Below are 55,516 nucleotides of genomic sequence, written 5' to 3'. Positions count from 1 at the left end.
TTTAGATCTCGGGGTTAAGGTAATGGTTATAACTAAAGCTAATCTTGGGGCAACGGTTTATTATTTTGCCAATGGGCTTAAAAGAGTGGATCTTAAAGCTTTTGAGGTTGATGTTGTTGATCCAACGGGTTGTGGTGATGTTTTCGGCTCTGCTTTCTTCTATAGGTATTCAAAAACTTTAGAACCTGTTATATCAGCAGAATTTGCGAATTATGTCGCTGGATTAAATGCAACAAATTCAGCTATTTTCATCGCAATTTCCCCCACAATCTCATCCGGAACCCCATCAATCGCCTTTGATTTCAAACGCATATCTGGAACCTCATTAACATAATCAACCACGACAAACGCTTTATCGCCATTTTTAACAGTAAATGCGATCTCGCTTGAGAAAAAATCAAGTTTGCAAACTTGATATATCTTCCTCATTATATTTTCAATTTCACCAAGCCCCCAACTTCTAATTTCCTCATCTTTCACCACCTCATAAACTTTAACTTCGTTATCCCACCAACAGGTTAACACCTCACCAAGGATATAGAAAGATCTAAACCATGCTTTCTTCCCGTCAAGATAAACCGGGTAAATCATCTCTTGAACAAGATAACTATCGTATGGAAATTCTTTTCTTGCCTCAATTATATCCCAAACAGAATGTCCAATTTTAACACCAATTCCACCTCCCGTTTCCGTTGATGGTTTGATAACAAATGGTATCTTAAGCTTCTCAAAAACTTCCTCATTTATCTTAAATTCAGGAGATTCATCAAATGGAGGGAGAATAATCGTAAATGGCAAATTAACACCCGCATCTGAAAGCTCAATGTGCATCCTCGCTTTATCCAAGGCGTAAAGCATATTATCATATCTGTTGATTATCCTCGTTCCCAAAGATTCAAGCAGGGAATTCAACTTGAGGAAATCATCATTTGTATCCGATGCCCTATCAAAATAAACCAAAAACCTAACATCCCCTTTTTCTACCCCCTTATAAACCTCTCTTATATTTGCTGGGGTGATAAAATAAACGGAAACACCCAACTTTTCACATTTCTCCCCGATCAAATTTACAAAATCAAAGTCATACTCCCATTCCCAAGCAACACCAAGTTGATAAACCTTCGTCATTAAGTGATGATTATTTCAAAATAAAATTATTTTTTCTTCTTTGGCAAACCCTTCTGAATAATTTCAATTAACTTATCACGATACTTCTTTGCAACCCTCTTACCTTTAATGATCTGTGAAATATAAGATTCTGTTACACCAAGCGCTTCCGCAAGATCTTTTTGTTTGATGCCCTTCTTCAAAAGCATCACCTTAATGTCGGTTGGCGTTAGTTTCTTCATTTTCGCCTCCTGAAGTTAAGTTTAAATGTTTTCACTAATATATTAACAAATTTCACCCTAAATGTCAAGATATAGGCGTAACAATAGAATCTGGGTAAATACTTATTAGGATGGAATTTAAAACGATAGCGAGTTGAAAACTATAAATTTATTTCTCAAATTTCCCCTTCATCAGAGAAAAGATTGATCCTGGCTATACCAAGAGTTTCAAGAACAAACCAATTTATCAACGACTCACTGAAAAATCTCCTTTCAACAAATTCGTGAAAATTTTCAACTGGAGTTTGATTTATTTCTTGAATCAATTGGATTAAATCAGAGTAATTACTATCGGCGGGAAATTTTTTCTCATAACAAAGATAATAATTACTTGAATCTGTTGGGATAGAAAGATCACCACAATGATAATTATCCGATGGTTCGTATAGAGAACCTCCTGGGCTAAAACCAAATTTTTCGGGATTACGCTTCAAAGTTTCATCAATTCTCTCAACAAAAAGATAAAGCCCATAATTTTTATTGTTGATATAAAGGTTAGCATAATATGTTTCAGGTCCAATCATTCCCATCGCTCTCCACAAATCCCATGTAAGTTGCTCTCGCATCAGTGATTTATCCGTATACATAGCATTAAACCCCATTCTACTCCATCCCTCAAACTCACTTCCTTTCTTAAACCTGATATAAAAAGGTTTCTTCGGATAATATCTTGAACTATGCCCTTTAAATCTGATTTCTCCACGATACTGTGCCCCTTCCGCAACAAATTTAATTGGTATCCATGTATTATCCCATATACTGCGTGAATAAAGAAGGTATAAGCTATCCGGATGAATGTAAATATAAAACTCTCTAACCTGAGAAAATGTAGCTTGAATTAGAAGAATTAAAAAGTAAAAAAGCAACAGCACTTTTTTACTTATCATCCCTTCTATGCCATTTTTTGAAAAAATTATAAAAAAATTGACAAATTTTCAAGTAAAAAACAACAAATTTGAAAATTCTAACAAACTGCTCTACACCCAGGCAACTGAAACAATTTTAATACTTTAGATTACCTTCTTTCGCAAATTCTTCAATGAGTTTTCGCTGTTTTTCATTTATTTTTTCGGGAATTTCAACTCTAACTGTGACATACATATCACCAACGCCACCATTTGATCTCACCCCAAGCCCTTTCAATCTAAATGTCGTCCCATTTTGAGTTCCAGGCGGAATTGTCAATTCTACCTTATTCCCATGAATTGTTCTAATTCTAATTTTACTTCCTAAAATTGCTTGTGCTATATTGATTGGTATTTCAACATAAATATCGTTTCCCTTACGTTTGAAAAATTTATCATCTTGGACTTTAATGTGAACATAGAGGTCACCATTTGCGCCCCCATTAATTCCGGGTTCTCCCTCGCCTTTAATTCTCAAAGTGGTCCCGGTATCAGCCCCAGCCGGAATTTTTATTTTAATTTTTCTTGTTGTCAAGATTTGCCCTGTGCCACCGCAACTATAGCAAATTTCTGAAATAATTTTCCCACGCCCATAACAGTTCGGGCATGGTCTTGAAAATGCAAACATTCCTTTGACATCAGAGATTGTCCCAGTTCCTTTACAAACCGGACAGGTGCTTACCCTCGCCCCTGGTTTTGCACCTGTCCCACCACAAACACTGCAAACTTCCTTCCTTGGAACATCAACATATATCTCGCCTCCGTTAACCGCTGTTGAGAAGGGTATTTCAACGGTTATATTTATATCATCTCCTTTTACTGCGCCTCTTTTGCCTTTTCTAAAAAATTCCCCTCTATCAAAAAATTGATTCAAAAGGTCCTCAATGAACGAATCACCAACCGTGAAATTAAAACCTTCACCAAAACCTGTTCTGAAATTAGAAAATATATCTTCAAAGTTAAATCCCCCGGGAAATCCACCACCTTCAAATTTGGCGCCAAATTTCCTAAGTTGATCGTATTGCTTTCTTTTTTCTGGATCGGAAAGAACACTATATGCCTCGTTAATTTCTTTAAACTTTTCCTCCGCCTGTTTATCTCCTGGATTCCTGTCCGGGTGATATTTCATCGCAAGTTTTTTATATGCCTGCTTTATCTCATCAATCGTTGCATTTTCGCTTACACCAAGTATTTTGTAATAATCTTTCATCTTCACATCACCTCCATTTTTATATAAACAAAAGGCGAATCATTCCGATTGTTCGGAACAATTCGCCTTAAAGTTTACAACGAATGGATTTAAAAATTTCATTCACATTTACTCAACTACTTCACAAACTTCTTCTTTCTTAACGGCAAGTTCAAGGACTTCATCCATTTCCCTTACAAAGTAAAACTCCATCTCGCTTCTGACCTGTTCGGGTATTTCCTCAACATCAGCTTTATTCTTCTCTGGCAAAATTACCTTTTTAATTCCAGCTCTGTGTGCTGCAAGAACTTTCTCTTTTATACCACCGACTGGCAAAACCGCACCGCGAAGTGTGATCTCGCCTGTCATTGCAATATCATTACATACAACTTTTCCTTTGAGCAAAGAATAAAGCGCTGTTAATATCGTAACTCCAGCTGAAGGTCCATCTTTTGGGATAGCTCCAGCTGGCACATGTATATGAATATCGTATTTTTCCCTAAAATCTGGATCAATCCCAAACTCATCAGATTTTGAAGCTATATAACTTAATGCTATATGTGCTGACTCCTTCATGACATCACCTAATTGACCTGTAAGATGCAGTGCTCCTTTTCCTTTCATCTTTGTTGCTTCAACAAAAAGGATTTCTCCACCAACGGGGGTCCAGGCAAGCCCCATCGCTATACCTGGTTTATTAATTCTTTCAGCTGCCTCATGATAATACTTCGGTTGTCCAAGATATTTTGGAATCACATCCTCAGTTATCGTCGTTGGCTCTGTTTTACCTAACGCAACATCTTTAGCAACGCCACGGCATATATCTGCAATTCTTCTTTCAAGGTTCCTGACCCCGGCTTCACGTGTGTATGAATTTATTATTTTCCTTATCGCTGAATCTTCAAACTTTATCATATCTTCAGTTAATCCATGAGCCTTTATCTGCTTCGGTACGAGAAAATATTTCGCTATGTTTAATTTCTCCTCTTCAATGTAGCTTGGTATCTCAATTATTTCCATCCTATCTCTCAAAGCAGGTGGGATTGGTTCAATCATGTTAGCAGTTGCTATAAACATAACTTTTGAAAGATCAAATGGAACTTCAATGTAATGATCGCTGAACGAGTGATTTTGTTCAGGATCAAGAACCTCAAGCAAGGCAGCTGCAGGATCACCACGGAAATCTGCACCAATTTTATCAACTTCATCAAGCATAAAAACAGGGTTATTTGACCCAGCTTTTCTAATCCCCTGGATTATCCTCCCTGGCAAAGCTCCTATATAAGTTCTTCTATGTCCTCTTATCTCAGCTTCGTCATGAACACCGCCAAGCGAAATCCTTACAAATTTTCTCCCGAGCGCCTCAGCAATTGACCTCCCAAGCGATGTCTTACCAACGCCAGGGGGACCAACAAAGCAAAGTATTGGACCACGCATATCATTTTTCAATTTGCGAACAGCAAGATACTCAAGTATTCTCTTTTTGACCCTTTCAAGCCCATAATGATCTCTCTCAAGTATCTCTTCAGCCTTCTTTATATCAAGGTTATCTTCGGTTGAGATGCTCCATGGCAATTCTATCAACCAGTCAAGATAAGTCCTCGCAACAGTATATTCAGCCGAGGATGGATGCATTCTTGATAATCTTTCCAGTTCCTTTAACGCAACCTTGCGTGCTTCCTCAGGCATGTTTGCCTTCTCAATTTTCTCCCTTAACTCCCTAATTTCCGCACCTTCCTCATCCTCACCAAGTTCTCTTTTTATTGCCTTCAACTGCTCTCGGAGGAAATACTCTCGTTGATTTTTCGTGATTTCATCCTGGACCTCCGCCTGAATCTTGTTCCCAAGTTCAAGTCGTTGTGCATGTCTGTTTAAAATAAAATGACATTTCCTCAAACGCTCTTTTATATTAACCTGTTCAAGGATCTCTTGTTTCTCCGCAACTGAGACATTTAAAATTGAACCAACAATATCGGGCAAAGCATATATATCATCTGTCCCACTAACCATATTCGCCTGCTCAGGGGTTAAGTCAGGTGATAGTTCAACGACTTTTTTAAAAACATTTTTTATCGCGACAGCAACTGCTTCATCTTCAAGGTCAATCTCACCTTCATCATCAACCTGTTGAATTACCCCTCTTAAATAAGGCTCCTGCTGTATAAAGGATAGAATCTTCGCACGATGCAAACCCTGAACAAACACACTCTTTGAACCATCCGGCAAATTATAAACTTTGAGTATCTTTGCAACTGTCCCAAAATGATAGATATCATCAGGCGTCGGCTTCTCTATCTGAGGTTCCTTCTGCGCAACGATCAAAATAAGTTCACCACTTTTGCTGACATCTTCAATTAATTTTATAGTGCTTTCCCTACCAACTGAAAGAGGCATGAATTGCTTTGGGAAAAACACAGAATTCCTAAGCGGTAAAATTGACATCGCCTCAGGAATATGAACATGTTTTTCAGGATTTCGTGTGAACTTGAGTTCTTCTCCCATGGCTTTATGTTTTTTTGTTTTAAAATTTGAAAGTTTAACACAACCGCATCACTATGTCCATCAAGACATCTTTATGTCTTACTTCATCCTCAACTATCTCACGAAGCAGTTTTTTTTACATCCTCGTTTTCTATCCTATTGATCTGTGAGATATAATCCTCATAAATCTCCTTGTCAAACTCAAGGTCTGCAACAAGCTTTCTAAAACCCTTCTCATTATGAATTGACCCTGTCTTAACATCGTAAATTTTTGCTGACGGATTCACACTTCCACCAAGCTCAGCGATTTTTTGTTTAAATTTTTCCGCGTGCTTTCGCTCCTCTTCCGCAATTTTTTTAAGTTTATCCTTTAAAAAATCAAAAGGTATTATCTCAGCATGCTCGTCCATCATTTTTGCTATAGTTATCTCTTTTGAATAATTTTCATTCAAGATTTTTAAAAGTTCTTCTCTTTCTGAAAAATAAGGCATGAACAAATTTCTCAAAATTTCAACGAAACCCTTTTTCGTTTCAACCGCCATATTTTAAAACCTATTTTTGTTTTGACTTTTTCAAATATAAATTTAAAAAAATCCCGCCAAAAATGGCGGGATTTTTTCAAATTTAATCAACTTTAACCTCAATCTCCTTTGCCTTCGCTTCCTCAACTTTCGGAAGCTTTATTGTGAGAACACCATCTTTGAACCTCGCTTCAACCTTATCCACTTTCACAGCACCAGGCAGTGTAAATGTCCTGGTGAATGAACCATAAACTCTCTCAATCCTATGAAAGTTCTCATTCTTCGTTTCCTTCTCTTGTTTCTTTTCCCCACTTATTGTAAGGACATTATCTTTTATCGTTATCTTGATGTCATCCTTGCTCACACCTGGAACATCAGCTCTCACAATATATTCATCATCTGTTTCAGAGATATCAACCCTTGGGCTCCATTTCATCATTTTGAGTTCCTCTTCCTCTTCAAAGCCACGGAAAAATCTGTCAAACATTCTGTTTATTTCCCTCTGGAGGTCAAAAATTTCGGTCGCCAAATCCCTTATTGGAGTCCATCTGATGAGCGTCATGGCTCTTCACCTCCTTTATTTTTTAGTTTATTTTAATTTCAATTTCTTTGCCTTCTTCTTTCTTCCCAAGCGTTAAGATCAAAACACCATTATCAAGTTTTGCATTAATTTTGTTCCTATCAACATCTCCAGAGAGAATAAACTCACGCTTATATTCACCATATATCAGCTCATTGAACAAAATTTCATCATCTTTTGAAACAGGAACATCAAATTTCCCTTGAACTACCAAAGTATCATCAAGAACTTTTATCTTCAAATTTTCTTTTGTGACACCTGGCATATCAAGGAATAGGATATATGAATCTGGGGTTTCATACATATCAACTGGAGGTGTGATGTATGTCTTCAAATCTTTTTCATATTTAGCTATTGATCTATCTTTTCTCATACATCATCACCTCCTTTTTATAATTTTGTTTTTTAATTTACATTAATTTGAATTTCTTTCGGTTTTGCTTCCTCTTTCTTTGGGAGGATTATCTTCAAAATTCCATCTTTATATTCAGCGCTTACCTTGTCCACATCAATTGGATAAGGCAATCTCACACTTCTCATAAACTTACCAAATTCCCTTTCACGGATAAGGCAATTCGCTTTTTCTGAAACTTCAGGCTCTTTCCTTTCCCCAGATATTGTCAAAACATCATTATGAATCTTAACCTTTACATCATCCTTGCTTACCCCAGGAATTTCAGCATATATTACAAGGTTATCCTTTGTATCCACGATATCAAGCAACGGATATTCATACCCGGACTGGAATGTTTTGAAGAAATCGTTAAAGAGTTTATTTATCTCTTTCTCAATCATTTCAACCTCCTTAAATGGGGCATACCTAATCAACATAGGTCTCACCTCCTTTTTATTTTTTAGTTTTAAATTTTCACTAAAAAATAAATTCAAAGATTGTGCCAAATAAAAAAGATTAAAAATTAATCTCGCTTATTTAACTCCCTATTGTCAAAGTGGCAGGATGAAATTGAAATTTTGATATTTAGATGCCAAGATGTCACTTCAGTATGAATTAAACTCACAAAGGTATAGAAAAGATTATTCAATTGTGAATTCGCAAATTTATTTTTATATTTTACACACAAAAATAAAGCAAAACTTACAAGATGAAAATAAAACGTCTTAAAAAGTTAATAATAGCTGTGTTTGTATTTCTTTTTTTAGTTCTTGCGATGGATAAAATCGTGATGCCTTTTTATGTAAATTCGGTTAAATCAATTGAGATGCCAAATCTTATCGGGATGAAGCTTGAAGACGCAAAAAAAATCATTGATACCTTAAACCTTAAACTTGAAAATGTAACCGAGCGCCATGACGCGAGATTTCCTGTTGGATATGTGATAATTCAAAACCCAAGACCTGGGATGAAGATAAAAGAGGGAAGACGAGTATATCTTGTCGTTAGTTCGGGCGAGCAAAAAATTGAGGTCCCATCACTTATTGGGAAATCGGTTCGTGAAGCTAAACTGACCCTTGAAAAATTTGGATTGCGCCTTGGGGAAGTCCAATATGATTTTTCTGACGACTTCCCTGAGGGAGCTATATTTTCCCAATCAATACCTGAAAAGACAAAAGTTTCAGCAGGGGCGCAAATTTCAGTTGTTGTAAGTTTAGGAAGCGCTGAAGGGAAAACACAAGTTCCAAACTTAATTGGGCTTCCACTTTCAAAGGTTGAGCAGATCTTGAACGAGGCTGGTCTTCGCATAGGTAAAGTTATCTATGAACCAAATTCTTCCGTTCTCCCCAATACAGTGATTGAACAATTTCCAAGACCTGCTTCTTTCGTTTCAAGAGGCTCAGCTGTTGATGTTTTTGTTGCAAAAGAATTAACAGAAGGTCAAAAACAAAATTATTAAGATAAAATGCTTAAACTTGCTCCATCTCTGCTTTCAGCTGATTTTTCCGAGCTTAAAAACGAAATAAGAAAAGCTGAAGAAGGAGGCGCGGACCTCTTTCATCTTGATATAATGGATGGACACTTTGTTCCAAATTTAACCTTTGGACCGATGATAGTTAAAGCAATAAGAAAACTGACAAATCTTCCACTTGACTCACACCTTATGATTTCAAATCCAGATCAATATATAGATGAATTTAGAGAAGCTGGATCAGATATAATAACTGTTCACTTTGAAGCTTGCACACATTTACATAGAACGATAACAAAAATCAAACAAACGGGGGCAAAAGCTGGTGTTTCAATAAATCCAGCAACGCCCGTGAATGCAATTGAGGAAATTATTGATTATGTGGATATTTTATTGATAATGTCAGTTAACCCTGGTTTCGGAGGGCAAAAATTTATTGAAACATCACTGCGGAAAATAGTTCAAGCTAAAAAGATGATCATGGAAAGAAATCTTGATGTTGAAATTGAAGTTGATGGCGGAATAGACCTTGATAATGTTGAACTTATACTTGAAGCAGGAGCAGATATCATAGTCGCTGGATCATCAATTTTTAAATCAGATGATGTCACAAAAACAGTGAAAAAATTTAAAGAAAAGTTTCTTGAATTTGAATTCAAAAACAAAGTAAAACTTATATGAAAAAGATAGTTCTGCGAAATGTTAACGCAGTCACACCTTTCAGAGTGATTGAAAAATCTGGAATAATAATAGAAGGGAAGAAAATAGCTGAAATTGGAAAACTTGAAGATTTGAAGTTTGAACCAGATGAGGAATATGAATTTTTTGATTTTGATGGAATGTATGCTACACCTGGATTTATTGACTTACATGTTCATGGTGGGCTTGGATATGGGTTTGAAGATGAGGACGATGAAGCGCTTTTCAAAATAAGCGAATTCTTTTTCCAACATGGAACGACAGGTCTTCTTGCAACGCTCTACCCAAAACCAGAAAAAGAATTCATCCGTGAGCTTAGAAGGCTTGCTGATTTCATAGAGCAAAATCATACAAATATCTGGGGCATACATCTTGAAGGTCCATTTTTAAACCCCGAGGAACGAGGTGCCATGAACCCAGATTATCTGCTGAAGCCATCGCTTGATGCTTGGTATACACTGCGCGATGCTGGGCGTGGATTTATAAAAATAATGACAATAGCTCCTGAACTTCCTGGAGCTTATGAGGTGATGAGGGAATCTGCCCTTGATGGTGTGATTTTATCAATTGGGCATTCCGTTGCAAATATTGAAGAAATACAAACGGCAATTCACAATGGTGCTGCTCATGTAACACATATGTTTAATGCAATGAAACCGTTTCATCACCGTGACCCTGGAGTGATAACAGGTTCTCTTCTCTTTGATGAACTCAAAATAGAACTTATCGCTGATGGAATCCACGTACATCCAATGGTTATGAAACTTCTGTACAAAATCAAAGGACCTGCTGGAATTATACTTATAACAGATGCAATGAAAATGTGTGGCTTACCGGATGGAGAATATGAATTTGCGGATCAAAAAGTAATCGTCAAAGACAAAAAAATTTTTCTTGAAGACGGAACACTTGCCGGGAGCACGCTCACAATGGAACAAGCAGTAAAAGTCATGGTTGAACTTGTTGATGTCCCCATTACATCTGCTGTTAGAATGGCCTCATTAAATCCAGCCCGAGTTCTCGGGAAAGAACATCGCAAGGGAATTCTCGCCACTGGGAAAGATGCAGATATAGTTGTTCTTGATAAAAATTTCAATGTCCATATGACAATTTACGAGGGGGAAATAAAATATAAAAAGGACTGAAGATGAAAAACGTTTTTAAAAATAATGTTTTGACACTTTGCCTTATTTTGTTAGTTCTTTCGCCTCACAAACCTCAATCAAAAACAAATAAATATGTCTTGTCAAATTTTAAACTTGAAAAGATAAAGCAAGACAAATTTGCACTCATCATCACCTTGAAACCAATTCCCGGGATACATATAAATTCAGAACCAAGACCAGAGATTAAATTCAATGAACCTGTTGAAGTTTTGAACATAAAATTTGATAAAGCAAAGGGAAGTTATATTGACACACAAAAACCAATAATAGTTGAGCTGAAGATTAAAACACATGAGATAAAATCCCTAAGCGGGAAATTTATCTATTTTTATTGTTCCGATGATGAAGGCTGGTGTTCAAAATTTGTTGAAAATTTCAGGATAGAATTATAAAAAATTATCTTTTCAAAATTAACTTTGCGGAAGCCTCCGAAAGGGTTGTATCAACGCGGATGATCTTATCGGCGTCAGCGATAAAAATCAAACCAGATTTTACATCAATACTTCGTGGTAGATTCAATCCACCGAGATTTTCTGCTTTGAAAATTTTCTCAACTTTATTACTTGTTAATTTCACAATGCCTTTAAGCCCGACATCTGCAACGAAAAAACAATTTGATACCGAATCATATTTTATATCAACGGGCATTATCAAAGATTCTTGAATCTTCCCGATAAATTTTATTGTATCTCTTTTTGAATAAATTGCGATTCTCCCAAGCTCGGGATCTGTGCAATAAATGTTATATTTATCAACTGCTATTGCAGTTGGAAACTTCAAATTCAATGGGTCGGTGAAAGACGAGATGAGTTTAAAGTTGCGGTCAAAAATTTTAATAGCCCCATTGTCAATTACATAAAATTTTTCTCCATCGGTGGAAATGTAACTTGGATACTTGACCATAAATTGCGCGACATTAGCAGTTCTATCCGGATAAACGATTGTTATTTTCCCAGCATCACAAATATACAACCCTTCATTATAATACATCACTCCTCCAGCCCACCGTAAATATGTAAATCTGTTAAGAACATTACCAACGGTATCAAGCACTTGAACATGTGAATAAATATCGCTTGAAATTGCAAATTTTGATGGGTTGATCAACGCAATTGAATTTATGTGATCAATCAAAGCTTTGTTAGCTTTCTTCATTTCTTCAATAGTTTTATACTTTTCACGGGATGAAACGATGAAATAATCAATTTCAACCTCGCCTTCATCCGTTCCAAGGATTATAAAGCCGGAGTTAAAATATGGTTTCTCATCAAATACTTTTCTATCGTTAAAATAAACAGTATATTTCTCGGGTAAAACTTCAACAGTGATTGTTTTCCATTTATCCTTTGATTTCGGCAAAGAAGCAAATTTTGCTATCTTCTCCTCGGCAGTTGGTTCAATTACGCCAGTATAGATTACATTATTAAAAAACTTAACATAATTTCCAGCGCGAATTAAATAAACATCATAAACATTGAACATAAGGGAAACTTTACTTCCAGAAAAAGAAAATTTAACAGTATATCCTGTTTTTGGTGGGATCAAAAGATTTAGCCCCAAAAGTGACGGTTTACCCACAGCTTCCAATTTAAGTTTTCCATTTTCAACATTTGATTTCCCAGAGATTACAAACCAAACATCATCAAGCTTTGCTCTGTTAAATTCATCTGAAAACCATATATTTTGCGCGTTGCCGATGGAATATAAAATCAAAAGCACAAGTATAAGAGAGTTTCTCAACATCAAAATTAAGATTTAAATTTTAAGTCCAAATATAAGATTGCAAAATTTTGTGAAAAATTTCAATCCACAGGTTTATCAACGAGTCCAAGATTAAGAAGGGCGTTGTAAGCGGCGAATTTTTCAGCTTCTTTTTTATTTTTCCCCTGTCCAACCCCAACAACTCGGTCTCCAAGCAAAACTTCAACAGTGAAAATTCTTTCATGTTCGGGTCCTTCAACTTTCACAACTCTGTAAGTTACATCAAGATTTACCTTATGCGAATACTCAACCAGTATGCTTTTGTAGTGTTCCTTTGTTGATTCATAAAATTTTGAATCAAACTCTCCGAGCAACTCTTTGAAAACACGAGTTAGAAATTTTTTTGTAGTTTCAAATCCAGAGTCAAGATATATTGCACCAACAATTGCTTCAAACGCATCAGCAAGCATTGAGTTATATCCTTGCATCAAGGCTCGTTTAGCGGAGTGGCTTAAGAGCATAAATTCATCAAGCCTTAAGAGATAAGCATATTTGACCAAAATCCCTTTGTTTATGATTCGCGACCTCAAACGAGTTAATCTGCCCTCGCTTGCAAACGGATAAGCTTTGTAAAGGAGTTCACCAGCAACTAAATTTAAAATTGAATCACCAAGAAACTCAAGTCGTTCATTTGATTCCGTCTTTATTCCATACTTCTGTTTTGCAATCGGAACAAAAGATCTATGGGTTAACGCTTGAACAAAAATATCCCTGTTGTGAATTTTTACCCCAAGAATCTTTTCAAGCTCTTTAAATTTTTCCTTACTTATTAAACCTGAGTTTGAACTATTTAAAAGCTTGTACAACTTTTTGATTACTTTGAACAGAGCCATTATTCTTCAAACTTTTTGAAAACTATTGAAACATTATGTCCACCGAATCCAAATGAATTTGAAATCGCTGCTTTAACCTCTTTCTCAATTGCTTGATTTGGCACATAGAAAAGGTCACATTCGGGATCGGGATACTCATAGTTTATTGTAGGATGAATTTTGCCGGTAGTTATTGACAAAATCGTTACAATTGCTTCAACCGCTCCAGCAGCGCCTAAGAGATGCCCTATCATTGATTTAGTTGAATTTATAGCAAGTTTGTAGGCGTGATCACCAAAAACAGTTTTTATTGCCTGGGTTTCATTTTTATCGTTTTCTTTAGTTGATGTTCCATGTGCATTGATATAGTCAATATCCTCTGGTAATAATCCAGCATCTTTGAGTGCAAGCGACATTGACCTTGCAGCTCCCTCACCGCAAGGAGCTGGTGCAGTTATATGATAAGCATCTGCTGTAAGCCCAAAACCAGCAACTTCAGCATAAATTTTTGCACCACGATTTAAAGCATGTTCAAGCGATTCAAGTATCAAAGTACCCGCTCCTTCACCCATGACGAAACCATCACGTTGTGCGTCAAACGGTCTGCTTGCCTTTTGTGGTTCATCATTTCTTGTTGAAAGCGCCCTCATAGCATTAAAAGAACCAATACCCATTGGGCATATAGCTGATTCTGAACCACCTGTAACTACAACATCTGCAAGACCACGCTCAATTAACATAACTGCATCCGCTATCGCATTTGCTGAACTTGCACAGGCAGAGACAGTGGAATAATTTGGACCCTTGAAACCATATCTTATGGAAATATAACCAGGTACAATGTCAACTATCATCATTGTTACAGTAAATGGGCTTATATGTCTTGGTGTTCCTGTTTTAAAAAGTAATTCATGCTGTGTATGATATGTCCACATGCCCCCAATACCAGAGGCATAAACCACCGCAACCCTTTCTTTATCTATTTTTGAATCCGAATTCAATCCCGCATCCTTAATAGCCATCTCCGTAGCAGCCATTGCAAATTGAGTAAAGATATCCATTCTTTGAGCAAGTTTTCTATCCATATAGTTCATTGGATCAAAATTTTTTACCTCCGCTGCGAATTTTGTAGCAAAATTTGTTGTATCAAACCTTGTTATATAATCAACTCCACTTTTACCTTCAAGAAGGTTCTTCCAGAATTCTTCAATTGTTAATCCAACGGGTGATATTACACCCATTCCTGTCACAACAACCCTTTTACGGTTGAACATGACACAATTTCATGTTTTGTTTTAAAAAATAAAAAAGGGAGAGGCATATAATGCCCTCCCGGAAAAAATTTTTACGCCTGACCAAGCTTTTGCTTTAAATAGTTGATCGCATCTCCAACAGTTCTTATTTTCTCAGCATCCTCATCCGGAACCTGGATTCCAAATTCTTTCTCAAATTCCATCACAAGCTCAACCGTATCAAGTGAATCCGCACCAAGATCGTTAATAAAAGATGCCTCGGGAACTACCTTATCTTCGCTCACATTGAGTTTGTTAACGATTATTTGCTTGACCTTCGCCTCAATGTCCATATTTTATCCTCCTTTTGTTTTTAGTTTTTTATTTTTTATGCGGTTAAACCACCATCAACAACTATAACTTGACCCGTGATATAATCTGATTCAGGTGAAGCCAAAAATTTAACAACATAAGCAATTTCTTCTGGTTTAGCTATTCTCTTTGCAGGTATCATCTCAAAAAGACGCTTCTTCTGTTCCTCATTTAATTTCTCCGTCATTTCAGTTTCAACATAACCCGGGGCAACGACATTAACCTGTATATTTCTTGAAGCAACTTCCTTTGCAAGTGCTTTTGTAAATCCAATTATCCCAGCTTTTGAAGCTGCATAATTTGCCTGTCCTGGATTCCCAATTAATCCAACAACAGATGCAATGTTAATTATTTTTCCAGACCTTTGACTTATCATATGCTTTATAACTGCCTTTGTAAAATTAAAAACCCCTTTTAGATTTGTCTCAATCACATCATCCCATTCACTTTCGCTCATCCTGAGCAGAAGATTATCTTTTGTGATCCCTGCGTTATTAATAAGTATATCAATTTTACCGAAATTTTTCAAAACCTCATCCACAACTCGCTGTGCATCTTCAAATTTTGACGAATCCGCCTGAATAGCCATAGCTTTTGAACTTTTTGAAATCTCACTCACAACTTCCTGCGCCTGCTGAGCTGAGCTTTTATAAGTTATAACAACATCACATCCGGCAGAGGCAAGAATCTTAGCAATAGCCCTGCCAATTCCCCTTGAACCACCTGTAACTATGGCAACCTTATTTTTTAAATCGCTCATTTTTACGTTTCACTATTTATTTGAACTTTTTGTTTCCACTCTTCATAAATCCCCAATAGTTCAGCGTAACCATCTTGACCGAGAATATAAATAAATTCATCCTTACAAATTTCAATCACAGGTCCTGCATGATTGTGTGTTGCCTTTATCCCACAATATGAAAGTTCTTCAGCGTGTCCATCATCATAAGTTAAAACACCTTCACAAAATGTCAAAGGATAAATACAGCAATAAAATGGCTTTAAAGCCCACTTATGCATACCGCTATTTATTGCGGTTATCTGCAAAACACAATATCCCTCCTTCGTTAAAAAGGCACATTTATTGTTATAAATGTTCGTCCCCACACATCTACCAGATGGGAAATCTGGATCATCCCATTCCTCTTTTTCAAACCAGAGTTCAATATCCCTGGGCTGAGTTTCATCCATATATTTCAAGATCAAATCTTTATTTTCAAGAATTTTATCTCTTTCCATAACATCAACATAAACTCCCCAATAGCAACAATTCCCATGGCATACCGGCACATTGCAGAATGGGACGAAGCCAGCTGTGAAAACAATTGTATCTATCTTAAAATTTTTAACTTGGATAATTTCTCTATCAATCTTATGTGAATTTGACCGGTTATCCATAAACTAACCTTCCAATTTTTTGATATCATCAAACTTATCAAAACCGGATACCTCAACATTTGAATCTATTCTTTTGATTAAACCCTGCAAAACTTTCCCAGGACCGATTTCGTAAAATCTCGTTGCCCCATCCGAAATCATGTTTTTTATAATCTGTGACCATAACACAGGGCTTGTTATTTGAAGGTAAAGCAAATTTTTTATTTCCCCAGGATCATAAGATGGTTTTGCGGTGACATTGAAATAAACAGGAATAGATGGTTTGTTAAATTTCACCTCGTCAAGTGCTTTTTTAAGTTCTTCTTTAGCGCTTTCCATAAGCGGGGAATGGAATGCTCCGCTGACAACAAGTTCTTTAACCATCTTCGCCCCAACTTTCTGAGCAAGCTCCATAACCTTTCTCACCGCATCAACCTCGCCCGATATAACGATTTGTTCCGGAGTATTGAAATTTGCCGGTTGAACAATTCCATCTTTAACTTCTTCACATAATTCCTTTACTCTTTCATAATCAAGACCGATTATAGCAGCCATGGTTCCGGGATTTTCCTCACCCGCTTTTTGCATCAATTCGCCCCGGAGTTTTACAATTTTTAAAGCATCTTCAAAACTTAACACACCAGCATAAACAAGGGCGGAATATTCCCCAAGCGAATGACCAGCGCTCATATCAGCTTTAAGCTTTCCATCAAGAAGTCTTGAAATAACATAGCTATGAACAAAAATCGCAGGTTGCGTTATTTTTGTTTGTTTTAAATCTTCTTCAGGTCCTTCAAAACAAAGTCGTTTTATCTCAAACCCAAGAATTTCCTCAGCTTTATCAAAAATTTCCTTCGCAATGGGATTATTCTCATAAAGATCTTTCCCCATTCCAACATATTGAGAAGCCTGACCTGGGAACACAAAAGCAATTTTCATTTACCAACTTCGTTTTTTATTTTCAATTCTTCGGGTATTTCAAATCTTCTTGAATCCATTTCTTCACAATATCTTGCTACATCTGGTCTTGGTTTTGGCGGGTTTGGAAGAGACCATCTCATCAAGACCGCCCCCCATGTATAACCTGCTCCAAATGCCGACATAACTATTCTATCCCCAGGTTTCAACTTCCCACATTCCCAGTACTCAGACAGGCAAAGTGGAATTGTTGCAGCAGTTGTATTTCCATATCTATCAATGTTTATCATAACTTTTGAAAGATCAAGTCCCATCCTTTCAGCGGTTGCAGTAATTATTCTAAGATTTGCCTGGTGTGGAACAAGCCAATCAATATCTTTACCAGTTAAACCATTTCTCTCAACTATCTCAGCTGAAACATCAGCCATTCCAACGACCGCAACCTTAAAAACAGCCCTCCCATCTTGATAGATGTAATGCATCTTTTTATCAACTGTTTCATGACTTGGTGGATTTAAACTTCCTCCACCAGGCATATAAAGATATTTTCCACCTGTGCCATCCATATAAAAAATATGGTCAATAATTCCATATTCAGGATTATCGCTTGGTTCAAGCAAAACCGCTCCAGCACCATCTCCGAATAAAACACATGTGTTTCTGTCCGTATAATCAACAATTGCGCTCATTTTATCAGCACCGACAACAAGAACTTTCTTATAATTTCCAGATTCTATAAATTGCGCCCCCGTTATTAAAGCATAGATAAATCCTGAACATGCTGCTGAAAGATCAAAACCCCAAGCTCTTTTCAAACCAAGTTTTTCCTGAATAACGGCAGCAGTTGATGGGAAAAACATATCTGGTGTAACAGTTGCAACTATCAAAACCTCAATCTCTTCTGGTGAGACACCACTATTTTCAAATAATCTCTTAATTGCCTCAACTGCAAGATCAGATGTTGCCCCCTTTTCAAGAATTCTCCTCTCACGAATCCCCGTTCTTGTCCTTATCCATTCATCACTTGTGTCAACCATTTTTTCAAGATCAAAATTTGAAAGAACTTTTTCGGGAACATAATGCCCAACCGCAGTTATAGTTGCTCTACGTTGCCCCAATTTTATACCTCCGTTTTAAGTTTGTAATGTTTTAATGCTTCTTTTATTTTTTCATTAACTCTTCTCTGCACTGTTTCTTCTGCTCTGTAAATCATATTTTTTATAGCAATAGCGCTTGAGCTCCCGTGCCCAATTATAGCAACACCATTTACACCAAGAAAAGGCACACCCCCATATTCTTGATAATCAAACTCCTTCAACGCCTTTCTTAAACCACGAGCAAGAAACCCAAATGTTAACTTCCTGAAGATATTTTTAACAGCATAGTTTCTTAATTTCCTCTTTAAAACGCCAAGGACGCTTTCAGCAAATTTCAAAACTATATTTCCAACAAATCCATCACAAACAATCACATCAGCTTTCCCAAGAAGTATATCACGACCTTCAACATTTCCAATGAAGTTAAGTTTGCTCTCTGAAAGCATTTTATATGCCTGCAAAACTATATCCCCACCTTTTGTGCTTTCTTCACCAATGTTTAAAAGTGCAACCTTTGGATTTTTCTGCCCAAGTATCACATTTGAATAAATACTACCCATAATTGCAAACTCAAACAAATGATGCGGTTTACAATCAACATTTGCACCAACATCAAGCATTATGCTCTTGCTTCCAGCTTCAGTTGGGAACACACTCCCAATAGTTGGTCTTGAAATCCCTTCAATTTTCCCAAGTATAAAAGTCGCAGCTGTAAGCACAGCCCCTGTATTTCCAGCGCTTGCAAATGCGTCAACCTCACCATCACTATGTAATTTCATTCCGACGACAATAGATGAATTCTTTTTCTTTCTTAATGCTACCGTTGGAATATCATCCATCCCTATCACTTGTGGAGCATCAACGATTGAAAAGTTAAGTCCAGCGGTATCGTGTTTTTTTAATTCTTCTTTAATTTTTCTCTCATCCCCAACGAAAACAATTTCAAATCTATTATTTGACTCTCTCAACGCAGTCAGTGCGCCCTCAATCACAGTTGTGGGTGCATAATCTCCACCCATCGCATCAACAGCTATTTTAATCTTCTTTGAATTTGACGCTTCTGCCATTGAAATTTTAAACTTGAATTATTTGCGAAATTCCATTTTTGATTCCCTGCTTTGCTTCAATTAAACTTCACCTCATTTAAAAATTTAATTCACCCCTGGAACTTTGATGTTCCAGGGTTTTAATTCTAAAGACATTTTTTCAACTAAATATCATTCTTTCGGGACTATAACAGTTCTTCCGTGGTAGTATCCGCACTTTGGACAGGCACGATGTGGAAGTTTTGGTTCGTGGCACTGCGGACATTCACTCAAAGTTGGCGCAGTTGGTTTGTAGTTTGCTCTCCTTTTGTCCCTGCGTGACCTTGAATGTCTTCGCTTCGGATTAGGCATAGTTAAATCACCCTTGCTTTAATTTTCACTTTCTTTTCTCAAATTTTCACTTTCCATAAGTTTTAAGAGTGGAGCCCATCTTGGGTCTATCTCCTCAACTTTGCAGGTGCATATTTCAAAATTTAAATTCTTACCACACCTTGGACAAAGCCCAAGGCATTCTTCATAACAAAGCAATTTCATCGGCACTGAAAGCAAAACAATTTGCCTCACATCATCAGATATATCAATTTCGTTCGTCTCAGGTGTTATCACGGCAACTTCGTCAGGTTCATATTTTTTTGACTCTTCCTCACTATAAACATAATACATCCTGTAACTATTTTCAAGAACCATATCAAAATCCTCAACACATCTATCACATTGAAACCTCCCAACTGTATAAACATTCGCTTTTAAAAAGAGTTGGCGCTTTGATTTCTCAAGCGTTGCTTCAACATAAACTGGTTTGTTAAATCTTTTTTCTTCAAGATCAAGGTCCGATGGTTTAACTATAAATGTATAAAAATGCTCACCATCGGACAATTTTGAAATGTTAATTTTCATTAAAGAATTCACCTGGGTTTTGAAAATTTTAGTAGAAATATAAACAAAAAAATAGTTATAAACAAGCCAAGGTAGGACAAAAAGGCAGGTTAAAAATTTAAAAGCCCCAGCTAAATTCGCTGGGGCAATAACTTCACTTCGCTAAAACCATCTTCTTAGTTGCCACATAATTTCCAGCAATCATCCTGTATAGATAAACTCCGCTTGCCACACGGTTCCCATGGTCGTCTGTCCCATCCCATACAACTTTGTATACACCCGGCTCATACCTTTCACCATCAATCAACCTTCTTATAATTCTCCCGGAGATATCATAAATTTCTAACCTTACATCGCAAGACTTTGGAACCGAAAACTCAATGCTTGTTGAAGGATTAAACGGATTCGGATAATTTTGAGCAAGGCGAAATGTAAACGCAACCTCTGAAAGTTGTTCAACCTTTGTCTGCGGATGAGCCCAGTTCGGCTTATGGCATTGATCACAAGTCATAATTGATTTAACATTGTCCTTATAAGCAGAGCCATGGCAAGCAAGGCAACCTGTTACAACTCCAGGGAGTTGATATGTTTGCTGGAATTGACTATTTTTCCAAGCATTTAATAATTCAACTGTTTTAGCTGCAACATCACCTGTTAACCTTCCACACCTTTCTTTTCTTTCAGTTGAACCAGCTTTGTAGCCAGAAGCTACACACCACTTTGTAACTGACACATGGCATAGAGCCGAGCCACAGCTAGATTGAGGTAGAGCCTGGTTTAACCTGTTATCGTAGAATTGTCCATTTTGGGCATATTGATTGCTAATATCACTTGGGAACAACGCTTGTGTATACCAGCCCATAATTTCATGAACGATTTTATCAGTTGTTGCCTTATCGCAGAACAAATTGACAGCTGCAGCAGCTCCAAGCAACGCTCCACAAGTTGTTCCCCATCCAACAACCCCGCCATGCCCGTAAATCATCATTTCACACAATGGCAATAAAGTCGTAAATGGTTCACCTACTCTTTCATGCATTGCGTAAACTATTGCCTTAAATGCGCCATAACAGCATCCTTTACCAGTCCAATAAAATTGGTGCCCTAACTTTCTTACATGTTCGGTATCAAGAATTTCATAAGGAAGTGGCCATGTGATTTGAGATTGCGCTCTTACATTATTAGCAAGATTAATAATTGAAAAACCTATAGCGCCCCCAACAGCGCTTTTTGCGGTAAGTTCAAGAAATTGCTTACGCGTTAATTTTTCTCCCATGGCTGAAATGTGCTTTTGTTTTTTAAGTTTTTCTTTTTACAAGGTGCACTTCACTTCTAAAAATAGACAAATTTTATGCCAATTCTACAACCCTATTTCTCAAATTAAAATAGCATAATTTAATTCTCACTTTGCCATCATTCGTTATATTTTGCTACAACAATGAACATCTCAAAAATCTACATCTATAGCGTTGAACTTTTAAACAGCTCTCTGTTAAATTTTTAAACATTCAAAAATTTTTAATAATCAAAATTTTCCATACCACCAGGAGAAAATGCCGTTGAAAATCTAAACACAAGCTGGTTTTAGATTCATATCAAAATCCAAATTCCAATTGAAATTTAATCATCTAAGGATTGCCCAATCGTTCTGGCATTTCTTTTGAACTTAATAATATGTGAGTAAAATAAAAACTGGAGAAATTGCCATGGTAGCACTTTTTGTAATAGCAACAATTTTAGTTTGCTTAACAATTGATTATTTTGTTCAAAGAGCACAGAAAAAGCGTGAAGCTTATCAACCGCAGGTTATGTTAAGTCCTGAAAGTTTTATTTTACCCAGAGGTTATTTCTTTAGCAAAGCGCACACCTGGCTTGAGATTCTATTTTCTGGAAAGGTTTATGTTGGAGTTGACGATTTCATTTCAAAGGTAACTGGAAAAATTGATGCGGTTGAAGTTTTGCCAGTTGGAGAGAAAATCACAAAGGGTGAACCTTTATTCAAAATTAGACAAGGGGAACGAACCCTAACATTTCTCTCGCCTGTAAGTGGAAAGATTGCAAAAATTAATCCGATCATATTTGAATCACCACAGACAATTTTGAACGATCCATACTTAAATGGCTGGATTATTATGATTGAACCTGAGGATATCGCATCAGAAGTCAAAAACCTTTTGATTGGAAGTGAAGCTTCCAAATGGTTGAAAAACGAGATAAGAAGATTTAGGGAGTTTATAAGCAAAGAAGCGCCAAAATTTTCACCAGCCCTGGAGTTAACACTTGCAGATGGCGGGCTCGTGATAAAGGGAGTCCTTCAAAATGTTGACGCTAAAACATGGGAGAAATTTGAAAAGGAATTCATTCAGCAATCTTAAAAATTAAACTCGGGTTCAAAAATGAAATATGGGATTTTAATTGATGTAACCAGATGCATAGGTTGCTATGCTTGTGAGGAAGCGTGCGCTGAAAGATGGGGCAATCCTACTACAGAAACACACCAACTCTCTTCAATTCAAAATACTGCCGTTGAAGATCACAATGGAATTTATGTTCCCCGACTCTGTATGCATTGCGAAAAACCAACCTGTGCATCTGTTTGTCCAGTCGGAGCATTTCAAAAAACAAAACTCGGTCCCGTCACTTATGATCCTTCAAAATGTCTTGGATGCAGATATTGTATGCAAGCATGTCCATTCAATATACCGAAATATCAATGGAATAAATTAAACCCAAAGGTCACCAAGTGTGATATGTGTTATGAAAGGATAAAGAATGGTGGGATCCCAGCCTGTGTTGAAGCATGCCCAGCCGAGGCAAGAACTTTTGGAACAAGGGAAGAACTAATTGAAGAAGCAAAGAGAAGAATTAACGAAAATCCCGAAACATATTATCCGCATATCTTTGGTTTAAAAGAAGCTGGTGGAACTTCAGTGCTTTACCTTGCAGATAGACCTATGCAAAAACTTGGCATAAAAGTTAATTTGCCAGAAGTACCACTTTCTCATTTCACAGAACAAATTATGTCAAAAATTCCTAACTACATCTTTTGGGGTGGGACATTGCTATTTGGAATATGGTGGATAACAAAACGCAGAGATGAGGTTCAAAAACTTCAAAGGAAACTCAAAGAAATGGAAGAAAACAACAAAAAAGGAAATGAGAAATGAAAATAAAAATTCCAAAACTTACATTTTGGGGTTCAGTCTTTTGGGTTATAGTAGCACTTGGAATTTACTCAACGATACTTCGCTTCACCAAAGGGCTTGGCGCAGCTACAAATTTAAGCGATAACTTCCCTTGGGGTTTGTGGATTGGCTTTGATGTCCTTTGCGGTGTTGGACTTGCAGCAGGAGGCTTCGTGATGGCAGCCGCCGTTTACATTTTTAACCTTGAAGAATATAAATCAATTCTCCCATCAGCAATCTTAACAGCTTTTCTTGGCTATCTTCTTGTAATTATTGCCCTACTTTACGACCTCGGAAAACCATGGAATATATGGCATCCAATTATAATGTGGAATCCCGAATCTGTTATGTTTGAAGTAGCCTGGTGCGTTATGCTTTACACAACAGTCCTCGCTCTTGAGTTCAGCCCAATGGTCTTTCAAAAATTTAAACTTGAAAAACCCCAAAAAATAATAAAAAGCCTGACAATCCCACTCGTCGTCGCTGGTGTAATCCTTTCCACACTTCATCAATCATCCCTTGGCTCTTTATATCTAATCGTTCCAGAAAAATTATACCCAATTTGGTATTCAAGCAATCTCCCTTATCTTTTCTTCCTCTCTGCAGTTGCAGTTGGACCAGCGATGGTCACAATTGAATCTTATTTAAGCTCAAGAGCCTTCAAAAGAGAAATTGAAATTCATATACTCTCAAAACTTGCAAAGGTTACAGCTGTTGCACTAATGGTTTACTTCGTCCTGAAAGTTGAGGATATAATTAACTACAAACTTTTCCCATATATTTTTAGCCTAAACTATGAAGCATTAATGTTTTGGCTTGAATTCATACTTGGGATAATCGTGCCGATAATCCTTCTTACAAATTCACGCATAAGAAGCAGCAGAAAAGGACTATTTGTTGCACAGCTTATAACTGTGCTTGGTTTCATTCTCAACCGATTAAATGTCAGCATAACCGCACTTGAAAACTATACTCAAGCTGGTTATTTCCCAAAATGGACTGAAATATCCGTGACACTTTTCATTGTTGCGCTTGGATTTGCCTCATTTAGATTAATAGCAAAACATTTGCCTGTATTTCCACCAGAAGTTGAGGAAAGAAAAGCAATTGCCGAAGGTTTTGAAGTTATTCCAATAAAGGAAGTTTTTAAAGAGCAAAATTAACATTACCATGCTTGAAGAGAAAAACACATGTCAACGCATAGTTATTGATATTATTTCACGATTTGTTGAAAATCTCTCAAAGCTTGAATTTCCAGATGATAGACTTTATACAAGTTCGTACACCTGGGTCAAGCTTGAACAAGACTTTGTGATAGTCGGGATAAGTTCTTTAATCGTTTATTTCTTTTCCCCGATTGTTGAGTTTATATTCCTTGATGTTCCTTCACTTGTGAAGAAAAGAACTCCCTGTGCATGGACAATGCACAGGGATGGGATTATAACAATTCGCTCGCCTGTTCAAGGCGAGCTCTTTGAAATAAATAGAACACTGCTAAAAAATCCCGACATCGCAAATAAAGACCCATATTTCGCAGGATGGCTTTTTAAAATAAAAACATCTGAAAAAATAGCTGGATTTTACAATAAAGTTGAATTTTTAAATCTGCACCATTACAAAGTTGAAATCTTTAAAAACGAGCTTCTCTCACTTATCTCTGAATTCCTTAAATCAGATTCATTTTCCACACTTCAAGATGGCGGGAAAATTATTGAAACGCTGAAGGATTTGCTTGGGGTAAAACGATATCTTTCGCTTATAAGCAAAATTTTTGAAATCCATTAATACCTTTTGTCCATCTTTTGAACTCGCTTTGTGACAAAAATGAAAATAAAACCCATCCTTTGAATGAAAAAAGATTAAAAAACAAAAACTTTTAAACGGCACGGAATTTGAAATAAAACAAATGAGACCAAACATTCAATCTTAACTGTGATGAAAATTTTTCAAAGTTTAGCATTTAAGCTTTTTATCCTTATCTTCATACTCATCTTGGGGATCACGGGTATTTTTTCAACCTTGATCATACGATGGCAGACCCAGAAATGTTTGCAAATATCAATGGAAAATGCCCTTAAAACAAGCGATCTTATTAAAAGAGCTACACACTATAGCATGCTTCACAATCGCAGAGATGATATTTATCAGATAATAAAAATGCTTGGTCAACAACCAGGGATTGAAGTAATAAGGATATACAACAAGCGTGGGGAGATAACATTTTCAACCATACCTCATGAGGTTGGCAAGGTAATGTCTGTTGAAAGCGAAGCTTGCAATGTCTGCCATCGCAGCGGTAAAATAACTGTCCCCGCAGAAGCAACACAACTTACACGCATTTTTCACTCAACCGACGGATATGAGGTCCTTGGGGCTATAAATCCGATAAAAAACGAAGAATCATGTTACAATGCCAATTGCCATGCGCACAAAAAAGAACAAACAATACTTGGCGTCTTTGATGTAATGATCTCACTCAAAGATATGCGAAGGAATATAGAGAAACTTACCAAGATCCAATACGCAAGCGGAATTGCGATGCTTCTTATAATTTCAATTTTTGTTCTCATTTTCATTTGGAAATTTGTTAATATCCCGTTAAGGAAATTAACATACGGAACAAGGGAGATAATGAATGGAAATCTTGATTTCAGACTTGATCTTTCATCAAAGGATGAAATTGGATTGCTCGCCGAATCTTTCAATAAAATGACCGAAAGGCTTAAGCAGGCACATGAAGAACTTTTAAACTGGGCTAAAACCCTTGAACAAAAAGTCAATGAGAAGACAGCCGAACTCCAAAGAGCCCATGCTTATATGTTGCAGATTGAAAAAATGGCTTCGCTTGGAAAGCTTTCCGCAACCGTTGCACACGAACTTAATAATCCTCTTGAAGGAATCCTTACATATGCGAAACTTTTAAAAAGAAAACTTCAAAATGAGAAAATTAACGAAGATGAGAAAGAAGAAATTTTGAACGAACTTTCAATAATAATTGATGAAACAGCAAGGTGCGGTAACATAGTTAAAAATCTTCTCCTATTCTCAAAACAAAAGGTCGGGGAATTTAAAGATGAAGATATATGTCAGGTAATAAAAAGAAGTGTTAATTTGATCTCCCATCACCTTCAAATGAATAACATAAAACTTGAACTTGATATTCCTGAAAACCCCGTGTTTATTTTTTGCGATGCTCAACAAATTGAACAAATGCTTATCGCAATGGAGATCAACTCAATTGAGGCAATGCCAGATGGCGGAACCTTAAAAATTGAACTTAAAGAAATTAACAGCGATAAAATTCAAATTAAGGTGATAGATACCGGTGTCGGGATACCTGAAGAAATTCTACCACACATATTTGAACCATTCTTCACAACAAAAAAAGAAGGTAAAGGAACAGGACTTGGCCTTGCGGTTGTATATGGAATCGTTGAAAGGCATGCGGGTAAAATAAGCGTTGAATCAAAAGTAAATCACGGAACAACATTTACAGTCACATTACCAAAAAAACCAAACATCAACTATGATGAAAAAATTTAGCATTTTAATTGTTGATGATGAATTCATCGTCAGAGATTCACTATCAAAATGGTTTACCCAAGATGGATATAAAGTTGGAGTTGCTGAAAACGCAGCACAAGCACTTAAACTTATGAATGAGGGACCCTGGGATATAGTTTTCATTGACATCAAAATGCCTGGGATGAATGGGCTTGAACTTCAAAAAAGAATAAAGGAAATTGACCCGAACGCCATAATTATAATAATCACCGCCTTCGCATCGGTTGACACAGCAGTTCAAGCCCTTAAAGAGGGAGCTTACGATTATGTTACAAAGCCAATTGATCCAGACTATCTATCGCACCTCGTTAAAAACGCCCTTAAACAGAAAAAGTTAACAGATGAAAACATTAAACTGCGTGAACATGTATCCGAACTCCTGATGGAAGAGGAACTTATCGGCGAAAGCCCGCAGATTAAAAAAGTAATTGAACTTGCAAAAACAGTCGCCCCAACAAATACAACTGTAATGATAAGGGGTGAAAGTGGAACTGGGAAAGAACTTGTTGCAAGATTAATCCATGCACATAGCCCGAGAAGATTTTTCCCGTTTATTTCGGTAAATTGCGGAGCAGTCCCAGATACACTCCTTGAATCGGAACTCTTTGGACACGAAAAAGGAGCTTTCACAGATGCCCTCTACAGAAGAAAAGGTAAATTTGAACTCGCTGACGGAGGAACAATTTTCCTTGACGAGGTTGGAACCATAAGCCTAAAAATGCAAGTTCAACTTCTTCGTGTCCTTGAAACAAAACAATTCACAAGAATTGGCGGGAATGAGGTAATAACAAGTGACTTCAGAGTTATATGCGCAACGAATTCAGACCTTGAACAAGCAGTTAAAGAAGGGCGATTCAGAGAAGACCTTTACTACCGTCTTAATGTTTTCACAATCTTCATTCCACCGTTAAGAGAAAGAAGAACCGACATTCCTCTTATAGCAAATTACTATCTTAAAAAATATGCAACGATGATGCACAAACCCATAACCGAAATTTCACCCGAAGCAATGGATATCCTAATAAGATACGACTGGCCAGGAAATGTCCGAGAACTAAAAAATGCCATTGAAAGAGCAATGGTTCTTGCAAAACCCCCGGCAATCAAACCGCAGGATTTACCAATTCAATTAACTGAAGAAGAACAACCAGAAGATGAAACACTTGAAGCAGTTGAAAAAGCGCATATACTTAAAATTTTGAGCAAAACAAACTGGAACATAACTCAATCTGCGAAAATACTTGGCATAGACAGAGTTACACTTTACAATAAAATTGAAAAATATAACCTGAAGAGAAACAGGGTTACCTGAAAATCTTATGTCTTCATCAAAATCAAACAAAATCCTCATAGCCCCAATCTATCCCGTTGATTTCGCACTCGCGCTTACGCTCGTTTCACCACTCAAAGAAATTTTCAAATGCGATGTCCTGCTTGACAATACGAATCACATAAATTTATCATTTGCTTATGATAGTTCACGCTCTCAATTTAATTCAACAAAAATAATTTTAGCGCTCTCGGAAAAATACAAAAATTTTAACGGAAAAGTTCTTGGCATAATTTCGGTTGATCTCTTCATCCCAGTTTTAACTTATGTATTTGGAGAGGCACAGCTTGGGGGAAAGGTTTCAATTGTGTCTACCCTCAGATTAAACGAAATCGCCTACGGTCTGCCAGAGAACAGAAAATTGACGGAGGAACGACTTCTAAAAGAAGCAGTTCATGAACTTGGGCATAACTTTGGGCTTTTACATTGTGAAAATTATCTATGCGTCATGCACCCATCAACATCCATTGAAGAAGTTGATATAAAAACTTCCTCATTCTGCAAAGATTGTTACGAAAAACTATTTGGGCAAACTTTTACCGAACTCAACGATCATCATAACTGCAAATAAAATTGAATAAACCGTCTCAATCCACCCAAGCCGTTTAAATACCACCTTTCTCTCAAGCATAAATGTCCCCATAATTGAATGAATTATCACGGGCAAAAATCCAGCGAAAATTAAAAGACCTATTGAACCACGAATAAAAAGAACGACAACAAGAAATAAAATGGCAACATGATATGCAATGTTGTATCTACCTATGAAAAGTTTTTCGTTAAGTGTGAATTTATCTCTCTTCGTTGCAAGCGCCGATATTTTCATCCTAACATAAATAATTCCACTCCCGAAAAACATAAGGTTCAAAAAGTAAAGTTGAACCATGATTAAATCAAATTTGCCAACCCCGACATAATAGGCAGATGGAGCAGTCATAACAAGTATGCTCATTGCAAAAAGTTGCCCACCCTGCGTCTTGTCAAGATTTAATCTCGCAAGGTATAACTGAACTAAAAACGCCGTTGCGCCAATCGCCCCAAAGATAAGCAACCCATAAAGTTTGTAATAAAAAACCAAAACAGCAGATGAAACAAAAACAAATGGTAAAAAAACGAAAAGTGAATTTAACGCATCCCTTACATTTTCAGATGAAACTTTTAATTTTGATTTAGCAAGCATCAACGCTGGCTGATAAGAAAGAAAAATTGAAAGAACAGAGATAAGAAAAAGAAGCATCTTTACATCAAATCCACCGCCAATTTTCGCACCTATCAAAAAAGGGATAAATAAAATCGCCCACGAACCGTGTTCCCTTGGGAAAATTATCATACCCTACATAAAATTTTATTCTCGTTTAACTTTCTGCGCAAAGATGACGATATTTTTTGAAACTTCAGATTTAAATTCATTTCTAAAAAGATCCCCAAAAATTTCAACGCTCTTAAACCCAACCATGTGAAGTTTCTTACACAACTCTTCACTTCTTATAGGCTTTATCCTCGTCGTTACAAGTTTATATGCATAATTTTTCGTTTTATCAACCACTAAAACATTAAACTTTAGAAAGTCCCTTCTTATCTCAAAGACCCTTAAACTTGGTGAGCCAATTATCGTTGGCTCAAAGTCATAAAAGCGCACAAAAATTTTATCCGATGTCTCACGAACACTTATTATCCTTTCTTCCATTTCCATAATTTTATCGTAATTTAAAATCTGAAGTATCAGAACGCCATCACCTCTCAAGACATTGTAAAAATTTCGCAATGCAACCAACAAATCTTTTTCGTTTAGAAAGTGTGGGAGTGTATTACCAAGACACAAAACGAGGTCAAATTCTTCCCTGTAATTATCTCTTATCGTTGAAAAATCAAGAACCTCAAACTTTGCGGACGCTCCAAACATTTGAGCAAATTCCCTTGCTTTCTCAATCATTGACGCCGAAATATCTATCCCAACCACATCAACCCCAAGTTTTGAAAGAATTATTGAATGAAGTCCAACCCCACAACCAGCGTCAAGACATCTTTTAATTTTATACTCACTAACAATGTTTTCAAAAATTTCCCTTTCACTTTCAACCTTTGCCGAAAACTCAATCATATCTGCATAATCTTCAGAAAGTTCATCATAAAATTCAGAAATTGATTTAACTTTTCCGTATGTTTCAAATTTTCCGTTTTCGGGCAAGTTCAAATTCATAATTGTTTTAACAACATCCACCAACTTCTTTTATACCTTCATAAAAGCTTGCATCTTCAAGAGCTTCTTTAATCATCTCAACGGTCGGTGCGCCCAAAAATTTTCCTCCAATTCTATAAACCCGACACATTAAACCATAATTTCCGTTATCCATATAAAACGGATCAACATCAACACCATTAACTCTTATAGTTGGAGAACCAGGAAATTTATACTTTAAAGCTTCTTCCTCCGTTTTGATCTCAATTTCCTCAATGTGATAATTTTTTATTTTCGCCTTTTCTATCGCTTCATACAAATTTTTTCTCGCTTGTTCATGATTGGGGCAATCGGAAAAGTAAAGAAATTGAATTTTCATGGTCGTTTATGAAACTTTATTTTTTTCTATTTTAAAAAGTTTTTAAATTTTTTCAAAAGTTCAACATAACCTGCATTAACAAAAAATGGATAAACTTCTTTACCTGACCTTCGTCCTAATTCTCATCGGATGCGCAACACAAGTTCCACCATCTGGCGGTCCACCTGATACAACACCACCGGAGATAATAAAAACTTATCCCAAAAATGGCACAGTTAATTTCAAAGATAATCATGTTGAAGTTGAATTCAGCGAATATATTGATAAACGCTCGGCTCAAGATGCAATTTACATCTCTCCATATATCAATGGCGAAATCAAATACAAATGGTCAGGGAGAAGATTAAGGATAATTTTTCCAGAAAAACTTAAAGATAGCACAACTTATGTTATAACTTTTGGAACAGAGATTAAAGATTTAAATGCTGGAAATAAGATGAATGAATCATTTACACTTGCATTTTCAACTGGTTCTGTTATTGATTCTGGCTCAATTGAAGGAAAAATATTCACACAAAAAGGAAACTTCATGGTTTTTGCATACAAAATTGATGGAATAAACCCAGATACACTTTCCCCGCTTCATACGAAGCCTGACTATGTAACTCAAGCAGGAAAAGATGGAAACTTCAAGTTTCAATTCATCAGATTTGGCAAATACAGACTGTTCGCAATAAACGATAAGATGAAAAATCTTTTATATAATCCCACCGATGACGAATATGGGGTCTTTTGGAAAGACATTGAAATCTTACCGCAGAACCAAAGTTTATCAAATATAATTTTTAAGACCACAATTGAAGACACAAGCAAACCATTTGTCTCATCGGTGAATGTGGTTGATAACTCTCATATACTTCTAAAGTTTTCAGAAAAGATAAACCCGGAAAGCGCCTCAATAAAAATTGCAAAAAATGATACTCAAACTATTCCAGTCATATCACAAATTTACCCCGATAGCAGTAAATTAATTCTAATTCTATCCGAGAAGCTTAACCCCACAAATAAGTATAAATTAACTCTTTCAGGGATTACAGATCTTGCTGGAAATGAACTTGATACATACATTCATGAAATTTCAAATGGATTTTTGCCCGATACAACAGCACCATCTTTAATTTTCTCAATCCCATCGCAAGATGAAACTGATGTAAACCTTAAACCCGAAATCAAACTTCTCTTTGATGATTTTTTGAATCCAGAATCAAAAGCAAAACTTATTGACTCAATCGGAAATGAGCTAAAAATTAAAATTGAACAAAATTTAAACAAACTCACAGTTGAACCCGACGCTGAACTTAAACCAAACGGAGTTTATATACTTAAAATTTTTAACCTCAGCGATATTGATAACAACCTTCAAAAAGATACCTTGGTATTATCCTTTAAAACCGTTGACCCATCAACTTGGGGAACGATTGAAGGAAATATCATCTGTGAAGATACAGACTCACAAGTTATTGTCACAGCAGTTGAAACTTCAAAAGGTAAAAAATATATCACAAGAACAAAATGCAACTCAAAATTTACCATTGACCAAATCCCGCAGGGTAGATACTTAATTGAAGCTTTCATTGACTCAAACGGAAACGGGAAATATGACTATGGGAGAGTCTTTCCATTTACGCCATCAGAAAGGTTTACCATTTACCCAGATACTGTAAAGGTCAGGGCAAGATGGACAGTTGAAAACATCAATATAAAATTTTAATCAAAGACGATCATGCACTTCAAAGATTCTCCAGCGCTTGCAGTTAACATAAAAGCATCAAGCGTATTTTCTATTTTAAATCTATGGGTGACAAATTTTTCAGCTTTTATTATCCCCTTGCTTATTAATTCCAGAGCTTCAACCGTATCATCCGGACCAGCGGAATAGCTTGGGATTATTGAAATTTCCTTGAAATAAACTTCATATGGTTTTATTTCAAGTATTGCATCATCAGGGGTTGGTGTAAATAAAACAAGTTTCCCTCCCTTTGCAACGATCTCAAGTCCTGAATAAATTGCTTCAATTGTCCCTGGTCCAACTATGACGACATCAGCACCGTAACCTCCTGTAATTTCAAAGACTTTTTCCTTCACACTTTCATTTGAAAAATCAATAACATAATCGGCGCCATTTTCAATTGCCTTTTCAAGCCGATATTTTACTTTATCAACTCCAATTGTGAGCTCAGCTCCGTAAAATTTCGCAAGTTTTACATTCACCTGTCCCATAAATCCAAGTCCAAGAATGACAACATAATCACCTTTCTTCACACCCGCTCTTTTAAAAGCCTTAACAGAACAAGCCACTGGCTCAACAATTGCGCCATCTTCAAATGAAAGATGGTCAGGCAACTTCAATGTATCATTTCTGAGATTGACATTTGGAACTTTGATAAATTCTGCAATCCCTCCAGGTATTATTTTTGAGTTTTTCCATACATCACACATAACATAATTCCCCCTTTTACAATATCTGCATTCCATACAAGGGGCGTGATGATGGACAAATACTCTATCACCCGGTTTGAACTTATCAACATCTTCCCCGACTTCAACAACAACACCGCTGATCTCATGTCCTATCACAATAGGTGCTTTCTTTTTCACATACCACTTCATCGTATCACTTGAACAAATCCCACAGGCTTTAACCTTTACAAGCATTTCGTCAGAATTTATATCCGGCAGGTCCATTTCCTCTATCCTTATATCTCCAAAGTCGTATAATTTCGCAACTTTCATAATTAAAATTTTTTTTAATTAATTTAATAAAGATCAAAAACTAATCACAAAATTATACACATGCTCCTAAAGAATAAATTTTCTATAGCTGACCTTGAAATAGCTACTGGAATAAAAGCCGGTACCATAAGGATATGGGAAAAAAGATATAAAATACTTAATCCCAAACGTGGTTCTAGAAATATCAGATATTATGATATAAACGAATTTAAAAAAATGCTAAATATATCATTCTTGTATCATCAAGGTTTAAAGATCTCAAATATAGCTGCACTTTCAGAGAGACAACTAAATCAAAAAATTAATGAGATAGCCAAACAAGATATTTTAAAAGCGAGTTTTATGAAGTTTATATCAAGTATAATTGAAATAAACATTGACGAATTTGAAAAATTGCTTGCCGAAGCCATTAATTCCTACGGTTTAGAGAAAATTTATGAGGAAATTTTGATACCAATTCTTGAAAAAATTGGTTTATTCTGGCAATCTGAAACCATCTGTCCAGGGGAAGAACACATATTTGTAAACATTATAAGAGAAGCCATCATAAAAAACGAAAAACAAGATATTAAAAGAAAAAAGCCTCTTTTATTTTTGTTGTTTTTATGCGAGAACGAGCTTCATGAAGTTAGTTTACTATTAGCAAGATATATAATACAAAAATGCGGTCATAAAGTTATATATTTAGGTCAGGCAACTCCAATTCAAGATATAATTTTATTAACCCGAAAATTACCTAACATTAACTATCTATTGACCTCTTTCGTTGCCCCGATAGATAGCAAAACATTAAACGAGATAATAGAAGCCTTACTCTCAACTCAGAAACCTATTATGATCATAGGCAGACAAGTTAAAAATATATCATTTCCAAAGAGAAGAAACTTAAATATATTTACCGACATAGGTGAATTTAAAAAATTCATCTATGAGCTTGCCTAACTACTCTCTCTAATTTTTAATATTGTTCCTGTTTTTATTTGTTTTTTGTTTAACAAATTCGTATTTTCTGTTAAACAAAATTTATTTTCCTATGCCATTAGAAGTTATTATTATCGGTTCTGGATTTTTTCTGGTCTCGCTTCATCAATTATTCTTGCAAACGCTGGATATAAAGTGAAGGTATTTGAGAAAAATTCATCTCCAGGGGGCAGAGCTCGCTCTTTAGAGTACAATGGTTTCAAGTTTGATATGGGTCCTACATGGTACTGGATGCCAGATGTATTTGAAAAGTTTTTTAATAGATTTAACACTACGCCTTCAAATTTTTATGAACTAATAAGGTTAAATCCTTCATATAGAGTTTATTTCGCCGAAAACGACTATGTAGATCTTCCTGTAGAGCTTGCTCAAATTATTGAATTATTTAATAAAATAGAACCAGGTTCTTCTCAAAAGTTCCTCAAGTTTTTGAGTGAAGCTGAAAAGAAATATAATTTAAGTGTTAACAAGTTTATATACTATCCTAATTTAGCCTTATCTGAGTATTTAAATAAAGAGTTTTTGTTAAACGTTTTAAAACTCAACCTTTTCAGCAGTTTTCAGAGATACATCAGAAAAAATTTTAAAAGCGAAAAGATAATTGCCATATTGCGTTTCCCTTTAATTTTTTTAGGAGGAAACCCAGAAGAGCTACCTGCTCTTTATTCTATAATGAATTACGCGGATATCAAATTAGGAACCTGGTATCCAAAAGGAGGTTTCAAAAGCGTGGTTGATTCACTATATAAACTCGCTATATCTGCAGGTGTTCAATTTAATTTTGAGGCGCCCGTTCAAAAGATAATTGTTCGCGGAAATAAAGTTAATGGTGTCATAGTAGATAAAGAAAAGATAAAAGCAGATATAGTAATAGCCACTTCAGATTACCATCATTCTGAGAGTTTACTTGATATAGAATATCGAAACTATCCCCCAAAGTACTGGGAAAGCAGAGTGTATACCCCGTCTGGAATTTTATTCTATGTTGGGTTAAAAAAGAAATTACCAAAACTACCACATCATATACTATTTTTTGACGAAAACTTTGAAGCACACATAAATAGTATTTATAAAAAACCTGAGTTTCCACCCAAACCTCAAATTTATGTAAACCTTCCATCACAAACAGAACCTGAATTAGCTCCAGAAGGCAAAGAATGTATATATTTTTTCATACCTCTTGCCCCTGGGCTCAAAGAAGACGAAGAAATAAAGCAGAGGTACTTTAACTTTGCAATTGAAAAATTTGAAAATTTAGTTGGTGAGAAAATAAAAGACTCTATTGAATTTTTTATCTCTTATGGTCCAAGTGACTTTATGAAAGATTACAACGCTTACAAGGGAAATTGTTATGGGTTAGCAAACACCTTGTTTCAAACTGCTATTTTTAAGCCTAAGATTAGAAACAGAAAAATAAAAAATCTATTTTACGCTGGTCATACGACCGTACCAGGACCGGGTGTTCCACCGTCTATAATCTCTGGCACCATTGTTTCAGACTTCATAATAAAAAATAAGGATGAGATATGAACTATTACGAAATCTACGATAGATTCTCCGAAAAATGTAGTAAAATTATTACAAATTTATATACAACTTCTTTTTCAATTGGGATATTTTTGCTGGATAGGAAAATAAGAAAGGATATATATTCAATTTACGGATTCGTTAGATTAGCAGATGAAATAGTTGATACATTTCATGACAAAGATAAACATAAACTTCTTTACGAATTTAAAGAACAAACATACCGCGCAATTAATGAAAAATTTAGTTTGAATCCTATCTTAAATAGTTTTCAGAAAACCGTAAACAAATATAAAATTGATACCGAACTTATAGAGGCATTCTTCAAAAGTATGGAAATGGATCTTTACATTAGCGACTATTCAAAAGATATTTTGAAGAATTATATCTATGGTTCTGCAGAAGTAGTCGGGCTTATGTGTTTAACCGTTTTTACTAATGGCGATAGTAAACTATACTATGAACTTAAGGAGCATGCAATTAAACTTGGGTCAGCTTTTCAGAAAATAAACTTCTTAAGAGACATAAGATACGACAACTTTATTCTTAAACGAAGATATTTTAATAAACTTGATTTAAAAACCTTAGACGAAAAAGAATTAAAAACTATCATAGATGACATTCAAGATGAATTAAGATTTGCATTGCGAGGAATACAAAAGCTGCCTAAAGAGGCTAAGTTAGGCGTTTTTGTTGCCTATTTATATTACTACTCACTTTTAAAAAAGATTAGAAAAAGCCCAATTGAAGTGCTCTGGAGAAAAAGAATTAGAATTTCAAATTTTCGGAAAATTCTCATAGCTCTAATAAGCATTATTAAAGTAAAAATTTTAAGGTTACAAAACCTATGAAAATTCTTATAGTTCCATTTAACCTCCTTTCTCATGTGGGAAGATGCTTAACAATAGCTAAATCTCTAAAGGAACAATTTCAGGTGACATTTTTAATTTCTAAAGAATATATAAGCTTTGTAGCAGAACACGGTTTTTATTATCGTATAATTCACAATCAGGATAATGATATTCTCAGCAAAGTTAAGCTTTCAGATTTTTCATGGATAAATAAACAGAATATCCTTTCAAATTTTAAGTATTTGACTTCAGCAATAAAGGAAATTAACCCAGATTTAGTAATATCTGACTCCAACATTTTTACCTCAATTTCCTGTGAATATTTAGGTGTGCCACACATTTCACTTGTAAATACTTATATGACTAGATATTTCGCTGAAAGACATACAGATATAAGTTATTTAAATATCAAGCCTAAACTTTTCATTTCTTTGCTTTATAAGCTAATCCCAGAGCCCAAAAGGTCTGAAATATTTAAAAGGGGTGAAGACATATATCTTAGAAATTTTCACGCACCTTTTAGATTTATTAGAAATCAATACACTTTAAGCGAGAAACACCATCTCTTTGATGAATTTGAGGGCGATGAAGTTTTTTTGCTTGATCCCGAGGAAATTTTTCCTATAGTCAAAAACAAAAAAACCAAAGTTATTGGCCCTATTTATTACAATCTCAATGATGTGAAAACGGAAAAGGTTAAATTCTATAAAAATAAACCGAACATTTTGATAACTTTGGGAAGTAGCGGAGATATAAAAAATTTTTTGTTTCTTGAAAAGATCAACTTAACAAAAACGTATAATGTCATATTACTTGGTGAATCATCTTTTTCTCTGCGCATAGATGGAGCTCAAAGGATAAAGTTCGCTAATATCAGACAAATTGCTGACTATATTGATGTTGTAGTATGTCACGGCGGAAATGGAACCGTGTATTCTTTTTTAAGTAAGGGCGTAGCCTCTATAACCATACCTTCCCATATTGAACAGTATTGGTTTTCTTATCAAATTCATAAAAAGGGTCTGGGCGTGTTATATAACCCCCAGAACAAAACAAGGATAAATGAAATAATTGAAAATCTGATAGATATTAGAAGGAAAGGTTTGCTAAATGACATCTCTAAGCTTTTTGATGTTGAAAGATCTGTAGAAAGTTTCAAAAGTTATCTTTTTAACTTTATTAAAAACAAAAATATGGGTTAATCTAATGATGGAGATATTTTTAACTTCAATCGTCGTATTTTTACTTATGGAACCAATTGTTTGGCTGATCCATAAATATGTAATGCATGGTTTTCTATGGGTTTTACACGAGGATCATCACAAAAAATATCCCAAGAAAGGCTTAGAAAAAAATGACATTTTTGTTTTATTTTTTGCACTGGTTAGTATAGCATTGCTATATTTAGGATTTAAGTCTGGGAATAAATTAATTTTGAGTATTGGGATCGGAATGACCATTTATGGATTCGCGTATTTCACTATGCATGATGTCTTATCTCACAGGAGGATAAACATATTTAAGAATCCTAAAAATTTTTATTTTCTTGCGGTTATAAGAGCACATAAACAACATCATAAAAACTTAGAAAAGGATAACTCAGAATGCTTCGGGTTCGTTTATCTTTTCCCAATTAAGTATTACAAACTCTCATTAAAGAAATCAAATGCGATATGAATAATAAAACATATTTGTATTTATTCCTTGACATATCGTCTATCATAATTCCTTTTATCTCGGGATTCCACAAGAAAATTAATCTCCACAAAAAATTTCCATTTATTTTTATCGCCAATTTAATTGTGATGCTACCATTTATAATTTGGGACTATATATTTGTGGGTGCAAAACTTTGGGGATTTAACGAGAAATATATAACAGGCATTAAGATACTAAACCTTCCTATTGAAGAATATCTTTTCTTTATATGTATACCCTTTGCTTGTGTTTTTACACATCTTGCCCTTTGGAAGGTGCTTAAAATTTCAAAGTTGACTTCCAATATACATCTTTTACCCCTACTTCTAATTTTAATGGCTTCAATTTTTTTCATTTTCCAGTCCAAAATATATACAAAATTAGTGGGTTTCGTCACTTTGATTAGCTCACTCTTTACACTGTTCTTATATCGCACAAACATCATAAAATTTGCCAAAGAATTCGCGATCTCGTATCTCATTTTGTTATTCCCGTTTTTAATCGTAAATGGAACACTCACGGGTTCATTTACAGCTGAACCGATCGTCTGGTATAACGAAAACGCAATATTAGGAATTAGAGTTCTAACGATACCGATTGAGGATTTTTTATATGCCTTCTCTTTAATTATTTTGAATATTGCATTAGTAGATTTTCTAATAAAGTTGAAAAATCATTAAAATTCAATTTCATATTTTATACCTTCCCTTCGTGATAGTTTTTCAAATACCTCATGAATATGAACAATGCGATATTTCCCACTTATGAGACGAGTTAATTCATCTGAATTATCACATAAAAACTCGTAAGCTTTTCGCACATCTTGTGATGTGAAATGAAAGACTCCTTTGATCGTTATTTGATCATAGTGAATTCTCGTTGCATCAAAATTTACTTTCGTCCCAGCTGGACAACCACCAAATAAAATTACCATTCCACCTTTTGCAACAAGTTCAACGCTTTCTTCCCATACCTCTGGCTTTCCTGTGCATTCAATAACTAAATTAGGTCCTATACCCGATGTAATTTCCCTTAACCTATCAAAGAGGCTAAACTCTGATACATTTATAATTTCGTCTGCCCCAAAGTTTAATGCAATATCAAGTCTTTCTTTGTGTCTTCCTGCGACGATGAGATTAACATTAAAAAATTTTTTTATCGCAAGTGTAAACATTAATCCGATAGCTCCATCACCAATTACCAAAACTGAGTCCCCCTCTCGGATATTTAAATTTCTTATTCCGTTCATCACACACGAAATTGGTTCAAGAAAAGACGACTGGGTGAAGGATAAATTTTTTGGTTTTATAAACATATTCTTCTTGACAATTCTCGCTGGGACTTTGGCAAATTCGGAATACGCCCCCAAAAAGATACCTTCAAACAAATTAACACATAAATTTTCATCCCCTCTTCTACAATAATAGCACTCACCACAAGAGGCGGAATTTGCAAACATTACTTCATCACCTTCTTTGAAATTTTTAACTCCAGCTCCAACCTTATAGATAACACCTGAACACTCATGCCCGAAAAGCATTGGGAATTTAAATTTTGGATGTCCCCGAAGATACATTTTCAAATCTGTTCCACATGTAAGGGCGGACCTAACTCTAACAATAACCTCACCATCCATCGGCTCTGGAATTTTAACATCCTTTATTTCAATTTTTCTTATATTGGTTAAAAAAGCACTTAACATTTCCAACTATCACATTTTTAACTTTTAACTAAAAGCAGAGCTGGTTTGTATCTATTGGATATGAATTCCTCACAAGCAAGATTTAGAAAATTGATTATATTTTTCAAGCCAATTTGTTCCCCAAGCTCAAATGGACCAGCTGGAAATTTAACAAGTTTGAAGGCAAGATCTATATTTTCTTTGCTTGCGAGACCCTCCATCAGAGCATAAAATCCTTCGTTTATGATCATCGCAATAGTCAAAGCGAGGACAACTTTTTGCGATTCATTCAATTCATTCTTTTGGCTTAAAATTTTTTTGCATATTGTATCGGCAAGATTTATAAACTTTTTGCCAAATTTATATTTTACTTTCTCGCGCCTCAAAAAGTCATGCAGTTTTTTTTCTTTTCCAACATAATAATAAAATCCTGCGTTCGTTTTTCTGCCGAGCAAACCAGCTTCAACAAGCTTTGCTTGAAATGTAACGGGTTTAAACCTTTCTTCATAATTAAATCTCTCATAAATTGATCTTGATACAACATAATTTACATCAAGTCCCACATAATCAATCACTTCAAACGGTCCAAGTTCAAGCCCAAAAAGTTTAAATGCTTGATCTATTTCTTCTATTTCCGCAAGTCCAATCTCATACGCACGCAACGGCTCAAGATAAAAATGTCTTGAAATTCTATTAACTATAAACCCTGGCGAATCTTTAACAACGATTGGTGAATGCCCAATTTTTTTCAAAAATTCAACAGTCTTTTCAACAACCTCATCCGATGTATGCTGTGCTTTCACGACCTCAACAAGTTTCAAAACATACGGCGGATTAAAAAAATGAGTTCCGATAACCCTATACGGATTCTCCGTTGCAGAAGCAATCTTTGTGACCGACATTGAAGATGTGTTAGTCGCAAGTATAGTTGATGGAGGACATCTGTCATCAAGTTCCTGGAAGATTTTTCGCTTTACATCAATATCCTCAATCACCGCTTCAAAAACTATATCAGCAGTTATAAAATGTTTTAACTTCGTCGTCGGATGAATTTTTGTTAAAATATTATGAAACTGTTCCTTTTTAATTGTCCCTATTTCAATCGCCCTTTGAAGATGAGCCCTTATTTTTTCAAGCGCATTTTGCAATGTCTCATTTGATATGTCAAACAATATAACATCATAACCTGCTTGTGCCATAACCTGTGCAATTCCACTCCCCATTCTGCCAGCCCCAACAACTCCGATAGTGTTCATTTCTTTTTTTACTTTTGTTTTTAAATGAAACTTCCATCTGAAACTTTGTATCTTCTTATAGCTTGAACAACTGCCTTCTCAAATTCTTCAACTGGACTTACAACTATGATTTTTATCTTTGCGATTTTTATTTCCGCCTGTTCAGAACCTTCAAATTTTACATTTATCTCAACATCGTAATCCCCAATTTTAAACTCAACTTTATCAGTTTTTCTATCCGACTTTATAAAATTTTTTCTGTTTAACATCCCCCACGCCGAAATAACCGCCTTTTCAACCATTTCAACTTTTTCAATCCTTGAAAGTTTAATTTCAATCGTTACCTCATCAACCTCGGAATAACCAGTTGATTTGATTATCACATCGTTAGTTGTATCCCTTTTCATTGAAACCTTGTAAAAAAACTTTTATCTCGCCAGGATAATAATTTCTGCTATCAAAAGATTTTCTCTTTTTAACTTTCGGGGCGAGTTCAACAGCTTTGTTAATTCCCTCGCGGGCAAATTTTAAAGCTTCTTTAACCGCAGCTAAAGTTTCAAAATTCAAACCTATCGTGAGTAAAAATATGAAAACCCTAATCAGCAATTGATGCCTCATACTCTTCTTTAAATTTTTTTACAGCATTGAAAATCGTTCTTGCTATCTTCCACTGATTTGTCTCGCTTCTTAGATATTTCTCTTCTTCTGGATTTGAAAGATAGCCCATCTCAACCAGAACGCTTGGCATTGAAGCCCCGACAAGGACATAAAAACCCGCCTGGCTTACTCCATTGACTTTTATATCCAGAATTTTTCCCGCCTCCTTATGCAAAATCTCGGCAAATCTTTCGCTATTTTTAACATAAACGTTATGAGCCATCGCAGTTAATATATAGCTTTCATCAGTCAAATGCTTATATCTCTCCTCGTAATTTTCCTCAAGTTTTATGACAGCATTTTCCCTTTCCGCAATTCTAATGGCATCCTCAGTTTTACCAGGTCTTAAAATATAAACTTCAAATCCATTTGCGCTATGTGGTTTATACGGCATTGAATTACAGTGCAAACTTATAAAAATTTTACCACCATTTGAATTTGCTATCTGCCCACGCCTATATAACTCAACAAACTCATCCTCCTCTCTTGTCATAACGACCTTTATTCCAAGATTTTCAATCAGCGTTTTCAACTTTTTTGCAACAGCAAGAGTTATATCTTTCTCACGAGTTCCATAAACTCCAATCGCACCAGGGTCTTTCCCACCATGCCCAGCATCAATTACGACAACATCAAGCAAAAATTTTCTTTTGACATCTTCAATCCTTGAGATTATTTCATCAATGTAAAGTGATATTAAAATATCTGTCCCATTTTTATCGGCTATGACCTCGTAATGTTTTATCTTTGGTTTTAATTTAAAAGATATCTGAACCGAGCGCGAATGAGGTATGATTTCAATATCACTGAAAAGCTCTGGAGCTGATAGATTTTTTAAAGCGGAAATATCAACCTTAGCATTTGCAATTGTTATATAAAGCCAGTTATTTCTCCCAAGCCAGACTTCATAATCGGAAATTTTCCTTGCGGTTAAAATTTTAAATAAATAGCCGTTCTTTCTTTTTTCAACCTTTACATCGTAAACATCAAATTTGGGCAGACTCACCTCAACTGGTTCAGAGATTGAAATAATTATCATATTGTTTTTCTCATCAAACTTGAAATCGTGTGGGAAATAACGGCTGAAAATTTCAGAAAAATACTTAACAGGGACAAAAATTTTCCCAGCCCCAGAAATAACCTCAACTGGAATCTGAAAAATCTTCACTTCATCACCTGAGGACACAACGATAAAAGGGTTTTCAGATATAAACTTAAAAGTGTTGTCGGAAACTTTGAAAGTTAGCAAGTTATTTAATGTATCCGTTCTATACTCAATTCCAAGAAGCCCCAAAAGATCAGGCAAAGAAATGTAAAGAGTTTTCGCCTCACGGAATGCAGGGATCACCTCAATTTTATTGTTTATCTTAACCTTAAAAACATCGGCATTCAAAGTTTCAAAAATCAAAAGAATTAAAACAAGATATTTTAACAGCCTCATCACAAACATCTCAAAATTCAACTTTTTTCTTGCCAGCATCAACTTCTTTGATAAATTTAATTAACCCCCTGAAATAATTTTCTTGATCATCATACATACACATATGACTTCCATTTGGGCAGAAAAGGTAACTTCCGTTTTGAACCTGCGCTGCCATCCATTTCATATGCTCTGGGTCCATTGTGTCATATCTTGCACCAATGACAAGTGTTGGGACTTTAATTTTATTTAAATCTTTGGATCTATCCCATTTTTCAAGTCGCCCCGAGATTCCAAACTCACTTGGTCCCTGCATCAAAACATAAATTTTCTCATTCGTATGATTGAATGCCCTCACAACGGGATCAGGCCATTCTTCAATTGGGATTCTCAAAACATGCTTGACATAGTAATGCTTCAAAAGAAGTTCCATATATTTTGGATTTTTATACTCACCTTTCGCTTCAAAATCACGGATTTGTTTTAAAACCTCAGGTGGTATATCTTTTGATAGAACCTCATCAGCGTATCTATCATATTCAGGACAGCTTGACATCATATTTGAAATGATCAATGCTTTGAGATTTTCCTGATACTTTAGGGCATATTCTATTGCGAGGATGCCACCCCAAGAATGACCAAGAAGATAAAAATTATCTTTATTAAGCCCAAGTGCTTTCCTAACCTGTTCAACCTCCTCAACAAACCTCTCCGTTACCCAGAGGGAACTGTCATCAGGTTGATCTGAATACCATGAGCCGAGCTGATCATAATAAATAAATTCTATACCCTCCTGTGGAAAGAAACTTTCAACACACTCCCAATATTCATGCGTTGAACCAGGTCCCCCGTGTAAAAGCAAAACTTTTATTCTTGGATTATTTCCAAATTTTTTCGTCCAGACCTTAAAAGTCCCCTTCGGGGTTTGAACTGAGATTAACTTCACACCACCTGTTTTAACTTTCGCCTCCTCAGGTCTGAAATACTCTTCCAGAGTTGGTTTCCCACGCTTTGCACAGGCGAACAAAAAAATTGAAACAACGGCAAGCAAAGGAATTAAACGAAACATATCACACCTAATTTTTTAATTAAATTTATCAAAACCTTCAACAAATATCAAAATTTACCCATAAAATGAAAATGCCAGCTTGACGCTGGCAAAAGAATTCATCTTATCAACCGTTGAAGTTCCATAAGAAAAAAAAACAATTTCACCGCAAACGGTAAAGGTTCATTCAAAAGCATCGTGAAATTAATCCGTCCCCAACATTGAAATTTTCTCCCTTATCAACTTAATTTAAAGTCCCGTCAACTTATGTATTTTCTCAACCCTTCGCTCATGTCTTCCACCTTCAAACTCCGTCTCAAGCCAGACTTTAACTATTTCTTTTGCGATCTCCCATGAGATAAGCCTTGCACCAAATGTTAACACATTTGCATCATTATGCTGTCTTGAAAGCTTGGCTTCCTCAACAGAGCAGCAATTTGCAGCTCTGACACCTTTGACTTTGTTTGCAACTATAGAAACGCCAATTCCCGTGCCACATATAAAAACGCCTCTTTCACATTCTCCAACTCCAACCGCCTTAGCAGCGGGATATGCAAAGTCAGGATAATCGCTTGAATCGGGGGAAAAACAACCGAAATCAACAACTTCATGTCCAAGTTCATTCAATAATTTTTTTACTTTTTCTTTATATTCAAATCCAGCGTGATCGCTCGCAACGGCTATTTTCATGGTGGGGAAATTTTTATTTTTAAAATAAAAACGCAGGCAAACGCCTGCGAAATTAAAAACCTTATTCCAAAAATGAGCTTAGGAATTTATATTCTATAAGGCACAGTGATGCTCTCACCTATCCAGTCATAACATCCACCAGTTATCGCAATTTTGCCTTCTTTTATTTTTCTTTTATTAAAGAAATAATCCTCCTGGGTTGGGACAAGTGTCTCCAGATTTTTTATTCTTTGATTTGCTTCATTTGCAACGCTTGGATCAATTCTTTTCGCAAGTTCATAATACTCAACCGCAAGTTGATAAACAAGTTTATCTACAAAATCAATCTTTGTCCAATCGCCTCCTTTTGTCGTTTTAACACATTTTGCAACAGCTGCTTCATAGATCTGTGCTATTTCAAGATATGGTCTTCCCCAGTTTTTATCCTTTGCCATAGCCCTCCTTGCCCAAATCCTCGCCTGCTCAAAATTGTCAAGCTCACGATAGCAAACCGCAATGTTGAGTATTATCTCCTTTGCATCTGGGTTAATCTTCAATGAGCGATTATAAACATCAATTGCTTTCTTATACTCCCCAACACGCTGATAGCAGTAACCAAGGCGATTCCAGTAAGTTTCGTTATCAGGAAATTTTTTTGTCAACTTCTCAAGATATGGAATTGCATTTCTATAATCCTCCGCACGAATATAAAGGTTAGCAATCGTCCATATAAGTTCTGTATTCTCTGGATCTACCTCAAGTCGTTTCTTGTTAAGTTCAATTAACTCGCTTATATCCTTCACAAGCGCTCTCAATCTATCATTTGCAGTTACATTTTGGGGATCTTTATCAAGGACTTTACGATATAATTCAATTGCTTTCTCCCTATACTCTGGGTTTTCCTCCATATGTTTTATGTAAAGGACACCAAGGCGATCAATATAGTAAAATTCTATATGCTCAAAATCAAGCTCAATCCCTTTCTCGTATGCCTGTATCGCTTCAATCTCCCTGTTTGTATAATAATTTTCAAGAACATACCCTTTTCTCAAATAATACTCAGATGCGTTCTCAGGATGATACTTTATCGCATTGTCATAAATTATCAAAAGTGTATCAGCGTATTGTGTTTTCTTTTCTGGTGGCGCTTCTTCATAAAATTTAAGATAAATTTTCTCCATCGCCTTATAAAGAGTTTTAAACCTCGTCGGCTGCATCTCCATAACTTTCCACCCGTATGGGAAAGCACTTACATAGTCCCCAGTTTTGAAATATTCATAAAATAAAGACCAATTTTTCAAAACTTCTATTGAATCCTGCTGGGTCCCCTGTGCGAAAATTACCCCGGAAATAAAAAATAATGTCAAAATTACCTTTCTCATTTTGCTAATCCTCAAGTTTTTGTTTTACAAACCAAATTTCTCCTGTATTTACTCCGATTGAAATCCTTAAAATCCTGTCCCGCACTATTTCAAGATCACCTCTAATTCCATACTCAATTGCCAAATTCAACCTCGTGTCAAAACTCACAGGAAAACCAAACCCAACAGTTAAAAATAACTCGTTTATTTGCTTCTCATCTATTTTAAAATATGTTCTGTTATAAAAAATTCCAAATCTGTAAGATGTCTTTTCAAAAAAACCAGCGGTCACTTCTCTTGACGGTAAAATCTCAAGCCCAGTTCCAACCCTTAAAGCATCGGTTATCTCAGGTGGATGCTCGCCGTTAATTTCAAACTTTCTCCAGTTCTGATAATAAACATCGCCTGAAAATTGAACCCTATCTCTCACAAAATAACTCAAACCGAAACCAGCCCTATAAGGTAACTTCAATTTTAACTCATTAACTTCTGAAATAGTTGAGCCACCTGGCACAGGAACGGTATACTCAACGGATGTCAAACCTTTTAAATTAACGGGTGAAGAAAACACAAATCCCATTGTAAAAGAATTTCTCCCAACGCCAAGCCCATAAGCAATTCCAGCGGTAAAGCCAAGCCCCCCACAATTTCTCTCACGCTTTATTCTTGAGAAGAAAAATTCAGAGCTTCCAAAATCAACATCCCATGAATTAATTATCGTCCCAAAGTAATATTCACCCCTAACACCAATGCTTAGTTTACCGAATGGCTTAAATGAAAACCCAAAGATGAAATTTGAAATTCCACCCTCACCTTTATATGACTGAGAGAAATATCTATTTTCAATCAACGAATCTTTATTAACAGCATAATTTACCTTGCTAAACGGCATTACGCCAGTTGCAAATGTCAATCCATGTTTTTTCCATAGTGGAATTGCAAACATAACTCCATCAAAATTTCCACTTGTCAAAAAAGTATTTTTAAATCTATCCTGCGTTGATGTGCCCTCATAAAGATAACCACCTGAAACTCTCACCCTTGCAAGCTCGCTCCATAAAGCTGGATTATATCGGTTTATATAAATCGGGTCAAAGAGAGCAATCCCAAGCCCACCAAGTCCAGCAGTTTTATCAACCGTTGAAAAACGCAAAACTCCAAGACCAAACCTTGAATAAATTGAACCTCCAGCAATTGAAATTGAATAAAGAAAAAACAAAATTAAAAATTTAAATCTCATCTGCCCTAAATCCCAGGTTTTGTTGTGTAATAGATTTTTAACTTTGGTTTCCTATCTGTGTAATGAAAAACAAGGCGATCAAAATTATCAACTTCTGAAAAACTCCTTACTAAAATCCCATTATTTGCTTCTCCATTCACCCAGCGTTGAACTGGGGTTGTAAGCGGAATTATGTATTCAATTGTGTCAAGCGGATTTCTCACGCCAAGATAATTCCCCTCAAATCCACCTATTGATCTTTTAACAAGGTTAACATCTGTTATAAATCCAGCAAGTATTGAATCAACACCATCCTTATATTTCTTTTTTTCCTTCAAATACAGAGTAACTTCCGCACGATTTATAATTATATTTTTGGGAAGTCTTGACACATCAAACTTTAAAATGCTTCTTAATCCAACCCCAGCCTGAAGAACGATGTAATTTGTATCAATTTGCTCATTTAATCTCGCAATATATCCATCACTTCCATAAAAAAATCTTATGGTATCAAGGTCATTTTCCCTGCGAATCACAATCTCAAGTGCGGGGGTAAAAAGTATTTCATCAAGCGAATTAAATCCCCAAATAACGCCCGAGTTTTGGGGCTTGAGGTAAAGTCCGTAATTTCGCCCGTTGAGCCATTCCCTCACAACTCCCGTGTCAATTTTAAAATAATTGACAGAATCAGGAACAGAATTAAATTCACCTATGATTTGTGCGTCATAAAGAGTGTCATAATAGTTTGATAAAACTTTATGAGCGGTAAAATGAACAGGTAAAGTGCTATCCCCGATGAAAAATTTTGACCTGAATAATCTTATTTGCGCCCACTCCATCTTTACATCTTTTAAAGTGTCAGGAACATCAAAACGAATCAATATACTGCATGAGATGTTATCATAATTTCCGATGAGCAAAACATTTGATGATGAGTTTGAAACGAAATTTTGAATATTTTCCGCATAAACCTCAACAGAATCTTCATAAACTTTTACATTGAAAAGTTCATTATCTGGCAAAAGCCCAAACCCAACATCATTTGGCTCTTTAGCACATCCAAAAAGAAACAAAGTAAAAAATAATAAAGATAACTTTTTCAAAGCCCTTTTCGCCTTACTCTTCTCAACGATATTTTTCATTCCTTGGAGATATATTTTTTGTTGTTTTCTAAATCACCTTTATTCTCCTTCAAACACCTCTTGACTATATCAATTGCTTCTTTCAAATTCTGTGCAATAAAATCAGGTTCAAAATTTTCACCCTTGCACTTTTCATATTCCTCTTTTCCATAGCCAGTTAAAACAAGTATAGTGACCGCACCTGCTGTTTTCCCTGCTTGAATATCAATGCATCTGTCCCCGATGACGAAAGAATTCTTTAAATCAACATTTTGTTCTCTTGAAGCACGCCGAAGCATCCCATCTTTAGGTTTCCTGCATTCGCACTCAACTCTGTATTCCCCGTTACCTTCGGTTGGATGATGTGGACAATAATAATAAGCATCTATCCTCGCACCTTTTTCAGCAAGCAATTCATCAAGCCGTTTATGAATCCTGTGTAAATCTTCCTCCGTAAAATAACCTCGTGCTATGCCACTTTGATTTGTAAAGACGATGACTTTTAAACCAAGCTTGTTTGCTTCCCTTATAGCTTCGGCTGAACCATCTATCAAAACAACTTGTTCTGGGGAAGATAGAAAATTCAAATCTTCGTTTATTGTTCCATCCCTGTCAAGGAATATAGCAACATTGCGTTCGTTCATCTTGCCTTAACAGTTCGTGTCTTTTTTGTTGGCGTTACCAATTTTTGATAAAGTTCAACATACTTTTTCGCCGACGCAGTCCAAGAAAAATCCTTCAGCATTCCGTTTTTCATCAGCTTTAACCACGCTTTTCTATTTTTATAAACGGACAACGCTTTCTTCAACGCTTTAAGCAACTCCTGCCCAGAATACTTTTCAAATAAAAATCCAGTTCCTCTCCCTGTTCTGGGGTTAAATTCTTCAACTGTATCAGCAAGACCACCTGTTTTCCTCACAATTGGGACTGTTCCGTATCTTAAGCTATACATTTGATTTAAACCGCATGGTTCATATCTTGATGGCATAAGAAATATATCTGCGCCTGCTTCAATCAAATGTGCAAGCTCTTCACTGAAACCGATATGAATTCCAACCTTCCTCGGATACTTCTTTTTAATTTTTTCTAACATCTCTTCATATCTTGGCTCACCCGTGCCAAGAACAATATACTGAATGTCAAGTTTCATCATCTCATCAATTATTTCTTCAACCAGATCAAATCCTTTCTGTTCAGCAAGCCGTGAAATTTGTGCAACAACAGGAATCTTCTCATCATATTCAAGTCCAAAATGTCTCAAAAGAGCTTTTTTGTTTTCATACTTTGTCTCTATCGTTTGAATACTGTATGGAACAGGGATATATTTATCATTTTCTGGGCTCCACACGGAGTAATCAACACCGTTTAGAATTCCATAAATATCTTTTTTCCTTTTTTTAAGCACATCTGAAAGACCCGCCCCAATTTCGTCATCAGAAATTATCTCCTTTGCGTATGTTGGGCTTACTGTTGTTATAACATCAGCATAAAGTATCCCAGCCTTGAGAAAGTTAAATTTCCCGTTGTGTTCTATCTGCGGAAAAATTTCATCTGGAAGTCCCGATTTATAAAACGACTCTTTCGGGAAAACACCTTGATAACCAATGTTATGTATTGTAAGAACCGTTTTAACACCCTTAAAAAATGGTTCATCGTTGTAAATTGTTTTAAGATAAACTGGAACAAGTGCGGTTTGCCAATCATTGCAATGAATTACATCGGGACGCCATCCAAGTTTTTTGAGCGTCTCAATTATCCCCTTGGAAAAAAATATAAACCTTTCGTCGTTGTCAGGATAATCTTTTTTTGTTTTTGAATCAACATAAAGTCCATCACGATTATAGTAAAATTCATTTTCAAGAAAATAAACTTGAACTTTTACCTTTTGCCCGACAATAAAAGAAGCCTTTGCGCTCCCCCTTTGAAGTTTATCCCCAACTGGAATATCCATTTCCCTTAATCGGACTATCTCATGTATGCCGAATTTTCTTTCGCTTATAAATCCATATTTTGGCATCATCGCTCTTACCTCATGTCCAAGCTCTTTTATCGCCTGTGGAAGGGCAAAAGAAACATCCGCAAGACCTCCTGTTTTTGCAAAAGGAACAATTTCACTGGAAATAAAAAGGATATTGAGAGGATGAGTCATTAAGAACTCCTCGTGAATTTTTTAAATTTTTCCACGAAGACACAAAATTTTTTTAAAATTTAACAAAAAAAATGATAATAAACAATTTCGCCCTATTGAAGGATTTAACAGCCCCATTCATCGGAGCGAGAAATAGGTAAGATATGGGGATAAAACCCCTCCTTACATTTGTAAGGAGGGGGATAATTTCATTCTTCTTCAACCGCTTCCTTCTGCTTTTGCGCCTCCGCTATTATCTTATCTGCGATCTCCTTTGGAACTTCTTCATAATGTGAGAATTTCGCAGTGAAAATTCCACGACCCTGCGTCAAAGACCTCAATGCAGACGAATATCTATAAAGCTCTTTTTGCGGTACATATGCTTTAACAACCTGATAAGGTCCCTCAGCCGTCATCCCTATCACCTTGCCCCTTCTACTTGAAATATCACCGATCACGCTGCCCATATATTCCTCTGGAACTTTAACTTCAATTTCATAAATGGGTTCAAGCAAAACAGGATTTGCATTCATAAATGCTTTTTTAAACGCCATTGACGCTGCTATCTGGAAGGCAAGATCGGATGAATCAACTGGATGATATGAACCATAATCAAGCGTGACCTTGACATCAATTACCGGATAACCTGCAAGAACTCCTTTAGCCATCGTATCCCGAACTCCCTTTTCAACGGCTGGGATATAGTTTCTTGGGACAACTCCACCAACTATTGCATCAACAAATTCAAATCCTCCACCCCTTGGCAATGGTTCAAGCACAAGCCAGACATCACCATATTGACCTCTTCCACCCGTTTGTCTTTTATATTTGCCTTGTTCCCTTGCTTTTCCTTTAATTGTTTCACGATATGGAATTTTTGGCTCACCAAGTTCAACTTCAACTCCATACTTTTCCTTTAATCGTTTTGCAATTATCATCAAATGTGTCTCCCCTTGTCCACTTATCAATGTTTGTTGCAATTCATTATCAACTGTAAAAACAAATGTCGGGTCTTCTTCGTGCAGAGCATGTAAGCCAGCAGCTATCTTCTCTTCCTCTCCCTTATTCTTTGAGATGATCGCAAATTGAATGACCGGTTCAGGAAACTTGATCGGTGGGATTACAGCTGGAAATGTTTTCGTTGAAAGGGTATCGTTTGTGTGGGTATTTTTTAACTTGACAACCGCTCCAATATCCCCGGCATAAAACTTTTGAACCTCCTTTCTTTCTTTTCCATTCATAACATAAAGCTGACTCAATCTCTCAAGCGTCCCACTGCTCTGATTTACAAGGTCAATCCCACGAGATATTGTCCCTGAAAAAACTTTGAAAAAGGAAAATTCACCAACATGGGCTTCCGAAACAGTTTTGAAGACAAATATAACTGGCTCCCCAGAAGAATTATAGTTTAACTTTATCGCCTGTGCTGAATCATTCTTCAATGTTGCTTCAACAGACTTTTTATTAGGGCTTGGGCAATAATCAACTATGAAATCAAGAATTGGTTTAACACCGATGTTATGATATGCATCGGCACAAAAGATTGGGAAAACTTTTCTTTCAGCAAGCGCATTTATAAAACCATTTCTCAATTCCTCGTCTGTTAATCCACCGTTCTCAAAAAATTTGTTAAGTAATTCCTCATCTGTTTCAGCAATTGATTCAATCAATTCCTCGCGCAATTTCTCAGCCTTGTCCTTTAATTCACTGGGTATTTCACCCTCTGTGTAATTTCCAGAAAGATCCTTTGAAAATTTAAGTATCTTCATCCTGATGAGATCAACTATTGAATCAAAATTTGCACCTTGATTGACAGGGAATTGAACTATAACTGCCTCATGACCGAATCTTTCTCTTATTTGAGAAACTACATTGTCAAAGTTTGAATGTTCTGCATCAAGCTTATTAACCACGAAGATAACACTATTGCCCACTTCTTTAGCTGATTCCCACGCTGTTTCGGTTCCTATTTCAACGCCCTCAACCGCCTTAACGAAAAGAAGAGCCGTGTCACTGACCTTCAAACCGCTTTTCACTTCACCAATGAAATCAGCATATCCTGGCATATCAATTATGTTAATTTTTGTATCCTTCCATTCACAATGCAAAAGCGACAGATTAATTGACACCTGTTGAGCAATTTCATCAGGATGATAATCTGAAACGGTATTACCTTCCTGAACTCTCCCAAGCCGTGTTGTTACTCCTGCACTGTAAAGTATTGCTTCTGCAAATGATGTTTTCCCTGAACCCCCATGCCCGATTAAGCCAATGTTTCTAATTTTTTCTGTTGGATATTCTTTCACCACTTATCAACCTCCTTGTCTTTTTATGTTTATGCTTTTAATCTTGCGATGACGGTGCGAATTGCCTTTATCAAAGCCAAAATTCTTGTCAAACCAGACGGAAATCCCTCCAAAGATGGGGAACTGTCAGATGAAAATACACCCTTGAAACGCTGAAGATAAGATTGAACTGTCTCCGATAAATTCTGAATTGTCTCAAGCTGGGATTGAGCTTTTGATGTCACATCTACAAGTTGCACCGAGATCCTTTGAAAATTTTCAAGAATTAACGGAAGCTTTGAGTTGATTTCACCCATCGTTTTGTTCAAATTTTCAAGCAGTGAACTCAACCTTATAAAAACAATAATGAGATAAACAATAGCTATAACCGCACTCGCAAGGAGCAAAGCTGTTAAGATTTGAATTAGAAGCTCCATAACCCACCAAAGTTAATTTTAAAAATAAAAAAGGCAAGACATAATGTCTTGCCTCTGCATTCATTTAACTTTTCTTTTTCGTTTCCTCTTTATAAGTTTCAATCCCAGATTTCACCGCTTCCTTAACCGTTTCAACTTTTTGCTTTGCCGAAGAAATTATCTCATCAACCTCCCTTTTAATTTTTTCAGCTTCTTCTTTCGCTTTCTCAATCACCTCTTCCGCTTTCGCCTTTGCCTCACCAAGATATCCCTCCGCTTTCTCTTTAGCCTGTGCGGATTTTTCTTTAATTAAAGCTCTCATTTCTTTCCCACTCTTTGGTGTAAACAACATAGCAAGAACAGCCCCCAACGCACTCCCAACAAGAAATCCAATCAAAAATCCCTTGAACATCCCTTCGTTATTATCTCGTGCCATATCTAACCTCCAAAGTTTATTTTGAGAATTCAAAAATAAGATAAAAACTAATGCACAAAAAATCAAGAAAAAGAAACTTTGCCAAAAAATTCAAGTTTAACATTTTCAAAATTTACATTTTACTCATTTCTAACTTTAGCCCTATGTCAAACTATGTCTTAAACTCCACTATCTTCAACGCTTTTTAAAAACGCTTGAAATTTTATCTGGAAAATCATAACTTTAAACTGAACCAAATTAACACGAGAAGAACAATGGACAAGCTTATTGATGCCATTTCAAAGGTCAAAGACAAAATGCAAAAATTTGGGGCCCAACTTCGCCAAAATGAAATGCTCACACGCTATGTGCTTATTGACCCTATTTTGCGTGCGCTCGGATGGGACACGGAAAACCCAGAACATGTGATACCTGAAATCTCAACTCCTCAAGGTCGCCCAGACTATGGACTTTATTACAATGGAACTCCTCTGGTAATGGTGGAGGCAAAACCACTTGGAACGGATTTAAACAAAGTGAGAGATATCGGTTTTCAATATTGCTGGCAAAACAAGGTCCCATATTTTGTTCTCACAGATGGAGATGTATGGGAACTATATGATATGAATGTAGTTGGCGGGAATAATATCTTCAAAATTCAACTAAGTGAAGATACTTTGGGCGACTCTGCAAGAAAACTTTTGGCTCTATGGCGCCCAGCTATGCCAAATGTCAGCGAAAAATTTCCAGAGTTAGTAATAAGCACAATCCAACAACCTCCCAAACCAGAAACATCAAAAATTTCATTGAAGGATTTAAACCAACAAAATGTTACATATACCAAAATATCTGCTAAGATACATTTCCCCGATGGAAAAACTGCTTTTACAGAAACATGGCAAGGACTTGCTTTTGAAGTTGCTAAATGGGCTCTACCAAAATTAAAAGAGCTGGGTAAATTACCGCTTGGTAGACTTATTCGGGACACAAAAACAAAAATGGAAAAACCAAAAAGTTTAGATAAGGACTGGTTTCTTGAAACATTTTTAAGTGCTAAAGACAGTGTTCGTGAATCGGTCCGAATTTTAAAAAATGCTGGCATTGATCCTGCAACTGTATTTATTGAAGGTCGGATAATTAAGAAAATGT

The 55,516-nt window shown here is 35.9% G+C and carries 59 protein-coding genes; 20 read left to right on the top strand and 39 right to left on the bottom strand.

Going from position 1 to position 55,516, the window contains the following annotated elements; translation table 11 throughout:
- Positions 1 to 334, top strand: a 334-nt coding sequence (locus tag AT685_RS03155; protein ID WP_234696224.1) for a PfkB family carbohydrate kinase, incomplete at its 5' end; no start/stop codon positions are given.
- A gap of 820 nt (positions 335 to 1,154) precedes the next feature.
- On the opposite strand, the gene AT685_RS03150 is transcribed toward AT685_RS03155, so the two are convergent.
- The 8 genes from AT685_RS03150 to AT685_RS03115 form a co-directional block, all read right to left on the bottom strand.
- On the bottom strand, positions 1,155 to 1,349 hold the full coding sequence (locus AT685_RS03150) for a helix-turn-helix transcriptional regulator (protein WP_072150035.1): 195 nt from the start codon (positions 1,347 to 1,349) through the stop codon (positions 1,155 to 1,157).
- A 155-nt stretch (positions 1,350 to 1,504) separates the two neighbouring features.
- The gene (locus AT685_RS03145; protein WP_072151516.1) at positions 1,505 to 2,275 is read right to left on the bottom strand and encodes a CotH kinase family protein; all 771 of its coding nucleotides are present in this window, start codon (positions 2,273 to 2,275) and stop codon (positions 1,505 to 1,507) included.
- Between the two features lie 115 nt (positions 2,276 to 2,390).
- The gene (gene dnaJ / locus AT685_RS03140) at positions 2,391 to 3,503 is read right to left on the bottom strand and encodes a molecular chaperone DnaJ (RefSeq protein ID WP_072150046.1); all 1,113 of its coding nucleotides are present in this window, start codon (positions 3,501 to 3,503) and stop codon (positions 2,391 to 2,393) included.
- 108 nt (positions 3,504 to 3,611) lie between these two features.
- Complete coding sequence (lon, locus tag AT685_RS03135) at positions 3,612 to 5,984, bottom strand: endopeptidase La (protein ID WP_072150047.1); 2,373 nt, start codon at positions 5,982 to 5,984, stop codon at positions 3,612 to 3,614.
- A gap of 98 nt (positions 5,985 to 6,082) precedes the next feature.
- Positions 6,083 to 6,505 carry a ferritin-like domain-containing protein gene (locus AT685_RS03130; RefSeq protein ID WP_072151515.1) on the bottom strand — a complete coding sequence of 141 codons (423 nt, stop codon included), beginning with the start codon at positions 6,503 to 6,505 and terminating at the stop codon, positions 6,083 to 6,085.
- A gap of 82 nt (positions 6,506 to 6,587) precedes the next feature.
- Positions 6,588 to 7,046, bottom strand: coding sequence for an Hsp20/alpha crystallin family protein (locus AT685_RS03125; RefSeq protein ID WP_072151514.1), 459 nt, complete (start codon positions 7,044 to 7,046; stop codon positions 6,588 to 6,590).
- A 22-nt stretch (positions 7,047 to 7,068) separates the two neighbouring features.
- Positions 7,069 to 7,437 carry an Hsp20/alpha crystallin family protein gene (locus AT685_RS03120; RefSeq protein WP_072150050.1) on the bottom strand — a complete coding sequence of 123 codons (369 nt, stop codon included), beginning with the start codon at positions 7,435 to 7,437 and terminating at the stop codon, positions 7,069 to 7,071.
- A 32-nt stretch (positions 7,438 to 7,469) separates the two neighbouring features.
- Positions 7,470 to 7,895: an Hsp20/alpha crystallin family protein gene (locus AT685_RS03115; RefSeq protein ID WP_072151520.1), complete on the bottom strand. Its 426-nt coding sequence runs from the start codon at positions 7,893 to 7,895 to the stop codon at positions 7,470 to 7,472.
- 272 nt (positions 7,896 to 8,167) lie between these two features.
- Here AT685_RS03115 and AT685_RS03110 point away from each other — a divergent pair, with 272 nt between their 5' ends.
- The 4 genes from AT685_RS03110 to AT685_RS03095 are packed head-to-tail and all read left to right on the top strand — an operon-like array spanning position 8,168 to position 11,186.
- Positions 8,168 to 8,917 carry a PASTA domain-containing protein gene (locus tag AT685_RS03110; protein ID WP_072151513.1) on the top strand — a complete coding sequence of 250 codons (750 nt, stop codon included), beginning with the start codon at positions 8,168 to 8,170 and terminating at the stop codon, positions 8,915 to 8,917.
- A gap of 6 nt (positions 8,918 to 8,923) precedes the next feature.
- Positions 8,924 to 9,610 (top strand): ribulose-phosphate 3-epimerase, encoded by a 687-nt coding sequence (rpe, locus tag AT685_RS03105; RefSeq protein ID WP_072151512.1) that lies wholly within the window; start codon positions 8,924 to 8,926, stop codon positions 9,608 to 9,610.
- Positions 9,607 to 10,773 carry an N-acetylglucosamine-6-phosphate deacetylase gene (gene nagA / locus AT685_RS03100; RefSeq protein WP_072151511.1) on the top strand — a complete coding sequence of 389 codons (1,167 nt, stop codon included), beginning with the start codon at positions 9,607 to 9,609 and terminating at the stop codon, positions 10,771 to 10,773. The genes rpe and nagA overlap by 4 nt, the downstream gene beginning before the upstream one ends.
- Positions 10,774 to 10,775: 2 nt before the next feature.
- Positions 10,776 to 11,186 carry a hypothetical protein gene (locus tag AT685_RS03095; protein WP_072151510.1) on the top strand — a complete coding sequence of 137 codons (411 nt, stop codon included), beginning with the start codon at positions 10,776 to 10,778 and terminating at the stop codon, positions 11,184 to 11,186.
- A gap of 4 nt (positions 11,187 to 11,190) precedes the next feature.
- Here AT685_RS03095 and AT685_RS03090 read toward each other — a convergent pair whose 3' ends face one another.
- From AT685_RS03090 to AT685_RS03035, 12 genes are all read right to left on the bottom strand, one after another.
- A complete protein-coding gene (locus tag AT685_RS03090; protein ID WP_072151509.1) occupies positions 11,191 to 12,537 on the bottom strand; it encodes an NHL repeat-containing protein in 1,347 nt (448 codons plus the stop codon).
- A 59-nt stretch (positions 12,538 to 12,596) separates the two neighbouring features.
- Positions 12,597 to 13,388: a ribonuclease III gene (gene rnc / locus AT685_RS03085; RefSeq protein ID WP_081040558.1), complete on the bottom strand. Its 792-nt coding sequence runs from the start codon at positions 13,386 to 13,388 to the stop codon at positions 12,597 to 12,599.
- Positions 13,388 to 14,641 (bottom strand): beta-ketoacyl-ACP synthase II, encoded by a 1,254-nt coding sequence (gene fabF / locus AT685_RS03080; protein WP_072150943.1) that lies wholly within the window; start codon positions 14,639 to 14,641, stop codon positions 13,388 to 13,390. The genes rnc and fabF overlap by 1 nt, the downstream gene beginning before the upstream one ends.
- A 71-nt stretch (positions 14,642 to 14,712) precedes the next feature.
- The gene (locus tag AT685_RS03075) at positions 14,713 to 14,952 is read right to left on the bottom strand and encodes an acyl carrier protein (protein WP_047134489.1); all 240 of its coding nucleotides are present in this window, start codon (positions 14,950 to 14,952) and stop codon (positions 14,713 to 14,715) included.
- A gap of 35 nt (positions 14,953 to 14,987) precedes the next feature.
- The gene (gene fabG / locus AT685_RS03070; protein ID WP_072151508.1) at positions 14,988 to 15,731 is read right to left on the bottom strand and encodes a 3-oxoacyl-[acyl-carrier-protein] reductase; all 744 of its coding nucleotides are present in this window, start codon (positions 15,729 to 15,731) and stop codon (positions 14,988 to 14,990) included.
- A gap of 2 nt (positions 15,732 to 15,733) precedes the next feature.
- Complete coding sequence (locus AT685_RS03065; RefSeq protein ID WP_072151507.1) at positions 15,734 to 16,369, bottom strand: DUF3109 family protein; 636 nt, start codon at positions 16,367 to 16,369, stop codon at positions 15,734 to 15,736.
- Positions 16,370 to 16,372: 3 nt separating this feature from the next.
- Complete coding sequence (gene fabD, locus AT685_RS03060; protein WP_072151506.1) at positions 16,373 to 17,287, bottom strand: ACP S-malonyltransferase; 915 nt, start codon at positions 17,285 to 17,287, stop codon at positions 16,373 to 16,375.
- Positions 17,284 to 18,384 carry a beta-ketoacyl-ACP synthase III gene (locus tag AT685_RS03055; protein ID WP_081040557.1) on the bottom strand — a complete coding sequence of 367 codons (1,101 nt, stop codon included), beginning with the start codon at positions 18,382 to 18,384 and terminating at the stop codon, positions 17,284 to 17,286. The genes fabD and AT685_RS03055 overlap by 4 nt, the downstream gene beginning before the upstream one ends.
- Positions 18,385 to 18,386: 2 nt before the next feature.
- Positions 18,387 to 19,430 carry a phosphate acyltransferase PlsX gene (plsX, locus tag AT685_RS03050; RefSeq protein ID WP_200741658.1) on the bottom strand — a complete coding sequence of 348 codons (1,044 nt, stop codon included), beginning with the start codon at positions 19,428 to 19,430 and terminating at the stop codon, positions 18,387 to 18,389.
- A 150-nt stretch (positions 19,431 to 19,580) separates the two neighbouring features.
- Positions 19,581 to 19,760: a 50S ribosomal protein L32 gene (gene rpmF / locus AT685_RS03045; protein ID WP_072151505.1), complete on the bottom strand. Its 180-nt coding sequence runs from the start codon at positions 19,758 to 19,760 to the stop codon at positions 19,581 to 19,583.
- 18 nt (positions 19,761 to 19,778) lie between these two features.
- A complete protein-coding gene (locus AT685_RS03040) occupies positions 19,779 to 20,306 on the bottom strand; it encodes a YceD family protein (protein ID WP_072151504.1) in 528 nt (175 codons plus the stop codon).
- 133 nt (positions 20,307 to 20,439) lie between these two features.
- Positions 20,440 to 21,561: a C-GCAxxG-C-C family protein gene (locus AT685_RS03035; RefSeq protein ID WP_072151503.1), complete on the bottom strand. Its 1,122-nt coding sequence runs from the start codon at positions 21,559 to 21,561 to the stop codon at positions 20,440 to 20,442.
- Between the two features lie 400 nt (positions 21,562 to 21,961).
- Here AT685_RS03035 and AT685_RS03030 point away from each other — a divergent pair, with 400 nt between their 5' ends.
- The 7 genes from AT685_RS03030 to AT685_RS03000 all read left to right on the top strand — a co-directional run bounded on the left by AT685_RS03030 (position 21,962) and on the right by AT685_RS03000 (position 28,935).
- Positions 21,962 to 22,660: a glycine cleavage system protein H gene (locus tag AT685_RS03030; protein ID WP_072151502.1), complete on the top strand. Its 699-nt coding sequence runs from the start codon at positions 21,962 to 21,964 to the stop codon at positions 22,658 to 22,660.
- 21 nt (positions 22,661 to 22,681) lie between these two features.
- The gene (locus tag AT685_RS03025; protein ID WP_072150867.1) at positions 22,682 to 23,452 is read left to right on the top strand and encodes a 4Fe-4S dicluster domain-containing protein; all 771 of its coding nucleotides are present in this window, start codon (positions 22,682 to 22,684) and stop codon (positions 23,450 to 23,452) included.
- Positions 23,449 to 24,633 carry an NrfD/PsrC family molybdoenzyme membrane anchor subunit gene (gene nrfD, locus AT685_RS03020; RefSeq protein ID WP_072151501.1) on the top strand — a complete coding sequence of 395 codons (1,185 nt, stop codon included), beginning with the start codon at positions 23,449 to 23,451 and terminating at the stop codon, positions 24,631 to 24,633. The genes AT685_RS03025 and nrfD overlap by 4 nt, the downstream gene beginning before the upstream one ends.
- Positions 24,634 to 24,640: 7 nt before the next feature.
- Positions 24,641 to 25,255 (top strand): glycine cleavage system protein H, encoded by a 615-nt coding sequence (locus AT685_RS03015; protein WP_072151500.1) that lies wholly within the window; start codon positions 24,641 to 24,643, stop codon positions 25,253 to 25,255.
- A 150-nt stretch (positions 25,256 to 25,405) separates the two neighbouring features.
- Complete coding sequence (locus tag AT685_RS03010) at positions 25,406 to 27,013, top strand: sensor histidine kinase (RefSeq protein WP_143713095.1); 1,608 nt, start codon at positions 25,406 to 25,408, stop codon at positions 27,011 to 27,013.
- Complete coding sequence (locus AT685_RS03005) at positions 26,997 to 28,346, top strand: sigma-54-dependent transcriptional regulator (protein ID WP_072151498.1); 1,350 nt, start codon at positions 26,997 to 26,999, stop codon at positions 28,344 to 28,346. The genes AT685_RS03010 and AT685_RS03005 overlap by 17 nt, the downstream gene beginning before the upstream one ends.
- A gap of 7 nt (positions 28,347 to 28,353) precedes the next feature.
- Entirely contained in the window at positions 28,354 to 28,935 is a 582-nt protein-coding gene (locus tag AT685_RS03000) for an archaemetzincin family Zn-dependent metalloprotease (protein WP_072151497.1), read from the top strand.
- Here the strand turns inward: AT685_RS03000 and AT685_RS02995 are convergent.
- From AT685_RS02995 to AT685_RS02985, 3 genes are read right to left on the bottom strand one after another with little or no spacing between them, the layout of a single operon-like run.
- Positions 28,885 to 29,694: a YwiC-like family protein gene (locus tag AT685_RS02995; protein ID WP_072151496.1), complete on the bottom strand. Its 810-nt coding sequence runs from the start codon at positions 29,692 to 29,694 to the stop codon at positions 28,885 to 28,887. The two genes, AT685_RS03000 and AT685_RS02995, sit on opposite strands and share 51 nt — an antisense overlap.
- 15 nt (positions 29,695 to 29,709) lie before the next feature.
- Positions 29,710 to 30,585 carry a class I SAM-dependent methyltransferase gene (locus AT685_RS02990; RefSeq protein ID WP_072151495.1) on the bottom strand — a complete coding sequence of 292 codons (876 nt, stop codon included), beginning with the start codon at positions 30,583 to 30,585 and terminating at the stop codon, positions 29,710 to 29,712.
- Positions 30,572 to 30,922: a DF family (seleno)protein gene (locus tag AT685_RS02985; RefSeq protein ID WP_072151494.1), complete on the bottom strand. Its 351-nt coding sequence runs from the start codon at positions 30,920 to 30,922 to the stop codon at positions 30,572 to 30,574. Before AT685_RS02985 ends, AT685_RS02990 begins: the two co-directional genes overlap by 14 nt.
- Before the next feature lie 85 nt (positions 30,923 to 31,007).
- Here AT685_RS02985 and AT685_RS02980 point away from each other — a divergent pair, with 85 nt between their 5' ends.
- On the top strand, positions 31,008 to 32,633 hold the full coding sequence (locus tag AT685_RS02980; RefSeq protein ID WP_072151493.1) for an Ig-like domain-containing domain: 1,626 nt from the start codon (positions 31,008 to 31,010) through the stop codon (positions 32,631 to 32,633).
- Here AT685_RS02980 and AT685_RS02975 read toward each other — a convergent pair.
- On the bottom strand, positions 32,630 to 33,655 hold the full coding sequence (locus tag AT685_RS02975) for an alcohol dehydrogenase catalytic domain-containing protein (RefSeq protein ID WP_072151492.1): 1,026 nt from the start codon (positions 33,653 to 33,655) through the stop codon (positions 32,630 to 32,632). The genes AT685_RS02980 and AT685_RS02975 overlap by 4 nt on opposite strands.
- Before the next feature lie 60 nt (positions 33,656 to 33,715).
- Between AT685_RS02975 and AT685_RS02970 the strand changes: the two genes are divergently transcribed.
- The 6 genes from AT685_RS02970 to AT685_RS02945 all read left to right on the top strand — a co-directional run bounded on the left by AT685_RS02970 (position 33,716) and on the right by AT685_RS02945 (position 39,392).
- Positions 33,716 to 34,597, top strand: a complete 882-nt coding sequence (locus AT685_RS02970) for a MerR family transcriptional regulator (RefSeq protein ID WP_072151491.1) — start codon at positions 33,716 to 33,718, stop codon at positions 34,595 to 34,597.
- A gap of 96 nt (positions 34,598 to 34,693) precedes the next feature.
- Positions 34,694 to 36,166 carry a phytoene desaturase family protein gene (locus AT685_RS02965; protein WP_420021840.1) on the top strand — a complete coding sequence of 491 codons (1,473 nt, stop codon included), beginning with the start codon at positions 34,694 to 34,696 and terminating at the stop codon, positions 36,164 to 36,166.
- Entirely contained in the window at positions 36,163 to 37,014 is an 852-nt protein-coding gene (locus tag AT685_RS02960; RefSeq protein WP_072151490.1) for a phytoene/squalene synthase family protein, read from the top strand. The genes AT685_RS02965 and AT685_RS02960 overlap by 4 nt, the downstream gene beginning before the upstream one ends.
- Positions 37,011 to 38,216, top strand: coding sequence for a glycosyltransferase (locus AT685_RS02955; RefSeq protein ID WP_072151489.1), 1,206 nt, complete (start codon positions 37,011 to 37,013; stop codon positions 38,214 to 38,216). Before AT685_RS02960 ends, AT685_RS02955 begins: the two co-directional genes overlap by 4 nt.
- A 4-nt stretch (positions 38,217 to 38,220) precedes the next feature.
- The gene (locus AT685_RS02950; protein ID WP_320409067.1) at positions 38,221 to 38,691 is read left to right on the top strand and encodes a sterol desaturase family protein; all 471 of its coding nucleotides are present in this window, start codon (positions 38,221 to 38,223) and stop codon (positions 38,689 to 38,691) included.
- Positions 38,688 to 39,392 carry a lycopene cyclase domain-containing protein gene (locus AT685_RS02945; RefSeq protein ID WP_072151488.1) on the top strand — a complete coding sequence of 235 codons (705 nt, stop codon included), beginning with the start codon at positions 38,688 to 38,690 and terminating at the stop codon, positions 39,390 to 39,392. Before AT685_RS02950 ends, AT685_RS02945 begins: the two co-directional genes overlap by 4 nt.
- Here the strand turns inward: AT685_RS02945 and AT685_RS02940 are convergent.
- From AT685_RS02940 to AT685_RS02870, 15 genes are all read right to left on the bottom strand, one after another.
- Positions 39,389 to 40,414 carry a zinc-dependent alcohol dehydrogenase gene (locus AT685_RS02940; RefSeq protein WP_072151487.1) on the bottom strand — a complete coding sequence of 342 codons (1,026 nt, stop codon included), beginning with the start codon at positions 40,412 to 40,414 and terminating at the stop codon, positions 39,389 to 39,391. The two genes, AT685_RS02945 and AT685_RS02940, sit on opposite strands and share 4 nt — an antisense overlap.
- A 17-nt stretch (positions 40,415 to 40,431) precedes the next feature.
- Entirely contained in the window at positions 40,432 to 41,649 is a 1,218-nt protein-coding gene (locus AT685_RS02935) for a 3-hydroxyacyl-CoA dehydrogenase (RefSeq protein ID WP_072151486.1), read from the bottom strand.
- Between the two features lie 20 nt (positions 41,650 to 41,669).
- Positions 41,670 to 42,035: a hypothetical protein gene (locus AT685_RS02930; protein ID WP_072151485.1), complete on the bottom strand. Its 366-nt coding sequence runs from the start codon at positions 42,033 to 42,035 to the stop codon at positions 41,670 to 41,672.
- Entirely contained in the window at positions 42,016 to 42,246 is a 231-nt protein-coding gene (locus AT685_RS02925) for a hypothetical protein (protein WP_072151484.1), read from the bottom strand. Before AT685_RS02925 ends, AT685_RS02930 begins: the two co-directional genes overlap by 20 nt.
- Complete coding sequence (locus AT685_RS02920; RefSeq protein ID WP_072151483.1) at positions 42,224 to 43,765, bottom strand: N-acetylmuramoyl-L-alanine amidase family protein; 1,542 nt, start codon at positions 43,763 to 43,765, stop codon at positions 42,224 to 42,226. The genes AT685_RS02925 and AT685_RS02920 overlap by 23 nt, the downstream gene beginning before the upstream one ends.
- Entirely contained in the window at positions 43,737 to 44,774 is a 1,038-nt protein-coding gene (locus AT685_RS02915; RefSeq protein ID WP_072151482.1) for a proline iminopeptidase-family hydrolase, read from the bottom strand. The genes AT685_RS02920 and AT685_RS02915 overlap by 29 nt, the downstream gene beginning before the upstream one ends.
- Positions 44,775 to 45,002: 228 nt before the next feature.
- Complete coding sequence (gene rpiB, locus AT685_RS02910; RefSeq protein ID WP_072151481.1) at positions 45,003 to 45,443, bottom strand: ribose 5-phosphate isomerase B; 441 nt, start codon at positions 45,441 to 45,443, stop codon at positions 45,003 to 45,005.
- Between the two features lie 86 nt (positions 45,444 to 45,529).
- On the bottom strand, positions 45,530 to 46,804 hold the full coding sequence (locus AT685_RS02905; RefSeq protein WP_072151480.1) for a tetratricopeptide repeat protein: 1,275 nt from the start codon (positions 46,802 to 46,804) through the stop codon (positions 45,530 to 45,532).
- Positions 46,805 to 46,808: 4 nt separating this feature from the next.
- On the bottom strand, positions 46,809 to 48,023 hold the full coding sequence (locus AT685_RS02900) for a BamG family beta-barrel-assembly machinery protein (protein ID WP_143713094.1): 1,215 nt from the start codon (positions 48,021 to 48,023) through the stop codon (positions 46,809 to 46,811).
- 5 nt (positions 48,024 to 48,028) lie between these two features.
- The gene (locus AT685_RS02895; RefSeq protein WP_072151478.1) at positions 48,029 to 49,144 is read right to left on the bottom strand and encodes a hypothetical protein; all 1,116 of its coding nucleotides are present in this window, start codon (positions 49,142 to 49,144) and stop codon (positions 48,029 to 48,031) included.
- Complete coding sequence (gmhB, locus tag AT685_RS02890; protein ID WP_072151477.1) at positions 49,141 to 49,767, bottom strand: D-glycero-beta-D-manno-heptose 1,7-bisphosphate 7-phosphatase; 627 nt, start codon at positions 49,765 to 49,767, stop codon at positions 49,141 to 49,143. The genes AT685_RS02895 and gmhB overlap by 4 nt, the downstream gene beginning before the upstream one ends.
- Entirely contained in the window at positions 49,764 to 51,272 is a 1,509-nt protein-coding gene (gene glgA / locus AT685_RS02885; protein WP_072151476.1) for a glycogen synthase GlgA, read from the bottom strand. The genes gmhB and glgA overlap by 4 nt, the downstream gene beginning before the upstream one ends.
- A 188-nt stretch (positions 51,273 to 51,460) precedes the next feature.
- On the bottom strand, positions 51,461 to 53,557 hold the full coding sequence (gene fusA / locus AT685_RS02880; protein ID WP_072150129.1) for an elongation factor G: 2,097 nt from the start codon (positions 53,555 to 53,557) through the stop codon (positions 51,461 to 51,463).
- A 29-nt stretch (positions 53,558 to 53,586) separates the two neighbouring features.
- Positions 53,587 to 53,973 (bottom strand): DUF948 domain-containing protein, encoded by a 387-nt coding sequence (locus AT685_RS02875; protein ID WP_072151475.1) that lies wholly within the window; start codon positions 53,971 to 53,973, stop codon positions 53,587 to 53,589.
- A 64-nt stretch (positions 53,974 to 54,037) separates the two neighbouring features.
- Positions 54,038 to 54,388, bottom strand: a complete 351-nt coding sequence (locus AT685_RS02870; protein WP_072150123.1) for a YtxH domain-containing protein — start codon at positions 54,386 to 54,388, stop codon at positions 54,038 to 54,040.
- Positions 54,389 to 54,642: 254 nt separating this feature from the next.
- On the opposite strand from AT685_RS02870, the gene AT685_RS02865 reads away from it, so the two are divergent.
- Positions 54,643 to 55,516: type I restriction endonuclease (locus AT685_RS02865; protein ID WP_072151474.1), on the top strand; the 874-nt coding region annotated here is incomplete at its 3' end.

The sequence above is a fragment of the Candidatus Kryptobacter tengchongensis genome (assembly GCF_001458555.1).
Taxonomy (GTDB): Bacteria; Bacteroidota; Ignavibacteria; order Kryptoniales; family Kryptoniaceae; genus Kryptonium; species Kryptonium tengchongense.
Note: the sequence above shows the minus strand (reverse complement) of the source record. Positions and strands in the feature narration are given on the sequence as shown.

Bases quoted from the DNA above. Each gene is read 5' to 3' on its own strand.
- AT685_RS03120 (WP_072150050.1), bottom strand. From the start codon at position 7,437: ATGAGAAAAGATAGATCAATAGCTAAATATGAAAAAGATTTGAAGACA.
- AT685_RS03035 (WP_072151503.1), bottom strand. From the start codon at position 21,561: ATGGGAGAAAAATTAACGCGTAAGCAATTTCTTGAACTTACCGCAAAA.
- plsX (WP_200741658.1), bottom strand. From the start codon at position 19,430: ATGGCAGAAGCGTCAAATTCAAAGAAGATTAAAATAGCTGTTGATGCG.
- AT685_RS02995 (WP_072151496.1), bottom strand. From the start codon at position 29,694: ATGATAATTTTCCCAAGGGAACACGGTTCGTGGGCGATTTTATTTATC.
- fabD (WP_072151506.1), bottom strand. From the start codon at position 17,287: ATGAAAATTGCTTTTGTGTTCCCAGGTCAGGCTTCTCAATATGTTGGA.
- nagA (WP_072151511.1), top strand. From the start codon at position 9,607: ATGAAAAAGATAGTTCTGCGAAATGTTAACGCAGTCACACCTTTCAGA.
- fabF (WP_072150943.1), bottom strand. From the start codon at position 14,641: ATGTTCAACCGTAAAAGGGTTGTTGTGACAGGAATGGGTGTAATATCA.
- rpmF (WP_072151505.1), bottom strand. From the start codon at position 19,760: ATGCCTAATCCGAAGCGAAGACATTCAAGGTCACGCAGGGACAAAAGG.
- AT685_RS02975 (WP_072151492.1), bottom strand. From the start codon at position 33,655: ATGAAAGTTGCGAAATTATACGACTTTGGAGATATAAGGATAGAGGAA.
- AT685_RS02875 (WP_072151475.1), bottom strand. From the start codon at position 53,973: ATGGAGCTTCTAATTCAAATCTTAACAGCTTTGCTCCTTGCGAGTGCG.
- AT685_RS03095 (WP_072151510.1), top strand. From the start codon at position 10,776: ATGAAAAACGTTTTTAAAAATAATGTTTTGACACTTTGCCTTATTTTG.
- AT685_RS02900 (WP_143713094.1), bottom strand. From the start codon at position 48,023: ATGAGATTTAAATTTTTAATTTTGTTTTTTCTTTATTCAATTTCAATT.
- AT685_RS03145 (WP_072151516.1), bottom strand. From the start codon at position 2,275: ATGATAAGTAAAAAAGTGCTGTTGCTTTTTTACTTTTTAATTCTTCTA.
- AT685_RS03065 (WP_072151507.1), bottom strand. From the start codon at position 16,369: ATGGATAACCGGTCAAATTCACATAAGATTGATAGAGAAATTATCCAA.
- AT685_RS02895 (WP_072151478.1), bottom strand. From the start codon at position 49,144: ATGAAAAATATCGTTGAGAAGAGTAAGGCGAAAAGGGCTTTGAAAAAG.
- AT685_RS03010 (WP_143713095.1), top strand. From the start codon at position 25,406: ATGAAAATTTTTCAAAGTTTAGCATTTAAGCTTTTTATCCTTATCTTC.
- lon (WP_072150047.1), bottom strand. From the start codon at position 5,984: ATGGGAGAAGAACTCAAGTTCACACGAAATCCTGAAAAACATGTTCAT.
- rnc (WP_081040558.1), bottom strand. From the start codon at position 13,388: ATGGCTCTGTTCAAAGTAATCAAAAAGTTGTACAAGCTTTTAAATAGT.
- dnaJ (WP_072150046.1), bottom strand. From the start codon at position 3,503: ATGAAAGATTATTACAAAATACTTGGTGTAAGCGAAAATGCAACGATT.
- fabG (WP_072151508.1), bottom strand. From the start codon at position 15,731: ATGAGCGATTTAAAAAATAAGGTTGCCATAGTTACAGGTGGTTCAAGG.
- AT685_RS03115 (WP_072151520.1), bottom strand. From the start codon at position 7,895: ATGTTGATTAGGTATGCCCCATTTAAGGAGGTTGAAATGATTGAGAAA.
- AT685_RS02980 (WP_072151493.1), top strand. From the start codon at position 31,008: ATGGATAAACTTCTTTACCTGACCTTCGTCCTAATTCTCATCGGATGC.
- AT685_RS03075 (WP_047134489.1), bottom strand. From the start codon at position 14,952: ATGGACATTGAGGCGAAGGTCAAGCAAATAATCGTTAACAAACTCAAT.
- AT685_RS03130 (WP_072151515.1), bottom strand. From the start codon at position 6,505: ATGGCGGTTGAAACGAAAAAGGGTTTCGTTGAAATTTTGAGAAATTTG.
- AT685_RS02915 (WP_072151482.1), bottom strand. From the start codon at position 44,774: ATGTTTCGTTTAATTCCTTTGCTTGCCGTTGTTTCAATTTTTTTGTTC.
- AT685_RS02985 (WP_072151494.1), bottom strand. From the start codon at position 30,922: ATGAAAATTCAATTTCTTTACTTTTCCGATTGCCCCAATCATGAACAA.
- AT685_RS02970 (WP_072151491.1), top strand. From the start codon at position 33,716: ATGCTCCTAAAGAATAAATTTTCTATAGCTGACCTTGAAATAGCTACT.
- AT685_RS02925 (WP_072151484.1), bottom strand. From the start codon at position 42,246: ATGAGGCATCAATTGCTGATTAGGGTTTTCATATTTTTACTCACGATA.
- AT685_RS03040 (WP_072151504.1), bottom strand. From the start codon at position 20,306: ATGAAAATTAACATTTCAAAATTGTCCGATGGTGAGCATTTTTATACA.
- gmhB (WP_072151477.1), bottom strand. From the start codon at position 49,767: ATGAACGAACGCAATGTTGCTATATTCCTTGACAGGGATGGAACAATA.
- AT685_RS02930 (WP_072151485.1), bottom strand. From the start codon at position 42,035: ATGAAAAGGGATACAACTAACGATGTGATAATCAAATCAACTGGTTAT.
- rpe (WP_072151512.1), top strand. From the start codon at position 8,924: ATGCTTAAACTTGCTCCATCTCTGCTTTCAGCTGATTTTTCCGAGCTT.
- AT685_RS03005 (WP_072151498.1), top strand. From the start codon at position 26,997: ATGATGAAAAAATTTAGCATTTTAATTGTTGATGATGAATTCATCGTC.
- AT685_RS02870 (WP_072150123.1), bottom strand. From the start codon at position 54,388: ATGGCACGAGATAATAACGAAGGGATGTTCAAGGGATTTTTGATTGGA.
- AT685_RS02950 (WP_320409067.1), top strand. From the start codon at position 38,221: ATGATGGAGATATTTTTAACTTCAATCGTCGTATTTTTACTTATGGAA.
- AT685_RS03125 (WP_072151514.1), bottom strand. From the start codon at position 7,046: ATGACGCTCATCAGATGGACTCCAATAAGGGATTTGGCGACCGAAATT.
- AT685_RS02955 (WP_072151489.1), top strand. From the start codon at position 37,011: ATGAAAATTCTTATAGTTCCATTTAACCTCCTTTCTCATGTGGGAAGA.
- AT685_RS03025 (WP_072150867.1), top strand. From the start codon at position 22,682: ATGAAATATGGGATTTTAATTGATGTAACCAGATGCATAGGTTGCTAT.
- glgA (WP_072151476.1), bottom strand. From the start codon at position 51,272: ATGACTCATCCTCTCAATATCCTTTTTATTTCCAGTGAAATTGTTCCT.
- nrfD (WP_072151501.1), top strand. From the start codon at position 23,449: ATGAAAATAAAAATTCCAAAACTTACATTTTGGGGTTCAGTCTTTTGG.
- AT685_RS02935 (WP_072151486.1), bottom strand. From the start codon at position 41,649: ATGAACACTATCGGAGTTGTTGGGGCTGGCAGAATGGGGAGTGGAATT.
- AT685_RS03150 (WP_072150035.1), bottom strand. From the start codon at position 1,349: ATGAAGAAACTAACGCCAACCGACATTAAGGTGATGCTTTTGAAGAAG.
- AT685_RS02905 (WP_072151480.1), bottom strand. From the start codon at position 46,804: ATGAGAAAGGTAATTTTGACATTATTTTTTATTTCCGGGGTAATTTTC.
- AT685_RS02920 (WP_072151483.1), bottom strand. From the start codon at position 43,765: ATGCTGGCAAGAAAAAAGTTGAATTTTGAGATGTTTGTGATGAGGCTG.
- rpiB (WP_072151481.1), bottom strand. From the start codon at position 45,443: ATGAAAATAGCCGTTGCGAGCGATCACGCTGGATTTGAATATAAAGAA.
- AT685_RS02945 (WP_072151488.1), top strand. From the start codon at position 38,688: ATGAATAATAAAACATATTTGTATTTATTCCTTGACATATCGTCTATC.
- AT685_RS03000 (WP_072151497.1), top strand. From the start codon at position 28,354: ATGTCTTCATCAAAATCAAACAAAATCCTCATAGCCCCAATCTATCCC.
- AT685_RS03015 (WP_072151500.1), top strand. From the start codon at position 24,641: ATGCTTGAAGAGAAAAACACATGTCAACGCATAGTTATTGATATTATT.
- AT685_RS03090 (WP_072151509.1), bottom strand. From the start codon at position 12,537: ATGTTGAGAAACTCTCTTATACTTGTGCTTTTGATTTTATATTCCATC.
- AT685_RS02960 (WP_072151490.1), top strand. From the start codon at position 36,163: ATGAACTATTACGAAATCTACGATAGATTCTCCGAAAAATGTAGTAAA.
- AT685_RS02940 (WP_072151487.1), bottom strand. From the start codon at position 40,414: ATGTTAAGTGCTTTTTTAACCAATATAAGAAAAATTGAAATAAAGGAT.
- AT685_RS03110 (WP_072151513.1), top strand. From the start codon at position 8,168: ATGAAAATAAAACGTCTTAAAAAGTTAATAATAGCTGTGTTTGTATTT.